A 55048-nucleotide genomic window follows, 5' to 3' on the forward strand; every position below is an offset into this window, starting at 1 on the left:
ACCACATCGAAACGCCCCGGTTCACACGAGCCGGGGCGTTTCGGCGTTTGGTGCGCGCAATTCTGCATCGCTTCACCGGCTATTAATTTGTTTTTGGTGAATTCGGTGGATTGGACCGCCGGACGGCGGTGGCGTGGGGACGGCAATGGGCGATCCGGACGATCTTTTCGACATCTACCGCAAGGACCACGCCGCGGCGGTTCTGTCCGGACCCGCGCTTGCGACCGCCCTGTCCGACACCGTGCGGCGCAGCCTTGGGCTGATCGAGGAGCTGTGCGCCGACGTGACGCGCGCCCTTGCCCAGGCCCGCTATACGACGCGACTGGCGCAGCCGGTGACGGACCGCTCCAGCTATGTGCGGATGGACCGGCAGTCGGAGAGTTTCCGCGATTATCTGAGAAGCTGGAGCCAGCAGCGGGCCGAGAAGGGCAGCGGCGGCATGCATTGGGAAGCGCAGATCCTGGTCACCGATCACCGACGGACGACGAAGGAGATCGGCATCGGCATCGCCTTCGAATGGCCCGGCACGGAAGGGGAGGGGAACCTCGCCTTCGTCGAGTTCTGGCCGACCGGCGCCGGCGTATCGCTGCCGTCCGATGCCCGCGGATTCCAGCGGGCGCTCGTCGCTTGCATCATCAAGCTGGAGCAGGCCGGCGAATTGGCCAGCGTCAAGGACCGCGGCTGATCCCTACAGAGTCGCGTTCAGTCCGGAGGCCGAGAGTTCCACCGGCCGCCTCGCCTGTCCGTCGCGGGCATAGGTGCCGTCGCTCGATGCCTTCTCCAGCGCGGTCAGCAAATTGCGGTTGATGGTCAACACCGCCTTGCGCAGAGCGACGAGGCCGGAGGCATTGGCGGTCACCGCCCGCTCCAGCCGGTCGATCCGCTCCAAGGTCATCGCGCGCAGATCATCCGGCAGGCGGATGCCCTCGTCCCGTGCCCGCAGCACGGCACCCTCCAGCTGTTCCGCCATCGCCGCCTTGCGATGGGCGAAGGCCTCCAGCCGGTCGAGCATGCCGGCGGCGATGCAGGCGGATTCCTCCTCCAGAACCGCCGACAATGCTTCCACCGCGTCGAGGAAGTCGCGCACCAGCAACGCCGTGGCGCCGTCATAGCCGGGATCGGGAGCGGCGGGACCTTCGGCCGGTGCCTGCTCGGGCCGGCGCTCGGGGGCGAATTCGTGGATCAGGTCCTTGAGGGTGACGCTCATGACCGCTGCTCCGCTTGCGCTGCGTAAAGGCGGGCGATCTCGTCATGCGTCATCTTGCCGATGCCCAGCGTGCCCGATTCGGCGATGGCCTTGCCGTATTCCTGCAACAGCATGCTGCGCCACGGCTTTTCCGCCGGGCCGCCGCCGCCGAACAGCGGGCTTTCACGCATGCCCGCGAACATGCTTTCCATCAGTTGGCCGACCAGCATCGCCTCAAACTCTTTGGCCACCTTGTCGGCGGCGGCCGGGTTGGGGACGGCCGGCGTCGAGGGCGTGGCCGTGCTGCGGAGGGTCGTTGCGGCGATGTCCATCGTCGTCTCCCAATCTTGGTCTTCGGGGTCAGATGATTTCCAGATCGGCGTGCAGGGCGCCGGCGGCCTTGATGGCCTGGAGGATCGCCACCATGTCGCGCGGGCCCACCCCCAGCGCGTTCAGCCCGTTGACCAGCTGCTGCAGGCTGACATTGCCGCCGACGGTCACGAACTGGCGGCCGTTGCCTTCCTGAACCTGCACGTCGGTGCGCGGCACCACGACGGTGGAGCCGTTGCTGAAGGGCTGCGGCTGCGACACCTGCGGCGTCTCGACGACGCGGACGGTCAGGTTGCCCTGGGTGATGGCGACGCGGCTGACCCGCACATCGTCACCGATGACGATGGTGCCGCTGCGCTCGTCCACCACCACACGGGCGATGGCGTCGGGGCGGACCGGCAGCTGTTCGATCTCGCCGATCAGGCGGGAGACGTTGCCGACATAGGATCCGGTGATCCGCACATCCACCGTGGTCAGATCGACCACCCGCGCATTCCCGGCGCCGAGCCGGCCATTCACCGCGTCGGCGATGCGGATCGCCGTGGTGAAGTCCGGATTGCGCAGGGCCATCCGCACCTGTCCGACATCGTTCAGCGCGAATTTCAGCTCGCGCTCCACCGTGGCGCCGTTGGCGATGCGGGCGGTGGTCGGCACGCCTTTGGTCACCGTCGCCGCCGCGCCGCCGGCGGTGAAGCCGCTGACCGACAGCGGCCCCTGCGCCACCGCATAAGCCTCGCCATCCGCACCCAGCAGCGGCGTCACCACCAGCGTGCCGCCCAGCAGGCTGGTGGCGTCGCCCAGCGCCGACACCGTCACGTCGACCGTGGTGCCCTGGCGCGGGAAGGGCGGCAGGCTGGCGGTCACCATCACCGCCGCGGCGTTGCGGGTGCGCAGGGTCTCGCCGCGGGTGTTGATGCCCAGCCGCTCCATCATCCCCTTCAGGCTCTGTTCGGTGAAGGGTGTGTTGATGAGGCGGTCGCCGGTGCCGTTCAGCCCGACCACCAGGCCATAGCCGACCAGCTGGTTGCGGCGGACTCCGTCGAAGGTGACCAGATCCTTCACCCGCGTCTGCGCTGCCGCCGGGACGGGTGCCACCGACAGCATGCCGAGCACCAGCAGCAGCCCGCCGACCAGCGCCACGGCACGGCTGAAAACAGCACGGCGGAAAGCGGGCCGGAGCCGGCGCGGAACGGGGAGCTGGATGCCGGGGCTCATGGTGATGCGGCCTAGAGGTAGTTGGTCAGGTGCAGCTTGGCGATGCGCGCGGTGGCGCTGGAGGTGGCGTCGATCTGCGCCTCCAGCTGGGTGATCCGCGTGCTGGCCTCATAGGGATCGACGCCTTCCAGATTGTCGATCTGCAGGCTGAGGATCGCCTTCTGCGTCTTGTGCTGCTCGGCCAGCGTGGCGACCTGGGCGCGCTGGATGCCGAGCTGCGCCGTCGCCTCCCGCAGCTTGCCGAGGCCGCCGGACAGCTTGTCCACCGCCGTCTTGATGTAGTCGGGATAGGCGTCGACATCCATTCTGGAGGTGTCGACCGCCGCCAGCATGTAGATGCCTTCCAGCATCTCCCGCATCATCGGGTCGTTGGCCTGCACGCCATAGGGGATGCTGGTCGACTCCGCCGGCCGGCCGCTGACGCGCGGCGACGCCGCGCCGCCCGGCTGCTGCGCCGTGGTGCCGGTGTAGAGGCCGCCCTCGAAGGTGTCGGTCAGCGGGGCAGGGGCCGGCGTCGCCGGGTCGCGCACGGCGAACAGGTCGTCGAGCCGGGCGATGACCGCCGCGGTCTCCGCCGCCGTCTTCGGCATCTCGGTACCGCCGGTGGCGGACTGGATGGCATCCTGAATGATCTGCATCGGCGAGCGCAGGCCCGACTTGTCGCCGTCGACATTGCGCATCGGCGGCTGGTCCAGCGCCGTGCCGGCGAACAGATAGCTGTTGCCGGACGCGGCGTTCAGCAGCCCGACCACCTGATCCAGCACGCCGCGCGCGCGGATCTGCAACGACGTTCCGGTCGGCGACTGCTGCCCCAGCCCGGTGGAGGCGGCGGCCAGCAGGTCGGTGCCCGACGCGATGATGCTGGTCATCGCGCTGTCCATCGTCTTCATCCGGCCGTCGAGCAGGTCGGTGGTCTTCACATACTCGTCGGTGCGGTCGAACAGGTTGCGCAGCGCGATGTCGCGGCCGGTGCTGGCGCCGATGGTCGCCGCGACATCGGCATGGAGGCCGGTCGACACCTCCTCGTTCGCGCGGGTCAGTTCCATCTGCTGCCGGGTCATGGTGCTTTGCAGCTTCCGGCTCATCCCCAGCGTGGACAGGGCGTTGTACAGCATCGGCTTACCCCTTGATCTGCAATAGGATGTCGATCATGCGGCCGGCGACCTGCACCACCTGGGCACTGGCGCCATAGCTCTGCTCGATCAGCAGCAGCTTCTGCATCTCGTCGTCGATGTTGACGCCGTCGCGGTTGATGCGGGCGGTCTCCAGCGTGTCGGCGCTGATCTTGCGCGCGTTCATCTCCGACTCCGCGCCGGTGCGGTAGCCCTGCTGGGCCGACACCATCGCGGTGGCGTAGCTGCCGAGCGTCGCCGAGGCCGGCATGTCGGTGGCGGCGAAGCTGCGGGTATCGGTGAAGACGGTCAGGAACTTGTCGATCTGCGTCTGGTCGCCGGGCTGGAGCGGACCCGCCGCCTGCACGCCGCTCTGCATCCGCCAGCTTTCCGTCCGCACCACGTCGTTGACCGCGATGCGCGAGGCCAGACCGGCGGTGGCGCCATAGGCCGCGCCGGCATCGGTGAACAGGCCGGGCTGGGTCGGGTCGGCCTCCGCCCCCTGGAAGGCCTGGACGATGCCGGCGGCCAGTTCGTCCAGCTGCGCCATCGCGCGCGGCATGTCCTGCTTGATGGTCTGGACATAGCCCATGATGCGGCCGCTCTGGATCTCGCTGTCCGGCTTGGCCGACAGGGCGACGCCGTTCGCCATCACCTCGTCCCCCAGCAGCGTCAGCGGCTGCTCGCCGGGCGCCAGCGGGTGGTCGAGCAGGGTCTGGCCGTTGCGGGTCATCACCACCGTCTGGCCGTCCTCGCGGCTGTAGGTGCGGATGCCGATCTCCTGCGAGACCTGATCGAGCAGGCGGTCGCGCTCGTCGCGCAGGTCGCCGGCATCGCCGCCGCGCGTCTCCAGCGTCGCGATCCTGCCGTTCAGGTCGCTGATGCGCTGAAGCGAGGTGTTGACCGCATCGACGGAGGTCTGGAGGCGGTCGCGGGCATCGTCCTGCACGGTCTGCGCCGCCTCGGCGGCCCGGTTCAGCCCGCCGGCCAGCGCCGTCGCCTGCGACACCACGGCGTTGCGGGCCGCATCGTCGTTGGGCATGTCGTGCAGGCGGGAAAAGGCCTGCTGCAGCTTCGACAGCTGGGTCGAGACCGATTTCTCGTCCTGCGGCTGCCCAAGCACCAGCGCATAGTCGGCCAGCGCCGAGGCACGCGCCTCCTGCCCGCTGTAGCGGCTGGTCTCGAACCGCGCGTCGCGGATCAGCAGTTCGTCCACCTTGCGGGCGACGGCGTCCACCCGCACCCCGGCGCCGCGGCCGGCGGTGGTGACCGCCGACAGGTCGAGATCGCGGCGCACATAGCCGGCGGTGGTGGCGTTGGCGAGGTTGTGGGACACCATCGCCGCCTGCTGCTGCGTCGTGCGCAGGCCGGACAGGGCGGACGTGAGGGCGAGTTGGACGCTCATGGCCGGGGCTCCGTCTGTGCTGGGCTCAACGCTTCAGGCGGGTGGTCTCTTCGACCAGCTCGTCGGTGGTGCGCACCAGTGTGGCGTTCGACGAATAGGCGCGCTGCGTCTCGATCAGCGAGACCAGTTCGGTCGCGATGTCGACGTTCGACTGCTCCAGCGCGCTGCCGACGACGGTGCCGGCGCTGCCCTGCTTGCCGGCGCCCAGCGTGAGGGTCCCGGTCTCCGCCCCCAGCGTGTAGGTGTTGCCGTCCTGGGCGACCAGCCCGTCGGGGTTGGTGACGGTGGCGATCGGGATCTGGTACAGCGCCTGCCGGGCGCCGTTGTCATACATCACCCACAGCTTGCCGCTGTCGTCGATGTTGACCGAGGTGACCTGCCCGACCTTGGCGCCGTCGCCGGTGACGGTCGGCACGTAATCGCCGTTCAGCTGCGTGAGGTTGCCGAGCGACATGGTGAAGCTGTCGGCCGCCGGCGTGGCCGGCGAGGTGACGGTGATGCCCGGCATCGGATCGAGCGGCAGGCCGGCGCCGTCCACCGGCTTCCCCGCATAGGGGCCGGTCGCGGCGAAGGTCAGCGTCACCGGCGCGCCGCCGACGGTGTAGCCGGCCGGGCCGGTGGCGGTCAGCGTCCACTGGTTGGGGGCGGCGGCCTTGGTCCAGGTCAGCGACAGGTCCAGCGGGTTGCCCAGCCCGTCATAGAAGGTCGGGCTGCTGGTGAAGCTGTCGCCGGCGGCGGCCTGGGCCGGCAGGTTGCCGGAGAAATCCATCGTCGTCGTTTTGCTGCCGCCATAGACGAGGTTGCCGATGTTGACCGACTGCAGATCGTCGAAGCGGGACTTGCTGACGTTCGGCATGGTGCCGTCGGGGTTCAGCTTCCAGGCTTCCAGATACTGGCCGGCGGTGTTGCGCAGGAAGCCCGCTTCGTCGGGCAGGAAGCTGCCGGCGCGGGTCAGCGAATATTCCGGCGTGCCCGATGCCTTGTTGCCGACGACGAAGAAGCCGTTGCCGCTGATCGCCATGTCGGTGGCGGAGCCGGTGCCCATGATCGTGCCGTCCTGCTGCACCTGATAATGGGTGGCGGACTGCACGCCGCTGGCGGTGTAGGTGCTGCGGCTTCCGGGCGCGGTGACCAGGGTCGAGAAATCCACGGTGGCCCGCTTGTAGCCGACCGTCTGGGAATTGCTGATGTTGTCCGAAATGGCGGCAAGGCGCGAGCTTTGCGCGGACATGCCGCTGACACCGGACCGCATGGCGCTGTACAGGCTCATCCTTGGAATCCTCTGGTCAACCGTCGAACGGATGGGGGTTGTGCGTCCCGGGATTCTCCGCGGATGACTGGCGGAGTTAACGATAGCGAAGACGTTTTAAAGGGGCTTTAAAGGAAAAGCTGAGGAGTTTTGTTAAAATGTATGGAGGTTTTATTTGGTTGGGTGTCGGCTGACGATGCCCCCACCCCAACCCTCCCCCGCTCTCAGCGGACCTATGGTCCGCCTGCCGCGTCAGCACAAAGCGGAGCTTTGTGCGAGAGCTGGGCGGGGGAGGGGGCAAGTGCTTGTTCGGGAGAGGGGCGGCAGTCCCTCCCCCGCCCAGCGGGGGAGGTTAGGTGGGGGCATTCGAAGCCGACACTTTCCTCTACGCCGCCCTACCGCCGCAGCAACGTGATGCTGATCCGCCGGTTGCTGGGATCGAGCGGATCGCTCGCCCCGAAATGATCCAGGTCCGCGCGCCCCTCCACCCGGACGATGCGCCCGCCCGGAATGCCGCTGGCGATCAGCTCGCGCCGTGCCGCGTTGGCGCGGTCGCTCGACAGTTCCCAGTTGCCGTATTTGGCATCCGGCGCATAGCCCAGCGCATCGGTGTGCCCGGTGATGCCGATCGGGTTCGGCACCGACGCCAGCGCCGACGCCACCATCCGCATCAGCCGCCGCCCCGGCTCGTTCATCTGGGCCGAGCCGACCTTGAACATCGAGAAGCGGGCCTGATCGGTCAGCTGCACGCGCAAGCCTTCCGGCACCTGCTGGATCACCAGACTGCCTTGCAGGCCGTTCAGGTCCGGCGAGGCGGCGATGCGCTGGCGCAGATCACGCTCCAGCGTCTCCAGCGCCACCCGCTCCGTCAGCTCCGAGGACTGGCGGTCGAGCAGCGCCTCCAGCTCCGCGCGGGTGGCGCTGACGCCGGGCACCGGCTGTTGGGCGGCCGGCGTCGATGGCGCGCTCTCCGTCGCATTGCGCAGCAGGTCCACCGGCGGAACCGTGCCGCCGGGCGGATGCGGCATCGGGTCCTTGCGGCCGGCCGGCTGGCGGTCGCTGTCGCCGACCGACGCCACGACGGGCGGGGAGGCCACCGGGCTCGCCTGATCGCCGGCGGCGTTCGGAGTGGTCAGCGATCCGCTCTTGTCGACCGAACGGCCGGCCAGCATGCCGTCGGCGCCGGAGTTGCTCTGCGACACCGCGACCGGGTTGAAATAGTCGGCGATGCCCTTGCGCTGTTCGGTGGTGGTGATGTTCATCAGCCACATCACCAGGAAGAAGGTCATCATTGCCGTCACGAAGTCGGCGTAGGCCAGCTTCCAGGTGCCGTTGTGCTCTTCCTCGTCATGGCTGCCGAGGTGGCGCTTGACGATGATCGGGGGGAGGGCGGTCTTGCGCGGCATGGCCGGTCACGCCGCCTGACGGCCGTCGCGGGCCTTGGCCTGCGACGACGACAGCGTGGTGGCGACCTCCACCTCCGCCAGACTGGGCTGGATGTCGGTGTACAGCACCTTGCGGGCATATTCGGCGCAGACCTGCGGCGGGCTGCCGCGCAGGTAGGCGCACAGCGCCGCCTTGATGCAGAAATACATGTTCAGCTCCGACTCGCGGCGCTGGCGGGCGGCGCTGGCGATCGGACCGACCATGCCGTAGGACAGCAGCACGCCGAGGAAGGTGCCGGTCAGCGCCCCGCCGATCATATGGCCCAGCACCTCCGGAGCCTCGCTGATGGCGCCCATGGCGTTGATGACGCCCAGCACCGCGGCGACGATGCCCAGCGCCGGCAGCGCGTCGGCCAGGTTCTGCAAGGCCTTCGGCACCTGGTTCAGCTCACGGCCGAGCGTGTCCAGCTCTTCCGCCATCAGCGATTCCAGGTCGTGCGGGTTGTCCTGCCCCAGCGCGATCAGGCGCAGGTAATCGCACAGGAAGGTGATGCAGCGGTCATAGCGCAGGACGTTGGGAAACTGGGTGAACAGCGGGCTTTCGGCCGGCTTGTCGATGTCGGCCTCGATCTGCGACATGCCCTTGGACTTGGCGACGCGCAGCAGGCCATAGACCAGCGCGATCATGTCCAGATAGTCGTTCTTCGGGGTGGTCCTCCCACGGGCGATGGCGCCGACGGCGCGCAGCGTGTCGCGCAGGACCGACGGGCTGTTGGCGATGGCGAAGCCGCCGATGCCGGCGCCGATGATGATGACGATCTCCACCGGCTGCCACAGCACGGCCATCCGCCCGCCCATCGCATAGAACCCGCCGAGCACGCTGGCAAACACCGCGATCAACCCGAACATCAAGCGCATGTCTTCTTCTCCGGATGTGCAAAAGCCATCGCGATTGGGGGCAACAGTCCGCCGACGCTACAGCCCGCCGTTTAAAGCGGCTTTACGGATCAGGGCCCAAAGGTCAGTGGGGTCCCCGCCACCCCCGCGCCAGCCGGTCGAGCGCGCTGGCCGCGGCAAGGTCGCGCTCCACCGACTCCGCGCGCAGCGGCCCGTCGGCCGGCGGCGGGGCGAACGCGTCCAGCAGCCCGGCCCAGCGGGTGCCGGCCAGCCGCGCGCGTTCCGCGTCACCGAAACCGCGCGTCGCATCGGCGTCGCCGGCCAGATAGGCCGACAGCCCCTGCAGAGCCAGATCGTCCGCCGTCGGCTCCGCTCCGGTGGCCTTCAGTTCGGCGGCCAGTTCGGCGAAGGCGGTCCGCGCCGCCCGCCATTCCCCGGCGGCGAACAGCCCCTGCGCCCGCAGCCGCGCCGCCTCCGCCCCGCCCAACCCCCGCAGCGCGTCGAGCGCCCGCACCGTATCGCCGTCGCCGAGCAGCGCGTCGGCCCGCAGCAGCGCCCGGCGTTCGGCCAGTTCCGGCTCGAGTCCGGCACCGCCGGTGCGGGCCAGCACGTCCAGCGCCTCCCCCTCGCGCCCGCCGTCGATCAGGGCGCGGGCCAGCGTGGCGCCAAGCTCCGCCCGGCGCGGACCGGTCGCCCGTTCGGTCAACGCATGCAGGATGCGGGTCGCCTCCACCCCATAGCCGTCGCGCAGCAGCAGGCCGGCGAGGCGCCGCCGCAGCCGGCCGTCGGCAGTGTCGGCCAGCGTCACCAGCCGCCCGTGCCGCGCCTGGAGCGCCAGCGCATAGAGCCCGCCCGGCGGCGATTGCTCCAGCCGGTCGAGCACGGCAGCCAGCAGGCTGCGCCCGGCCGTCAGCGCGTCGCGCCCGCGCGCGGTGGCGCCGAAGCGCCGTCCCAGCAGGCCGAAGATGTCGAGCGCCGCGTCGGTCCGCCCGCTGCGCGCATAGGCGCCGCCGAGTGCCGCCAGCGCATCCGTCTCGACGTCGTCGCCGCGCCAGGCGAAGCGCAACGCTTCCAGCGCCTTGATGGCGCCGTCCTCGTCCAGCCGGCCCAGGCCACGGCGCAGTTCGATGGCCCGCACTTCCGCCCGGCGGGCGAAGGGACCGCGCCGCAAGGCCGCCGCGGCGTCATAGCGCTCCAGCGCCGCATCGGGTGTCGCCTTCAGCTCCGCCAGCCGGCCGCGGAAATAGTCGAGCCGGCCATCGGTCATGCCCGCGGAATCGACGGTGATCATCTCCAGCACGATCAGGTTCAGCGCCGCGCTGTCCCCCGCCTCGTCCGCCGCGGCGGCGAGTGTGGTCAGCAGCCGGCTGCGCAGGTCGGCCGGATAGTCCAGCAGCCGGCGCAGCGCGATCGGCAGCCCCTCCTTCGCCGCCGCCCAGCGGGTCGGCGCCAGGGCCGCGCTGCGCCAGACATTGTGGTCGGGCATGGCGCCGGCCGGCAGCTGGACGAACAGATTGTCGTCGGGCGCGTCCTCGCGGTCGAGCGCGCGGAAGGCGTCGCCCAGGATGCGCAGGGCATAGCGCTGGTCCGGCGCCGGCGACAGGCTGCCCGCCGTTTCCAGTGCCGCGCGCCCTTCCTCGTCCATGGCGCGGGCGAGCAGGAAGCGGACCAGCGCGATCTGCGCCTCGACCCGCGCACGGCCCCGCGCCGTTTCGATGGCGGCCTGCAGCACCTCGCGCTTGCGGTTGAAATCCTCCCCGGCCCAGCCGGCGAGATCCATCGCGGCGATTGGCGGCGGGGCCGGAGGCTTGGGCGGTTCGGCGGCCTGCGTCGCGGGGTTCGGTGTGCGGTCCGGCATGCGCTCAAGCTGCCGCAAGGTCTGCTGGATGCTGTCGCGCACCTCGCCTTCCAGGCTGGCCACGACGGGGAGGGGAGGGTTAGGCGCAATCCCCCTCTCCCCCCCGGGGAGAGGGTCGGGGTGAGGGGACGCACTGCGTGACTATCCCGAGAATCCTCCCCGCGCTCCCCCCTCACCCTAACCCTCTCCCCGGGGGGGAGAGGGGATTCTGCCGGGAGAGGGAGAGTCATCGCCGCAGCATTCGCCGTGCCGATGGGGTTCAGCGCTTCGACAACTCCGGCGACACTGACAGAAGGCGGAACCTCCGGCGCTGCAGTCGCGACGACGACCTCCGCCGCCACCTCCACCGCCCCATCCCCCGCCACCCCCGGCTTCACACCCGGAACCGGCGGTCCGCCGACATCGACGATCAAATTCCGACGCTCCATGACGCTCGCCACCCGCGCCCCGCAGGGCACCGTCGCGGTCAGGCTGCGCCCGCCGTCCGCCGTCACGAAGTCCGACAGCCGGCGGGAGAAGCTGTCGCGCAAACTCGCCAGCGGCCAGCGCAGCGGATCGGGCACGCTGATGCGCAACACGCAGCCATCGACCACCGCCACCGGCTCCATCCCCTTCGGCACCGACAGCACCAGCCGCGAATAGTCGCCATGGTCGCCCAGCTGCGCGCGGACGGTCGCGGCCTGCGCCGTCCCCGACAGCAGGGCGAGGACCAGCGTCGAACCAAGCGTCAGTGCGTTCTCCGGGCGCCGTTTCATCACAGTCGTCTCGCATTTTATCGAAATGATCGCCAAACCTGCTCCAAGTCCGGCAAGGCATCGGCCGGAACGGCTCAGGTTGAAACCCGGCTTTAAACTGCCTCGTCCAGATTAAGGCGGAGTTCAAAACCGGAGTGTTCGGCGATGGAGAACCAGCTTTACATCGGACTGTCGCGCCAGATGGCGCTGCGGCGGCAGCTGGACGTCGTGGCGAACAACGTCGCCAACATGAATACGGTCGGTTTCCGTGGCGAGCGCACCCTGTTCGAAGCGGCGATGGAGGCCGGCGGGCGCAAGCCGACCGACCGCATCGCCTTCACCATCGACCGCTCCACCTACACCGACCTGCGCGCCGGCGCCTTCACCGAGACCGGCAACCCCTATGACGTGGCGCTGGACGGCGACGGCTTCCTGTCGGTGCAGACGCCGGACGGCGTGCGCTACAGCCGCGACGGCCGGCTGCGCCGCGACGCCGACGGCACGCTGGTCGGCCCCAACGGCTACCCGGTGCTGGACGACGGCCGCCGGCCCATCGCCATCCCGTCGGACAGCAGCACGATCACCATCGGCTCCGACGGGCTGCTGTCGGCCGACGGCAACGTGATCGCCCGCATCGCCGTCTCGCGCTTCGACAACCCGCAGGCGCTGAAGCAGACCGGCGACCTGCTGTTCGAACCGGTCGACGGCATGGAGGCGCGCCCCGCACCCGACACCCGTCTGGTGGAGGGCAAGGTCGAACGCTCCAACGTGCAGGGCATCGTCGAGATCGGCCGGATGATGGACCTGACCCGCGATTATCAGGCGGTGACCAAGATGGTGGACGACGGGCAGGACCTGCTGCGCTCCGCCATCAACCGCCTCGGCAAATCCTCTTAAAGTTCCAAAGGGAGAGTCAGTCCATGCGCGTGCTCAGCATCGCGTCCACCGGCATGATGGCCCAGCAGATGAACGTCGAGGTCATCTCCAACAACATCGCCAACATCAACACCACGGCCTTCAAGCGCTCGCGCGCCGAATTTCAGGACCTGATGTATCAGGCGGAGCGCCGGCAGGGCAGCCAATCCACCGATTCGGGCACCATCGTGCCGACCGGCGTCGAGGTCGGCTTGGGCGTGCGGCCGACCTCGGTCAACCGCATCAACACCACCGGCAACCTGACCTCCACCGGCAACGAGCTGGATCTGGCGATCGAGGGGCGCGGCTATTTCAACGTGACCCAGCCCGGCGGCGAGACCGTCTACACCCGCGCCGGCAGCTTTAAGCTGTCGCCGGAAGGCACCATCGTCACCGCCGACGGATTCACCGTCGCCCCCGGCATCACCGTGCCGCAGGGCACGCGCGAGGTGGTCATCAACCGCTCCGGCGAGGTGCTGGCCTATGTCGACGGCAAGGCCCAGCCGGTCAACCAGGGCCAGCTGGCGATGACGGTGTTCGTCAACGACAGCGGGCTGGAGGCGCTGGGCGACAATCTGTTCCGCGCCACCCCGGCGTCGGGTGAACCGCAGGAGGGGCTGGCAGGCCAGGCCGGTTTCGGCACCATCCGCCAAAAGTATCTGGAATCCTCCAACGTCAACGTCGTGCAGGAAATCACCGAGCTGATCTCCGCCCAGCGCGCCTACGAGATGAACGCCAAGGTGATCGAGGCCGGCGACCAGATGGCCTCCACCATGACCAACATGCGGTGACGATTGTGCCGCGAACCCTCCGCCAATCACTGACGGGCCTCTTGCTCGGGACCATGCTGGCGCTTCCCCTCCCGGCCACCGCCGGACCGGTCGAGACGCGGCTGGCGGAGGAGCTGCTGGCCTCCCTCGGTCCCTCGGTTCCGCCGGACGCGCAGGTGGCGCTGACGCTGGGCCGCCCCTTCGACGGGCCGGTGGACGCCGTGCGCGATATCGGCCTCGACCCCCGCACCGGCATCTTCCAGGCCCGCATCCTCAGCGGCGGCCATGTCGTCGAGTTGAGCGGCCGGGCGGACGTCGAGGTGACGATGCCGGTGCCGGTTCGCCGCATCCGGCCGGGCGAGATCATCGAGGCGTCCGACCTGACCACCATCCGTATGTCGCTCGACCGCGCCGGGGCCGGCTTCATCGCCTCGGCCGAATCGCTGATCGGCCAGTCGCCGCGCCGCCAGCTCTCCACCGGGCGGCTGGTGCAGGTCGGCTCGGTCGGCGCGCCCATCGTCGTCCAGCGCAATCGGCCGGTGACGCTTGTTTACGAGGATGGCGCGCTGCTGCTGGCCGCCCGCGGGCGTGCGCTGCAGGAGGGCGGCGTCGGCGACACCGTCCGTGTCATGAACATCGCCAGCAGCACCGTCGTCACCGGCACCGTCACCGGGGCCGAGACCGTTTCGGTGAGCGGCCCGCGAGTCCCGCAAGCAGCAAAGCCCTGAGATATCCGATGAAGGGAGCTTCCCAGATGCGCACCGCGCTCGTCCCCATCTTGCTGCTTTCGCTTGCGACGGGCGGCTGCGCGCGGCTGGCCGACATCGGCAGCGCTCCCGCCCTGTCGGAGATCTCCAACCCGGCGCTGCAGCCGGAAGCCCGCGTGATCTCGCTGCCGATGCCGCGACCCTCGACGGCCGAGCAGATCCCGAGTTCGCTCTGGCGCACCGGATCGCGCGACTTCTTCCGCGATCCCCGCGCCAAGGCGGTCGGCGACCTGCTGACCGTCGTCATCGACATCTCCGACCAGGCGCAGCTGCGCAACAGCACCCAGCGCGGGCGCACCAACAACGAGAAGGCCGGCATGCCCAACTTCTTCGGGCTGGAAAGCCGCCTTCCCGCCATCCTGCCCGATGCCGTCGATCCGTCCAGTCTGGTCGATCTCGACAGCTCCAGCACGTCGAGCGGCAACGGCACCATCCAGCGCAACGAACGCATCGCCATGCGCGTCGCCGCCGTGGTGACCCAGGTGCTGCCGAACGGCAACTTCGTCATCGCCGGCCGGCAGGAGGTGCGGGTGAACTACGAACTGCGCGAGATGCGCATCGCCGGCGTCATCCGTCCCGAGGACATCAGCAACGCCAACACCATCGAATACGACAAGATCGCCGAGGCGCGCATCACCTACGGCGGCCGCGGCCAGATCACCGACGTGCAGCAGCCGCGCTACGGCCAGCAGGTGCTGGACGTGATTCTTCCCTTCTGATGATCTGGCCCCTCTGATGATTTGGCCTGTTCGGGAACCCGCGCCATGAAAGCCGTCCTGCTGTTCGCCGTGGCTGCGATGCTCGCCTTCGCCGGCGGCTACGGCTTCGGCCGCATCAAGACCCCGCAAGACTCCGCCCCCGCCGCTCCCGCCGAACCGGTCGCCGGCGGCCCCTATTACGTCGAGGCCGGCCAGTTGGTCGTGCCGATGCTGGAGCGCGGGCGGACCATCGCCTTCATCCTGACCCAGGTCACGCTGGAGGCGTCCAGCGCCGACGACGCGCTTCTGGTTCGCCGCCGCCTGCCGCATGCCCGCAGTGCCATGCTGGAATCCCTGTTCGACCTCGCCGGCCACGGCCGCTTCAACGGCCCGGCGGTCGACCCGCAAGGCGTCGCCACCGCGCTCCTGGCCGGCGCCAACGGCTCCTTCAGTCGCGAAAACGTCCAACCGATCCGCGCAGTCCTGATCGACCGCCTGCTGCGCCAGGACAACACGCGGCTGTAAGCCGGCTTTCTCTCACCCTTTCAGGATCCCCTCTCCCCCCCCGGGGAGAGGGTTAGGGTGAGGGGATCGCGTGGCGAGGATCTTCAAGCATCGTGCACCCCCGCTCTCCCATTGGATCCACCCTGTGCATCCCCCTCACCCCGACCCTCTCCCCGGGGGGGAGGGGAATCCCCAGGGTGGGAGAGGGGCTGCACTTCTCACGACGCCGACAGCACCGCGCCGGAATCCACCGTGGCGCCATTCTTCAGCACGAACTTGCTGGCGCCGTCGACGCTGCGCACCTCGGCCACCGTGTCGGTGACGACGGTGGCGGTGTTCAGCGCCTTGCCGTCCTTGTCCTTCGCCGTCACCCGCAGCGTATAGACGCCGTCCGGCGCGGTGCCGCCGTTCGCCGTCTTGCCGGTCCAGTCGAAGACCTGCCGGCCCGTCTTCAACGAACCGGGGCTGCTGTAGACGACGCTGCCGGCGCTGGTCAGCACCTCCAGCTTCACGCTGGCCGGCGTGCCCTCGACCGTGTAGGCGGCCTGCGCCTTGCCGTCGGTCAGCGACAGCTGGTCCGACGCCACCTCCACTTTGCGGCCGAGCAGGGCCATGTCCATGCGCATGCCGCTGCTCTTCAGCGTGTCCAGCACCTTGCCCAGCGTGTCATTGGAGCGCATCGACTGCTCCACCGTCGACAGCTGCGCCAGCTGGGTCATGAACTGGGTGGCGTCCATCGGCGCCAGCGGGTCCTGGTTGCGCAGCTGGGCGGTCAGCAGCTTCAGGAAGGATTCGTAATCGACGGTGGGTTTCTTGGTCTCTTCCGTGGAGGCCGCCGCATTCGTCTTCGCGGCGGTCATCAGGCCGGTGCTGGGCGTGGTGGTACCGGACGTAGTTGTCATGGCGGAAAGGTCTTTCCTGTTCAGACGGTGACGTCGACCAGCCCGTCGATCGGGCGCAGCGACCGGTCGCTAACGAATTCGGTGGCGGGTTCGGGAACGGCCTCGGCCTGCATCCTCCAGCCGCCGGAGCTGCCGCCCCGGTCGGGAGCGGCGAAGCCGCGCGACTGCCCGTCGCCCTGAAGCGAGAACTGCAGGTTGGAACTGTCGAGCGACAGCCCGGCATCGCCGAGCGCGCGTTCCAGCTGCGTCAGATCGCGCCGCAGCAGGGCCAGCGTGTCGGCCTGTTCGGCTTGGACGGTCAGCGAGACCTTGCCGTCGCTGACGTCGGCGACGACGCGGATGCGGCCAAGCTCCGCCGGGGCGAGGTCGATGTGGAACTCGCCGCCGCCGCTCTCCGCCACACGGACCAGCGGAGCGGCCAGCTGCGCCATCGCCGGGCTGTGCGCGGTGGCGGTCCGGCCGGAGGCCGCGGCGGCGGCATAGTGGGTGGCCGCCTGGGCCGGCAGCGTCGGCACCGCCTCGAACCCGGTGGCTGCCGCATCGCCGCTGCCCGTGCTTGGGGAAGCGGAGAAGGGTGGGGCGGGATCCCGGCCGGCGAGGGCAGGGGCGGCATCGGGGGCCGGCTGTCCTGGCTGTGCGGATTGGGGGGCGGCGGGTGCGCTGGCGGCCTGTTCGGCCTTCCCGGCGGCGGCGCCCTGACGGCCGGCGCCATGCGCGCCGCGGATGGCGGTGCGGGGATCGCTGCTTTCATCGCGCCGGCTCTCGCGCCCGTCCGGGGAGGGGGGCGCTTCGGCAGACGTATTCGGCGCTGCGGCGGCCATGGCCGGCAAACCGGCCTGCACGGTCTGGAGCGGTGCCGGCGCATCGGCAACCCGGTCGGCATTACCCTGTGCAGTGGCATCGGCGCTTGCGGGTGCCGCCGTTTCGGCCTGTCCGGCCGACCCATCGGGTGCGGACGGGGCTGGCGCCGGTTGCGGCGCGGTTGCCGGTGCGGTCGCGGTGGTCTGCCCGGCAGGGTGCTTGGCCTCGCCGGTCGGCCCTGCCGCCTGCGGAGCGGCGGATCCCGGTGTCGTCGCCTTGCCGACCGATGCCGTGGGCACAGTGGTTGCCGGAGCTGCCGGAGCGGCGGCCATCATCCAGGGCATCAGCGGGGCGTCGGTGCCGCTCGCCTGCACCACCGCCTGGGTGATCGCACCCTGCGCGGCGACGGGGTCGTCCGCTCTCGGCTCCTTGCGCTTGCGCAGCCGGTCGGGGCGGGCCGCATCGTCGGGTTCCTCCTCCGCGGTCTCGTCCACCAGACTGGCGAAGTCCTCGTCGCGCGCGTCGTCGCCGGACGAGCCGCCACGCTGGGCCGAAGCGGAGGTTGCGGCCGGCCGGGGCGGAGCCGAGACGGCATCGGGCATGCTGGTCATGGCGCTCAATTCGTCAGGGTGGGGCGCGGAATGCCGGCGGTGACGGGAACCGCGGCCCCCACCACCGCCGGAGCGGCCTTGCGGTCGCCGGGCAGGGCGCGGCGCTGCAGGATCAGCCGCGTCACCTCGCGCGCCTTGGCGTCGGCCATCTCGGCCAGGATCGGGGCGGCGCGCCGCTCGGTGATGCGATCCAGCACATCGACAACGATGTCCGTTTCCATGTCGGTCAGGATGCGGGCGGCGTCGCGCGGCTTCATCGCCTCATAGATCGACACCATCCGCTTCAAATCCTCCTGCTGGAGGGTGGAGCGCTGGGTCATCAACGCCTCGACCTCGCGCTTCACGCCGTTCAGCCGCTGGATCTGTGTGCCGACCCGCGCCTCCGTCGCGGCGAGCACCGCTTCGGCCTCGCGCAGGCGGTTCTGCCGGCCGGCGCTGTCGGCCTTCTGCTCGTCGATGGCGGCGCGCAGCAGCGGATCGGTGCAGTTCGGCGGCGCCAGCGCCACCGGCGGCGGCAGCTCGGCGACCGGCGTCGAAACCGGCAGCGGAGCGGGCGCCGGAGCAGCCTCCGCCGCCTTCGGATCCGTTGCCTTCAGGTCGGCCGCCTTCAGATCGGTTGCCCAGGGCCGTTCATGGGCGCCGAACTCGCGGTCGAACTGCTGGGCGATCACCGGAAAGCCGTCGACCAGGGCGCCGAGCTTCAGCGGCAGCACCATCAGCACGGCGACCAGGGTGATGGGCAGGATGCGCGGAATCATGCCGACGCCTCCGACCCGACAGTGCGCAGCCGCGCGTAGAAGGCGCTGGCCGCCGCCTTCGCCGGACCGGTGGGAGCGGCGGCTTCGGCAGGCTGGCCGGCGACGGCACGCAGAGCGGTTTCAAGCGCCCGGAACTCGCCATGATCCACCTCCGCCGCTTTCAAGGCGGACACCAGGGGGGAGCTTGCCGCCGCCTCTGTCGCCGCCTCGGCCGGCTTCGCCACGCCCTCCACGGCCTCGGCACCCTCCGCCCGCGCCCGGTTGCGGGTGGAGCGCGCTGTGCTCGCCATGGCGCCCTCGTCCAGGCGGCGCAGCAGGGCGCGGGCATGCTGGACCGACTCCTCCATGCGCGCGGTGGTGCGCTCGCAGGAGCCCAGGATCAGCGCCATGTCCTCCTTCATGCCCTTGGCGCGGTCGAGATCGTCGGACAGCCGGGCGGCGATCTCGGTCGCCGACGTCACCATGCGCTTCATCGAGGCGTCGGTGTCGTCGATCGACTTGGAGAAGGTCGACACCAGGGCGTTGATCTCGGACTGGCCGGTGCGCAGCAGCTTCAGCCGCTTGTTGACGATGACCAGATAGGCGGTCGCCGTGACCAGCATCACCGCCAGGGCCGCGTCAATGAGAAAGGAGACCATCGATCAGCTCCTGCTTGGTGTCGAGATCGGTGTCGATCTTCACCGCGATGTTGTCGTTGCGCTGTCCCATGTGTCCGGCGAACAGCGGGATGGTCTTGCTGAAGACCAGGACGGTGGAATCGGGATTGATGCGCAGCTTCAGCGATTGGCCCTTCTGCCAGGCCAGCACCTCGCCCAGCGGCACCTTGGTCTCCGCCAGCACGGCGACCAGCTCCAGCTTGGAGCGCATCAGCTCGTTCTTCAGGTGGCTTTCCCACACCGTGTCATGGCCGAACTTCTCGCCCATGAACATCTGCACCAGCTTGCCGCGGATCGGCTCCAGCGTGGCATAGGGGATGACGATGTCGATGTGGCCGGTGCGGCGCTCCACCTCCACGGCGATGCGCACGCGGATGATGGCGTTGGTGGCCCGTGTGATGGTGGCAAACTGCGGGTTCACCTCCAGCCGGTCGAAGACGAAATCCACCTGCGCCAGCGGATCGAAGGACTGCCCCAGATCCTGCAGCACCACCTTCATCATCCGCTCGGTCATCTTGCGTTCGATGGAGGTGTAGGCGCGCCCGTCGATCCGCCCCGGCCGCGACCGCCGCCCGCCCAGCAGCACATCCATCATGCAATAAATCAGCGCGCTGTCGATGGTCACCAGCATCTGGTTGTCCCACGGCTCGGCGCGGGCGACGCCGATCAGGGCCGGCAGTTCGATGGCGTCCTGGAAATCGGTGTAGCGCAGCCATTCGATCTTCGACAGCGACGCCTCGACGTTGGTAGAGGCGAACTGGCGCAGCGAGGTGTTCAGCATCCGCACCATGCGGTCGAACACCACGTCCAGCATCGGCAGCCGGTCCTTGTTGACCGTGGTCGAGCTGACCAGCCGCTGGATGGCGCTCATCTCCGGTCCGCCGCCTTCCGGCGCGCCGAAATTCAGCAGCCGGTCGATCTCCTCCTGGCTCAGCGTCTTGGTCTCGCCGCTCAGCGCCTGCTGCATCGCCTCAGCCATCGCCTCGGCCTCCGCGGCCTCTGCTGCGGCGGGCGGAGCGGGCGCAGTGGTCTGCTGTGCCGCGGCCAGTTCCCACGCGGCGTCGGACCAGTCCGCATCCTCGTCGGCGACGAGTGTGGACGTGGGCATGGACGGGGCGGCCATGGACGGGGTGGCCATCAATGGGGCGGGCGGGGCGGGGGTGTCGGTCATCCGGTGCCTCTGGAGGTCGCTATTGCGTGAGCAGGCTGCGCAGCAGAACGTCGGTGACGACGTCGCGCCGGCCGGCGGGGTCGGACAGGATCAGGTTGAAGCGGCGCCTGATCTCGCTGCGCAGGCGGTGCAGCCCGGCCGACCCTTCCAGGTCGTCCTGGTCCAGATTGCGCAGGAATTCCTGCAGACTGTCGGTCAACTGCGGCATCGCCTGTTCCAGCGTCTGGCGGTCGTGGTGGGCGACGGTCAGCGACAGGCCGATCTTCAGGAAGCGGGACGGCGTGTCGCGGCGCAGGTTGACGACCAGTTCCGGCATGTCGACCACCACGTCGGCCGGCGCGGTCTCCGCCGACGGCACCCACAGCCGCTCGACGGCTTCAGTGCCCGCCGCCAGCCAATAGCCGCCGATCCCGGCCGCCGCCACCGCGCCCAGCGCCACCAATCCTGCCAGCAGCCGGGCGACCGGCAGGGCGATCACCAGGATCCGCCCCGACCCGCGCAGCCTGTTCAGGACTTCGTCCCGCACCGCTCCCGTCGCTGCCCCCGTTTTCGCCATGCCAAGTCGTGTAATCATCGCTCCATCCCGCCGGACATTGCCGAAAATTTTAGTAAATCAAGAAACGGGTAAAGTTTTAGAAGTTTTGTCTTCAGCACCGCTCCCGTTTTTTACTCCGCTTAAAAGTCGCGCCGTTAGCGTGACGGGGTGTGCAGGGCGAAGACTAGGCCCGCCGATTTTCAGAAACTTTAAAGGTGCGGGGAACCGTGGACAGTCTGATCGACACCTTGCGGTCGTTGGGGCGCGGTCGGCTGCTCGTCCTGGCGGGCACCGGTCTCGGCATCGTCCTGGCCGTCGCCGGCATGGCGCTGCTGCTGTCGCAGCCGCACATGACCGCGCTCTACAGCGGCCTGGAACCGGCGGAGGCCGGCCGCATCGCCAAGGCGGTGCAGGAAATGGGCGTGCCGGTGAATGCCGGCTTCGACGGCACGACGATCAGCGTGCCGCAGGCCGACGTCTCCCGCGTCCGCATGGCGCTGGCGGAAAAGGGCCTGCCGTCCCACGGCGGCGTCGGTTACGAACTGTTCGACACCGACAAGCCGCTCGGCATCACCAGCTTCATGCAGCGCATCAACCGCCTGCGCGCCATGGAGGGCGAACTCGGCCGCACCATCGAAACGCTGTCCGGCGTCGAGGCCGCCCGCGTCCACATTGTCCTGCCGGAACGCGAGGAGTTCTCGCGCAACGCCCCCAAGCCGACCGCGTCGGTGGTGGTGCGCATGCGCGGCCGGGGGTCGATGGACCGCCGCCAAGCCCTGTCGATCCGCCACCTCGTCTCCGCCGCCGTGCCCAACCTGAAGCCCAGCGCGGTGACGGTGATGGATTCCTCCGGCGAGCTTCTGCTGACCGAGGATGACGGCCCCGGGCTGGCCTCGGCCCGCACCGACGGGCTGCGCGTCGCGGCGGAAACCCGCGTCGCCCGCGCGGTGGAGCAGATGCTGACCGCCCGGCTCGGCGCCGGCAATGTCCGTGTCCAGGTCGCCGCCGAGGTGGAGACCAAGCGCGAGGTGGTGCGCAGCCAGACCTTCGACCCCAACAGCCAGGTCGTCCGCTCCACCCAGACCGTGCAGGAGCAGGACCGCAGCCAGGACACCAACGGCGAACCGCCGGTCACCGCCGAACAGAACCTGCCGCAGCGCGACGTCCGCGCCCAGTCGCAGGGGCCGCAATCCTCCAACGACAGCAAGCGGCAGGAGGAAACGGTCAACTACGAGATCTCCAACGTCAGCCGCGAAACGGTGATCGAGCCCGGCGACGTCCGCCGTCTCAGCGTCGCCGTGCTGGTCAACGGCACCTGGAAGACCGCCGCCGACGGCACCCGCCAGTACGAGCCGCGCAGCGCCGAAGAGCTTCAGCGCCTGGGCGAACTGGTCCGCTCCGCCATGGGCTTCAGCGAGGCGCGCGGCGACCGGGTGACGGTGGACAATCTGGAATTCGTCGACCTCGCCCCCGACCTCGCCCCCCGTCCGCTGGGCGACGAGATCGCCGAGACGCTGACCCGCAACGTCATGACGCTGATCCAGTGGGTGATCCTGCTGGTGCTCTCCGCCCTGGTGATCCTGGTCGGCCTGCGTCCGCTGATCCGCCGCGTCTTCCCGGCGCCGGAGCCGGTGGTGGCGGAAGCCCCGGCGCTGGCCGCCCCGGCTGGCGGCGCCATGCCGCAATTGACCGGCCCGGCCATGGCGGGCGCCGCCGCTGCCGGTGCGGCGCTGCCCGACGGCGCGGAAGCCGACCCCGCCCTGGCCGCCGCGCCGATGGCGCCGCAGCTGGGCATCGAAGAGACAATGGACCAGCTGATTGAGCTGCGCACCGTCGAGGGCCGCGTCCGCGCCTCCTCCATCCGCCGGCTGGGCGAGCTGGTCGACCAGTATCCGGACGAGGCCATCGATATCCTGCGCTCCTGGCTCTATGAGGAGGTGGCGTGATGGCCGCCTACCCGCGCTACCGCTTCGACCACAGCTTCGGCGCCCCCGTCGCGGTCGCGGAGCCGGAAGCGGTGGAGATCGCCGACCCGCTCGACCTGCCGACCTTGTCGGAACGCGAGCACCGGGCGGCGCTGGAGCAGACCCGCGAGACCGCACTTGCCGAGGGTCTGGCCCAGGGCCGCCGCGAGGGTGAACTCACCGCCGCCCGCCGCATCGAGGCGGAGCTGTCCGCCACCCTCGATCGGCTGGCGCAGCGGATGGCGGCGCTCGACGCCGGCCACGCCGCCCTGATGGAGCGGCTGGAGGCCCAGGGCGCCGTCGTGCTGCTGGCGCTGGTCCGCCGCATGGCGCCGCGCCTGCTCGATCAGGTCGCCCGTGCCGAGGTGGAGCGTCTCGCCGCCGACGCCCTGCGCGCCGCCGGACAGGCCCCCGTGCTGACCCTGCGCCTTCACCCCTCGCTCTGCCTCCCGCTGGAAGAGCGGCTGGCCGGGCAGGGCGTCTTCCAGGGCCGTCTCGACATCCAGGGCGACCCGGCGCTGGCGGTGGGCGCCGTGGAGGCGAACTGGGGCGCCGGCTCCCTCCGCCGCGATCCCGCCGCCATCGAGGCCGCCGTCGCCGACCTCACCGACCGCGCCGCCGCTGCCCTGACACCGGCGCTGTCCACCGACCTTTAACGATCCGAAGCGAGAACCCTCATGCCTCCCTTGAACCTCGACATGCTCGACGACGATTCCAAGCAGGCTGAGAAGGCCCCGGACAGGATTGGCGACAAGCCTTACGACGGCCCGATGAACGCGATCTACAACGTGCCGGTGGACGTTCAGGTCGTCCTTGGCCGCACCAGCATGCTGGTGGCGCAACTGCTGAAGCTCGGCCGCGGCGCCGTGCTGGAGCTGGAGCGCAAGGTGGACGAACCGGTCGAGGTCCTGGTCAACCACCGTCTGGTCGCGAGAGGCGAGGTGGTGATCGTCGAGGACCAGCGGCTGGGCGTGACCCTGACCGAGATCGTGCGCACGGAGCTGGAGATCGATTGAGCAGAATCCCCTCTCCCCCCCGGGGAGAGGGTTAGGGTGAGGGGGGCGCGCGGCGGCCCTTTCCCGAGAATCCTACTTATGCATCCCCCTCACCCCGACCCTCTCCCCGGGGGGGAGAGGGGGAACCCCCCGAAAGCCCCCGCATGCGCCTCCGCACCCTTGCCCTTCTCCTCGCCGCGACTCTCGCCGCCGGCCCCGCCGCGGCGGCCCCGCTCGACCTCGGCGCCTTGGGATCGCTGACGGATGGCGCTAGCCTGTCGGGGCGGATCGTCCAGGGCATCGTGCTGCTGACGGTGCTCAGCGTCGCGCCCGGTCTGCTCATCATGGTCACCTGCTTCACCCGCATCATCGTCGTGCTGTCGCTGCTGCGCTCCGCGCTCGGCCTGCAGCAGTCGCCGCCGAACATGGTGCTGGTCAGCCTCGCCATGTTCCTGACCTTCCACATCATGGGGCCGGTGATCGACAGCGCCTGGCAGGACGGCCTGCGCCCGCTGCTGAACGAGCAGGTCACCCAGGAACAGGGCTTGGAGCGCATGATCGAGCCCTTCCGCGGCTTCATGGCTTCCCACGTCCGCGAACGCGACCTCGCCGCCTTCGCCGCCTTCACGGCAAAGCCGAAGCCCGCGACCGAAACCACCGCCCCGGAGAAGGACGAGCGCCCGGTGACGGCGGAAAGCGTCGACCTGCGGCTGCTGATGCCGGCCTTCCTGCTGTCGGAGCTGCGCCGCGCCTTCGAGATCGGCTTCCTGTTGTTCCTGCCCTTCCTGGTGATCGACATGGTGGTGGCGGCGATCCTGATGGCGATGGGCATGATGATGCTGCCGCCGGTGATGATCGCGCTGCCCTTCAAGATCATCTTCTTCGTGCTGACCGACGGCTGGTTCCTGATCGCCGGCAGCCTGATCCGCTCCTACGGAGTGTGAGGATGGACGACCCGCGCGTCAGCCCAGAGCCTCCCGCCAGTCTCGCCGACAGCCTTCTCGCCCTGGCCCGCCGTCGCGGCGTCGCGGTGCCGGAGGACGGCTCGGTCTCCGGGCTGCTGTCCGCCCTCGACCCAAACCCGCTGATCCCGCACCCGCTGCTGCTGGTTGCAGGAGCGGTGATGGCGGTCGCCTTCCGCCACGACCGTGCTCTGGCCCTGCCGCCGGCCGACGCGTCCGGTACCGCCCCGCCCTCCGCCCCCTCCGCCGATTATTCCTTCTGAGGTGACGCCATGGGATCGCCGATCAAGATCCGTGAGAACTACAAGAGCCTGACCGGCATCGAGAAAAGCGCCGTCATCTTCCTGGCGCTGGGCGAGGAGCGCGGCTCGCGGCTGATGGAACGGCTGGACGAGGATGAAATCCGCCTCGTCAGCCGGGCGATGGCGACTCTCGGCAACGTCACCTCCAATCTGGTGGAGACGCTGATGCGCATCTTCACCGAACGCTTCGCCAATGCCGGGTCGGTCGTCGGTTCCTACGACAGCACGGAGCGGATGCTGAACCGCTTCCTGCCGGCCGACCGCGTGACGGAGATCATGGGCGAGATCCGCGGTCCCGCCGGCCGCACCATGTGGGAGAAGATGTCCAACGTGAACGAGGGGGTGCTCGCCAGCTATCTTGCCGGCGAATATCCCCAGACGGCGGCGGTCATCCTGTCCAAGATGCGCGCCGACCATGCCGCCAAGGTGCTGGTCCTGCTGCCCCCCGCCATCCGCACCGAGGTGATCGAGCGCATGATCCAGATCGAATCGGTGCAGCGCGAGGTGCTGCTGGACATCGAATCGATCCTGCACAACGAGTTCATGGCGAACTACGCCCGCACCCACGGCAACGATTCGCTGGAGCGGATGGCCGACATCTTCAACCGCATCGACCGCGAGACGCTGACCGAGATCTTCGACGATCTGGAAACGGTGATGCCGGAGCCGACCCAGCGCATCAAGCAGCTGATGTTCACCTTCGAGGATCTGATGCGGCTGGACCGCGTGTCGTTGCAGGCGGTGATCCGCCGTTGCGACACCGGTCAGCTCGCCATCGCGCTGAAGGGGGCGCCGGCACCCCAGCGCGACCATTTCCTGTCGGTGCTGTCGGAGCGCGCCCGCCTGATCCTGCTGGACGAGATCGAGAACATGGGCCCCTTGCGCATGCGCGACGTCAACGACGCCCAGGCGGAGATCGTCCGCGTCGCCAAGGCGATGGCCGACGACGGCACCATCATCATCCCGCAATCGGACGACACCGACACCGTCGTCTATTGAGCGGAGCGGCAGGCAATGGGAATCAACTGAATGGCCGGGCGCGACCTCGTCCCCCGGCATGTGCCGCCGCCGGAGCTGCTGGCCGCGCAGTTCGCCGCGACGCCGCCACCCGCCCCGCGCGCCACGGATGACGGCGACGAGGCCGGACCGCTCGTGCGCCGCCTGCTCGACCTGCTCGATTCGCTGTCGCCGGCCGATGCGGCGCTGGCGCGGGGATACCTGCCGCGCTGCGATTCGACCTTCGGTGCCGCGCTCGCCCTGTTCCTGGCGGCGACGGCGGACGGCTGCCGCGGCTGGCTGGGACCGGAGGCGGCGGCCCGGCTGGAGGATCTCGACGGCGGGCTGCTGCTCGACGACGGCGACCGGGCGCTGGCCTCGCGCTTCCAGCCGGTGGACGGACGGCTGTGGCGGCTGTCGCGCGTGCCGCTTCTGGACAGCGACGACAGCCTGCTGTGCGCCGTCGGCATCGAAGACGGCCTGTCCGACCGCATCACCCTGGTGCTGCAGGCCCGGCCGCAGCGGTTGGGTCCGGTGCAACTGATGGCGACGCTCTCCGGCCGCCGGCTGGACGTGACCCTGCGTCTGGCGGCGGGATTGCCGTCCTCCGCCCTGGCCGACCTTTACGAGACCTTCCGCGCCGCCCTGACCGACTGCCGGCTGGACGGCGCGCTGACCGTCGGCCCGCTGGCCGACGCCTGGCTGGGGCTGGACCGCCCCCTGTCGTCCGATCTGGCGCTGTGAAAAGGCTCCCTCTCCCGCCCCGGGAGAGGGCGATTTACCCCTCAAATCTCCCCGACCGGCCTGATCTGGGTCGGCCCGCCCGGAGCGGGTAGCGGCGGCGGCAGCGTCCGCAGCGAGGCGCTGGCGGCCTCGCGCATCGCAGCATATCCGTCCTCGGGGAAGCGGTGGATCAGCGTCCGGTAGGACGCGCGCGCCACCTCCGTGCAGTTCAGAATCCGGAATTGGTCGCCCTGGCGCAGCAGGGCCACGGCCTCGTCGGTCTTCGGATGGCCGGCGATCGACGACGCCACCGCATACCACCGTCCATAGGCCGACCACATGTCGCGCACCGCATCGCCGTCGCATTGACCGGCGGTGAGCGCTTTTTCAAGGGCTTGGCGGTAATCGCTGTCGGGTGCCTGCGACAATTGCGCACAGCCCGCCAGCGCGGACAGGCAAGCAGCGGCGACCGCCGCCGGCAAGACGGGTGCCTTCGTTCCGGACATGGAACCTCCTCAAACGCGGATGCCCGGCGACGCTAGGGCATCAGGGTTAAACCAGCGTTCATATTCATGAGGAGTGGTTTTCCACCCGATTACTGTCGTTAACCATGGCCGGCGAGATGAGTGCTGGTTGCTTGTGATGATCATTATAAAGTCGCGCCGAATTTCAAAGTAAAACCCGTGTTACATAAAAATTTATCCAGTGTTTATCCAAACGAAAATATTAAAACGGGGTAAAACGCTCGAATGTCCTATATCAACTCGGCTACCCCAAAGTGTTGACACATAGCCTTTCGATGGGTTCTTTTGAGGCTGTGATAAGCATGTGACATCAACGCAATTGCGTAAAAATCAATGCTTTATCTGCGCTTGCTCGACAATGGAGAATCCAATGCAGGCTTTGCTGATTGAGCCAGCCGATCTGATCGCCGACGCCATCGGTAAGCAACTCGCCCTGTGCAAGGTTAACCATGACCGTTTGGACCTGAATGGCCTGCGCGATCTGGTGGGCGGGCATGGCTCCATCGACATCGGACATGACGCGATCATCATCGGCGACGTCGGCGATACCGAGGCCTGCGTTGCCATGCTCCGCGCCCGCAACGTGACCGCCGCGATCATCTGCCTGATCGAACGCCGCTGCGCCAACACCACCGCCGGCATCCTGCGGGCCGGGGCGGACGACGTGCTGGTGAAGCCGGTGGTCAGCACCGAGATCCGCGCCCGGCTGGAGGCGATCCGCCGCCGTTCCTACGGGCTGACCAGCAACGCGGTGACGGTCGGCCGCCTGACCGTCTTCCTCGACGGCCGCGACCCGGAGGTGGACGGCGAGCGCCTGCGCCTCAGCCAGCGGGAGCACGCGATCCTGTCGGTGCTGGCCCTCAACCACCGCCGCGTGGTGTCGAAGGAACACATCTACGAGGAGGTCTACGGCCTGTCCGGCTCCGACCCGCTCGACAAGGTGATCGACGTCTATATCTGCAAGCTGCGCAAGAAGATCGACACGGCGACCGGCGGCGGCCGGTACATCGAGACCGTCTATGGCCGCGGCTACAAGTTCGAGGCGCCGCCCGACCATGTCGCTCCCGACCGCGCCCAGCTGATGCTGGACCGCTGGTCGAGCGCCGGCGGGCTGGCCGGCCCCCGCGTGCCCTTCATCCCGCCGGTGGTGCCGCGCAGCGCCGCCCCCGCCGCCACCCGCGCCATCGGCCGTTGAGCGGCGCCGACCACCCCGTCCGTCCCGAACACGTGCGATTTTTTACTCCGGCTTAAACCGGCTCGGTCATCCTCGAATTTGCCGCTCGCGCCCCCGCACACTGGATCGGGAAGGCCGGCGCGAATGGCCCCGGCGTCAGAAAGGCGCCATGCATCTCGCGAATGGAGATACCCATGGCCTCGATTATGACGAACACCTCCGCCATGACCGCGCTGCAGACCCTGCGTCGCGTGACCGGGGATCTGGAGACCACGCAGGACCGCATCTCGACCGGCCTGAAGGTGAACAACGCCAAGGACAACGCCGCCTACTGGTCGATCGCCACCACCATGAAGGCCGACGTCGCCGGCTTCAAGGCGGTAAAGGAATCGCTGGAGCTGGGGTCCGGCACCACCAACACCGCGTCGGTGGCCTCCAAGAACATCGTCGAGAACCTGCAGACGCTGAAGGCCCGCGTCATCGCCGGCCAGACCAACGGCGTCGACAAGTCGCTGATCCAGAACGACGTCGACCAGCTGGTGAAGCTGATCAAGGGCGCCGCCGCCGACGCCTCCTTCAACGGCGACAACCTGCTGCGCGTGGCCTACTCCAACGACGGCACGGCCAAGGACAAGAACGTCGCCATCCTGGCGTCGCTGAGCCGCAGCGACGGCAGCGTCGATCCGAGCTACATCGAATTCCAGCGCCAGGACATGCGCGTGGAATCGATCGTCGGCAAGGCCACCATCGAGCAGCAGGTCGATTCGACCAACGCCACCAAGGCCAAGGTCGACATCAAGCTCGGCGCCCCCGGCGACACCTTCATCGACGGCCAGAATCTCGGCCTCGGCAGCCTGACGCTGACCGTGACCAAGGAGGACGGCACCAAGGCCGATGTGACGGTCGACCTGTCGGCCCAGACCTACGACACCGATCTGGCGACCACCCAGGGCAACATCGCCACGGCGGTGAACACGGCCCTGACCGCCGCCGGCGGTGACTTCCAGGTCGCCTTCACCGGCGACACGCTGACCTTCACCGACCAGGACAAGAACACCGACGGCAACTTCACCGCCCAGGTGTCCGGACTGTGGGTCGGCTCGAAGGAGAGCGACGCCTTCGGCGGCCTCGCCGATCTGACCCAGATCGACGTGGTCAACAACTCCAAGAAGTCGCTCGAGGTCATCAACAAGCTGCTCGACAGCGCCATCGGCAAGGCGTCGGTCATCGGCTCGATCGAGAACCGCGTGTCGGTGCAGAACGACTTCGTGTCGAAGCTGACCGACTCGATGAACAAGGGCATCGGCGCCCTGGTCGACGCCGACATGAACGAGGAATCGAGCCGCCTGCAGGCCCTCCAAGTCCAGCAGCAGCTCGCCATCCAGGCTCTGTCGATCGCCAACCAGGGTCCGCAGAACATCCTGTCGCTGTTCCGCTAAGTCCCTGACGGGCGGCGCCATTGTCCAATCCCCTGGACAATGGCGCCGCCCCGTCGGCCATGCCCGTTCACACTGCCCGCAGCAGGAGCGGAGCGGGCATCGCCGACGGCCGGCCATTCGCCCGTCCTCAAAAAGACCCACCGCAACCGGTCCGGCATCCCGCCGCCAAGGACCCCACCGCAGGGGTGCGCCCATGAGCATCGCCGCCTACCACCAGACCATCGCCGAGTGCGACGATCCGCGAAAGATCGAGTACCGGGTGTTCCTGCGGATCACCCTGGCGTTGGAGAACAACCGCGACGCCGACTGGCGCTCCGCCGCGCTGAAGGACGCGCTGTGGCGGAACCTGGAGCTATGGAACGCGCTGCGCGCCGACCTGCTGGAGGACGGCAACGCCCTGCCGGAGGCGTTGCGCGCCGGTCTGGTCTCGCTGTCCTTCGCGGTGAACCGCAACACCCAGCGGGTGCTGCGCGGCGAGGGCGGCATCGACCTGCTGCTCCACATCAACCGCTCGGTGATGCAGGGCCTGCAAGGGGCGGCGCAGGCCACCGCGCAGCCCGCGCTGGAACTGGCGACGGAGGATCTGTCCTATGGCACTTAAGCTGCGCCTGAAGCCGTGCGAGCGGGTGGTCATCAACGGCTGCGTCGTGCAGAACGAGAACCGCCGCTACACCCTGACCATCTCCAATTTCGCCCAGATCATCCGCGGCAGCGACATCCTGCAGGAAGAGGATGCGGTGACCCCGGTGCGCCGCGCGTATTTCCTGATCCAGAGCATGCTGCTCGACCCCACCGTCGCCGCCAACGGCAGCGGTGCGGCGGCGGAGATGATGGCGCAGCTCTACACCACCTTCACCCGTCCGGACATCCAGGACCGCATCGCCCGCGCCATGGGCCATATCGGCGAGCGCGACTATTACAAGGCGCTGTCCGCCCTGCGTCCGGTGATGGAGTATGAAGGCACGCTGCTGTCGCCGCCCCCCTCCGCTCCGGCGCCGTCCATCCAGGCCCCTTCCATCCAGACGGACGGCATCGGCCACCACGCGGGGAGCTAAGGCCATGACGACGCTGGTCGATCTGCGCATGGTCAGCAAGAACCACGACCGCTACGAACAGGCGGTGCGCAGCCGCCCGGCGGTGCAGCGCGCCATCTCCTATTTCCAGGACAACATCGGCAAGATCACCAGCACCGAAGACTTCATGAAGGACGACAAGCTCTATCGCTTCGTCCTGGACGCCTTCGACCTGGGCAGTCAGGCGAAGTCGCGCGGCCTGATCCGCAAGGTTCTGGAAGAGGGGGTGAGCGACCAGTATTCCACCGCCAACCGGATGAGCGACACCAAGTTCCGCGAGATGGCGACCGTCCTCGGCTTCGCCGAAAACGGCGGCGACAACCTGAAGCAGCCGGCCGTCGTCCAGGCGATCATCGACCGCTACGTCAACGTGACGCTGGAGGTCGAGTCTGAGGACAGGAACCCGGCGGTGCGCCTCGGCCTCTATTTCCAGCGGCGGTCGTCGAACATCTCCAACTGGTACCAGGTGATGGCCGACAATGCCCTGCGCAAGGTGGTCTACACCACGCTGGGGCTGCCGGACCAGACGGCGCTGCTGGACGTCGACAAGCAGAAGGCGCTGCTGGAAAAGCGCATGGACATCGCCGACCTGAAGAGCCCGGAGAAGGTCGCCAAGTTCCTCGACCGCTTCGCCGCGATGTACGACATGCAGAATGGCGGCGCCACCGCGACCGCCGCCATGCCGTCGATCGGCCCGATCTCCCGCAATGGCCGGGCCTCGGTCATCTCCATCGATCCGTCCATCACCATGACGCTGATGAGGTTCCCGCGCTTCTGACAGGCCGCGGGGCTCGGCCAAGCGGGAGGAGTCCAGCCGTGCAGCCGCCAGCCGGCACCCCCCAGGACCGCAGGTCCGGCGACCTACAAGACCGCAGGTCCGGCGACCTACAAGACCGCAATCGCCGCGACCGCATCCGCCCGCCCGCCACCACCGGAGCCGCCGCCGTGCATTTGCGCGGGGCCTCGACGGCGGAGGAGGATGACGGGCGCGACGCCCTGCACATCCTGCCCCTGTCGATCCTGCCGCTGGAAACGCCGGGACTGCGCCGGGCGCGGCTGATCAAGAATGTCCGGCTGGAGACGGTGGCGGAGCTGTTCAACGACGCCCAGACCGGCAGCGGCCAGATCGGCCTCGACCAATTATCGAAATGCTTCGGCATCGACGGCCCGGAGCTTCGCCGCGACCTGCGCAAGATCGTCCGGATCGGCGAGGCCGCCAGCTTCGACGTCTACAGCCTGCGGCTTGAGCTTCGCCGCCTGAACATCGACGTGGAGGGGGCGGACGCGCTGCGCCTGTCGGCCGCCAAGCGGGCGGAGCTGACCAGCTACATGCGCGTCTTCACCCGGCCGCTGGTGGAGCATGTCTATGGCGTGCAGGGGGCGGACATCGCCAGCATGGACGAGCTGGTCCGCCTGTTCGCCCAACCCGACCTGGAGGAGGCGCGGCGCCGGCTGCAGATGACCGCCGACCGTCTCGACATCCCCTTGCAGGAGATCCCGGCCTTCCTGGAGGAATATGCCGACATCTTCCTGTCGCTGGCCTATTTCAAGCGCTGCCTGGACGACATCGTTCCTGACGTGCAGGGCTTCCTCGGCTGGATGGCCGAGCTGTTCCAGGTCAGCGAGGTGCGGCGCGATGTCCGCCAGCGCCGCATGCTGGACGAGATCGGCCACGATTTGACCGACATCGCCACCTCGATCACCGGGCGGTTCGAGAGCTTCGACAACCGCTCCCGCGATTTCTGGCGCGACATCAACCCGGAGAGCTTCCGCAGCATCCGCGACCTGATCGTCACCCACCACCTGACCATCGGCGGCGTGCTGTGCGGCTTGGCGGTGAAGATGAATCTGTGGAAGCACCGCTTCGCCCGCGGCGGCGGCCCGGTGCGCCGGCTGGAGTTCATCCGTTCGGAAATCCTCCCCGGACTGGCCCACATCAAGACCATCGAACAGGCGTCGCGCAACAACATGGGCCGGTGAGGGGGAGACTCCTGTTACGCCTTCTCCCGTCCCGGGAGAGGGCGCATACCGCCAAACTTCCCCAAAAAATCCTTCGCACGCCCTTGTTCCAAGCGCCCAAGTCCACATCTATCCCCGTACGACCCCCGCGTCACGAGGCCGCCTTCCCGGCCGGCGCGGCAACTTCGGTGACTTCCCTTGATCTAAGTTCCCCGGTTCGGCCTCCCGCCTCGGGTGTGCCGACGCTCTCCTCTCCGACCCCGTGACGCGCAGGCCGCCGCGACCCTCCCCCGTGCCGTGGCGCCACCGGTGGGGTCGGAGAGGACCCTTTCTTCCCAAATTCCGAGCTTCGCATCCGCGAGGGATGCGCGCATGCCCCCACGCATCCGGCGTCGGGGCGGACAAAGGAGCCTCATGGGCACGCATCAGACCACCGATTTGAAAACCACCGACACCCCGCGGTCCGCTTTGGGCCGCGCCCTCGTCCTCCACCCGGTCCTGCGCGGGGCCGAGACCGACCGCAGCCCCGACGCCTCGCTGGAGGAAGTGGTCGGCCTTGCCGCGGCCATCGACCTCGACGTGGCGCAGTCCGCTGTCGTCAAGGTCAACCAGCCGCGCCCGGCCACCCTGCTGGGCGGCGGCGCCATCGAGCAGTATGCCAAGCTGATCGAAGACGCGCGCGAGGCGGACGAGGCCATCGACCTCGTCATCGTCGACCATGCGCTGACCCCGGTGCAGCAGCGCAACCTGGAGAGGGCGTTCGGCGCCAAGGTCATCGACCGCACCGGCCTGATCCTGGAGATCTTCGGCGCCCGCGCCCGCACCCATGAAGGCCAGCTTCAGGTCGAACTGGCGTCGCTGAGCTACCAAAAGTCGCGGCTGGTGCGGTCCTGGACCCACTTGGAACGCCAGCGCGGCGGCTTCGGCTTCCTCGGCGGCCCCGGTGAATCGCAGCTGGAGCTTGACCGCCGCCTGATCGGCAACCGCATCGTCAAGATCAAGCGGGAACTGGACGACGTCCGCCGCACCCGCGGCCTGCACCGCAAGGCGCGCGCCAAGGTGCCGTATCCGGTGGTGGCGCTGGTCGGCTACACCAACGCCGGCAAGTCCACCCTGTTCAACCGGATGGCCGGCGCCGAGGTGTTCGCGAAGGACTTGCTGTTCGCCACGCTCGACCCGACCATGCGTCAGGTGGTGCTGCCGTCCGGGCGCAAGGTGATCCTGTCCGACACGGTCGGTTTCATCTCCGACCTGCCGACCCATCTGGTCGCGGCCTTCCGCGCCACGTTGGAGGAGGTGCAGTCGGCCGACATCATCCTGCATGTCCGCGACATCGCCCACCCCGACACCGAGGCCCAGAAGGCCGACGTGGAGGCGATCCTGGCCGATCTCGGCATCGATCCGGAGCGCGACCCGCGCGTGGTCGAGGTCGCCAACAAGATCGACCTGCTGGAGGGGGCGGAGCTTGACGCCGTGCTCGCCCGCGCCGGGCGGACCGGCAACGCCTGCGCGGTGTCCGCCGCGACCGGCGGGCGGCTGGACACGCTGTTCCGCATTCTCGACGACCGGATGACCGCCGGCCGCGAGCTGGTGGAACTGGATGTCGCGCATGGCGACGGCGCGACTCTCGCCTGGCTCTACGCCCATGGCGAAGTGGTCGGCCGCCGCGACGACGACAGCCACGCCCATCTGCGGGTGGCCATCGAGCCGGCGACGCTGGCCCGGATGGCCCATCTCGGGCAGGACCGCGTCGCCGCCTGACTGGCGGATCGAGGGCGGAAGGGAAGGGGCTGCCGGAAACGGCGGCCCTTTTTCTTTGTCCCCACCCTGGATTACGGAGTGGGAATTTCTGTATTGATCATCAGGACTTTGCGAATAGAGAGCAGGTCCTTCACAAACGACCGTTTATTTCTTGATATTCAGGCGCCTATAATAAGAAAGATGGCAGTTACTGAGAGGTTGCCGGTGCAAAATGATCTCATGGATCAGGTCAAGATGTTTGACGACGCCCGGAAAATATGTATGATCCCGCGCTTCGATTTGTGCGAATTCGATATTCGCGCGATGCGAGCAGTTCGCGTACGGATGCCGATCACTGGCTTTTCCTGGCAGGCTCGCAACATTCACTCACCCGCGTCGTTGTGTTGTCAGCGTCTCGACACGCTTACGCTTGGGCGGGTTTGTTTCGGAGTGCCAATATGCATGGGATCAACAAAACCGTATCTTTTACAGCCGGTGGGATAATTCTTCTTTTCGTCGCGGTGGCGGCGTTGTTCACCGAACCGTTCGGCGCCCGCGTTTCGGCGGTGCAGGCCGCCATCGTCGGGAATTTCGGCTGGTTCTATGTCCTGACCGTCGCCGGATTCCTGCTGTTCGCCCTGTGGCTCTTCATCAGCCCCTACAGCGCGATCAAGCTCGGCAAGGACGATGACGAGCCGGAATTCAGCTATCCCACATGGTTCGCCATGCTGTTCAGTGCCGGCATGGGCATCGGCCTGCTGTTCTATGGCGTCGCCGAGCCGATGCTGCATTTCTCCAACCCGCGCGTCGGCGAAGGCGGAACGCCGGACGCCGCGCGCGAGGCGATGAATCTGGCCTTCCTGCATTGGGGCCTGCATGCCTGGGGCATCTACATCGTCGTCGGGCTGGCTTTGGGTTATTTCGCCTATCGCCACGATCTGCCGCTGACGATCCGCTCGGCGCTCTACCCCCTGCTCGGCGACCGTATCCGCGGCTGGCCCGGCCATATCGTCGACATCGTCGCCATCTTCGGCACGCTGTTCGGCATCGCCACCTCGCTTGGCCTCGGCGTCATGCAGATCAACGCGGGGCTTGAGTATCTGGGATTGCTCAGCGTCGGCACGGTGCAGCAGATGGTGCTGATCGCCGTCATCACCGCGATCGCCACCGCATCCGCCGTCAGCGGCGTCGGCAAGGGCATCCGCCGCCTGAGCGAACTGAACATGCTGGCCGGGCTTCTGCTGCTGGCCTTCGTCTTCCTGCTCGGCCCGACGGTCTTCCTGCTGTCCACTTTGGTCGAGAATATCGGCCGCTATCTGTGGACGCTTCCCTTCACCAGTTTCCGCACGCTGCCCTATTCCGGCGCCGAATGGCAGGCCAGCTGGACCATGTTCTATTGGGGCTGGTGGATTTCCTGGGCGCCCTTCGTCGGCATGTTCATCGCGCGGGTGTCGCGCGGCCGCACCATCCGCGAATTCATCGGCGGCGTGCTGTTCGCGCCGGTCGCCCTGACCTTCGTCTGGTTCACCGTGTTCGGCGAAACCGCCATCCACATCGAGATGTTCGAAGGCGGCGGCATGGCCAAGGCGGTGGCCGACAGCGTGCCCACCGCACTGTTCGTCATGCTGGACCGCCTGCCCCTGAGTACGATCACCTCCGCCATCGGCACGCTGATGGTCATCACCTTCTTCGTCACCTCGGCCGATTCCGGCGCGCTGGTCATCGACATCATCGGCTCCGGCGGCAACCAGGATCCGCCCATCGCCACCCGCGTCTTCTGGGCGGTGCTGTCCGGCGTCGTCGCAGCCATCCTGCTGCTGGTCGGCGGGCTGCAGGCGCTGCAGACGGCGGCGGTCACCACCGCGCTTCCCTTCGTGGTGGTCATGGTGCTGATGTGCATCAGTCTGGTGCTCAGCCTGCGCGAGGAGCGCAGCGTGGCGCTGGACCGGCGCACGATCCGCGAATCCATCGGCCCCGGCGCTCCCGCCGAAGGGGCCGTCCCGCAGCAGCCGGCGATCGACGGCGACTGGCGGCAGCGGCTGGCCGCGATGGTCGGCCGCCGGACCTCGGCGCAGGCGTCCCTTCCCCCCGGCGGCACGGCGGCACGGCAGGAGGTCGCCCGCTTCATCGTCGAGACGGTCCAGCCGGCGCTGCGCGACGTGGCGCTGGAGCTGGAACGGCACGGCCGGCGCGTCGAGATCGAGACGGGCGCCTTCAGCGCCGGCATCGCCGTGCTGCGCAACGGGGAGGAGGAGTTCTCCTACTCCATCCGCGCCCGCGCCTACCATCCGATGACCTTCGCCTTCCCGGAGATGCAGGACAACCGCGCGGCATGGCAGCGGCGCGTGGAGGTGATCCTGCGCGGTGGCCTTCACAAATACCTGCCGCCGGACCGCACCACCCGCGAGGCGATCACCCAGGACGTCGTCCACGAATACGGCAAGTGGCTGGGCTGGTGAGGGGAGCCTATCTGTCCGAAGGCGGCGGACGCGACACCACATACACAGCGGCCGCCGCCATCACCGCGCCGGTGCCGGCGAGCACCGGGTATCCGGGCGACGACAGGGCGAGCACGGCGAAGCTGGACGACATCCCGCCGACCGCCATGATCTTCGCCTTCACCGGAATGGCGCCGCGGTCCTGCCACTCGCGCACGGCAGGGCCGAACCGCGGGTCGTTGCGCATCCGCTCCCGCAATTCGGGATTGCTGCGGGCATAGGCCCAGCCGGCGACCAGCAGGAAGGGGACGGTCGGCAGGATGGGCAGGAACGCCCCGGCGGTGGCCAAGCCAACTGCTCCATGGCCGACCAGAAGCCACAGCCGCCGCCGTCCCTTACCCATGCGATTGCTTCCGTCCACTGCCCGACCGCCCACTCGTCATGCATCCCGGCTCCGGATCATTGAACCGTGCCAAGCGGCGCCGTGCAAGTCCGGGTTGGTCACCCTGCCTTGCGCACCACCCCCGGCGCGCCGGCCTTCGCCGTCGCCTCCAGGCTGTAGAGCTTCGCCAGCAGTTGCGGCGCCGACTGTTCGCCCGTCGGCACCGCTGCCGCCACGTCTCCCGCCGCTGCGCCGGACTTGCGCCGCAAAGCCTCCGCCAGCGATTGGGGGGAGGGCAGGGCGGGATCGCCGCCATTCCCACCGCCGGCCATCCAGGGCAGCGTCCCGGCCGGTGCACCCTCCGCCGCCGCCGTTTCCGTCCCATCCTCCAGCAAACTGCCGATATGGCCCAGCACGCTGTCGCCGGTAACCTCCTCGAACGCCACCATCGCGGCGCTGCCGATCAGGCCGGGCAGGCCGCCGAACAGGAAGCCGCCGGCCAGCCGCGCGGGGATCGAGATGCTCTCCCCCGTCGCCTCGCGATAGACCGACGACACCACGGGCAATTGCTGGAGCGGGTTGACCACGTCGAGCAGGTCGTCGAACCCGACGCTCATCCTGTCGGCCAGCGTTTCCTCCGGCTCATTGGATTTGCGTTGGGCGGTCGGCGGGGTGACAGCCTGGGCGGCCAGTCTCGTATTCACGCTCATGCATGGTCTCCGATGGCGGCGAGCAGAGCCTCCAGCCGCGCGAAACTCTCGGCGGAAGGGGAGGGGTCGTCCTTGCCCTGGCGCAGGAAGTCTTCCAGCTGCGGGTGCAGGTCGATGGCGGCGTCGGTTTCCGGATCGGTGCCGCGCTTGTAGGCGCCGAGCCGGATCATCTCCTTCATGCCGTCATAGGTGGCGGCCAGCGCGCGGGCGCGGCCGACGATGCGGTTCTCCCGCCCGTCATGGCAGCCGGGCAGGGTGCGCGACACGCTGCGCAGCAGATTGACGGCGGGATAGCGCCCCTGCTCGGCGATCTTGCGGTCCAGCACCAGATGCCCGTCGAGGATGCCGCGCACCGCGTCGGCGATGGGTTCGTCATGGTCGTCGCCGTCCACCAGCACGGTGAAGATGGCGGTGATGTCGCCCTCACCACTCCCTTCCGGCCCCGGCCCCGCCCGTTCCAGCAGGCGCGGCAGCTCGGCGAAGACGCTCGGCGGATAGCTCTTGGCGGTCGGCGGCTCTCCCGCGGCCAGCCCGATCTCGCGCTGGGCCATGGCGAAGCGGGTGACGCTGTCCATCAGGCACAGCACATGCTTGCCCCCCTGGCCTCCGGAATCCCGCAGCTCCTCGGCCACCGTCATCGTCAGCAGCGCCGCCTGACGGCGCATCAGCGGCGGCTCGTCCGACGTGGCGACGATGACGACGGAGCGCGCCAGCCCCTCCGGCCCCAGATCGTCCTGGATGAACTCGCGCACCTCGCGCCCGCGCTCGCCGATCAGGCCGATGACGATGGCGTCGGCCTCGGCATGGCGGGCGGCCATCGCCAGCAGGGTCGATTTGCCGACCCCCGACCCGGCGAAGACGCCCAGCCGCTGCCCACGGCACAGCGGGACGAAGCTGTCGATCACCCGGATGCCGCTGTCCAGCCGCGCCCCCACCCGCCGCCGGGCGCAGGCGGCCGGCGGCGGCTGGCGCAAGGCCCGCGGATGCTCGCCATTGACCAACGGACCCTTGCCGTCGATCGGCTCGCCCAGCGCGTTCACCACCCGGCCGAGCCATCCCGGACCGGGCCGCAGCATGAAGGCGGTGTCGTCGGTGACCGCGGCGCAGCCCTCCGCCACCCCGTCGAGGTTGTCGAAGGCCATCAGCAGAGAGCGGCCGTTGCGGAAGCCGATGGTCTCGCACAGCACGCGTCCGCCGCGCAGGGTTTCCGCATGGCATTTGTCGCCGACCGACAGCACGCGCTGCAGCCCGTCGACCTCCAGCGTCATTCCGGCGGCGGAGCGGATCTCCCCGCGCCACTGGCGCGTCGGCAGCCGGTCGAGTTCCGCCGCCAGGGTGGCGAGTGCCGGCATCGGCGCTGTCTCCATCATGCCTGTCGATGGGCACAGCCTAGAGCAGCGAATTTAAATCCGGTTTTAAACGGGCGGCCTCATCGTCCGCCTCGTGTTCCGGTGAGATGTGGTGGAACGAGGTCGCAATGGATTTGAGTAAAATCGGTTTATTCCAGCTTGCCGGTACGCGCCTCGACTATCTGGCGCAGCGGCAGAAGCTGATCGCCGAGAATGTCGTGAATGCCAACACGCCCGACTACCAGGCGCGCGACCTGAAATCCTTCGACAGCGTCATGGAAGGCATCCGCCCGGTGGAGACCGCCCGCACCTCCGGCCTGCATCTGGTCGGCAGCCGCGCCGCCACGCCCTACCGCGAGGAAGGCAAGGCGGGTTTGTGGGAATCGACCCCCAGCGGCAACGCGGTGTCGCTGGACCAGGAGATGATCAAGGGCAGCGAGACCCGCGACGCCTTCGCGCTGACCACCAGCCTGTTCCAGCGCAATGTGCAGATGCTGCGCATGGCCTGGAGAAATGGTTAAGGGCGAAACGGCTGACGGCTTTTTAGGACGGAGACGAGCGATGATGAACGATGTCCTCGGCGCCACGCTGAAGATCGCCGGCGCCGGGCTTCAGGCGCAATCGACCCGCCTGCGCGTGGTGGCGGAAAACCTCGCCAACGCCGACAGCACCGCCACCACCAAGGGCGGCGACCCCTATCGCCGCAAGACGGTGTCCTTCGACAGCGTGATGGACCGCGGCGTCGGGGCGGAGCTGGTGCAGGTCAAGCAGATCGGCCGCGACCGCAGCGACTTCCAGCTCGCCTACGACCCCTCGCACCCGGCGGCCGACGACAAGGGCTATGTCAAGAAGCCCAACGTCCAGCCGCTGATCGAGATGATGGACATGCGCGAAGCCGGCCGCGCCTTCGAGGCCAGCATGAACGTCATCGAACAGTCGCGCGCGATGATGAACCGCGTCGTCGACCTGCTGCGCAGCTGAGGAGCCGTCCCATGATCGAGATGTCCGTCGGCCGCGTCGCCGCCGCCTACGCCGCCAACCGCAGCCCCATCGCCAGCAGCCTCGCCGAGACCCAGGCGGCGACCTCGCCCCTGTCCGCCGCCAACGGGACCGACGCGGTGGCCGCCAGCGCCGAAAGCGATTTCGGCGGCTTCCTCGACAAGTCGATCTCGCAAGCGGTCGACACGCTGAAGGAGAGCGAGCGCGTCTCGCTCGCCGCCGTGTCGGGCAAGGCCAGCGCGCAGGACGTCGTGCGCTCGGTCTTGGCGGCGGAGATGACGGTGCAGAGCGTCGTCGCCATCCGCGACAAGATGGTGCAGGCGTACCAGGAGATCATGCGGATCGCGGTTTGAGCGTCGTCACTTGCCCCCACCCCGACCCTCCCCCGCTGGGCGGGGGAGGGGGACAGGAGCTTTGCCGGCGTACAGCGGCAGTCCCTCCCCCGCCCAGCTCTCGCACAAAGCTATGCTTTGTGCTGACGCGGCAGGCGGACCGTAGGTCCGCTGAGAGCGGGGGAGGTTAGGTGGGGGTCTAACGTCCCATTCCACACGAACTCCCAAGGATCCACCCATGAACCAGGCCGACGTGCTGGAGGTGCTGCGCAGCGGCATCTGGACGACCCTGCTGGTCGCGGCGCCGCCGCTGATCGTGGCGGTGGTGGTGGGCGTGTCGATCTCGCTGGTGCAGGCGCTGACCCAGGTGCAGGAGATGACGCTGACCTTCGTGCCGAAGATCGTCGCGATTCTGGTGGTGACGGTGCTGGCGCTGCCCTTCATGTACGGCACGCTCGCCACCTACGCCGACCGGCTGAGCGACCTGATCGTCGCCATCGACTGATGTTCCGGTTGCGAGCGGTCATCCCCCTTCTCGGGCTGCTCGTAAGTCCGGCCGGCGGTGCGGCGGCGCCACCGGCCAACCCCTCGCAGATCGGCGTGTGGAGCACCGCGCTCTACGCCCCGCCGCATCCGCCGTCCCAGTCTCCGGCCAAAGCCCTGCCGCCGGAAGCGCAATGCATCGCCGCCATCCTCGATGCGGAGAAGGCGGCCGGCATTTCCGATCACCTTCTGCTGGCGATGGGCTTTACCGAATCCGGCCGGCGGACGGAGGACCGGCTGTTCACCGCCTGGCCCTGGACCGTCAACACCGAGGGCCGCTCCCACTATTTCCCGACCCGCGACGCCGCCATCGCCTTCGTGCGCGAGACCCAGGCGCGCGGCGTCCAGTCCATCGACGTCGGCTGTCTGCAGGTGAACCTGCGCTGGCACCCCGACGCCTTCCCCGACCTCGCCACCGCCTTCGACCCGGTGGCCAACGCCCGCTATGCCGCGTCCTTCCTGTCGGCCCTGCGGCGAGACCACGGCTCGCTGGAGACGGCAATCGCCCGCTATCACTCCGCCCAGTCCGAGCGTGGCGAGGCCTATCGCCAGCGGGTGACCGGGAATCTGCGCTGGGTCGCCGGCGCGCTCGGCTATCTGGAGACGCTGGCCGCCGGCCCCGGCGGTTCCGCCCCGACCTGGACCGCGGCGGAGCGCGGGCGTCTCAGCTTCCTGTCCGGCCTGTTTGCCGACGGCCCGGCCCGCCCGCTGCTGCCGGCGCAATGACGGGCCAAGGGAGCCGTTTAAATCCCGGTTTTACCGCACCCCACTATCGTTGCCGGAACGTCCTTCCTCCACAAACCCATCCGGACCCCCATGACCCTCACGGATCACGTCCGCAGCCGGTTCGGCCTGCTCGGCGACATCGGGCTGGCGAACCGCGACGTGCTGTTCGCGGTCGGCATCCTGCTGGTGCTGGCGGTGCTGTTCCTGCCGGTGCCGTCCTGGTTCCTCGATCTCGGGCTGGCGCTGTCCTTCTCGGTCGCGGTGCTGGTGCTGATGGTGTCCCTGTGGATCCCGCGGCCGCTGGACTTCTCGTCCTTCCCCACCGTGCTGCTGGTGGTGACGATGCTGCGGCTGGCGCTGAACATCGCCTCGACCCGGCTGATCCTCAGCGAGGGGCATCACGGCCACGGCGCCGCCGGCCACGTCATCCAGGGCTTCAGCCAGTTCGTGATGGGCGGCAACTTCGTCATCGGCGTGGTGATCTTCTGCATCCTGGTCGTCATCAACTTCGTCGTCATCACCAAGGGCGCCACCCGCATCGCCGAGGTCGGGGCGCGCTTCACGCTGGACGCCATTCCCGGCAAGCAGATGGCGATCGACGCCGACCTGTCCGCCGGCATGATCGACGAGGTCGAGGCGCGCCGCCGCCGCAAGGAGTTGGAGGACGAAAGCACCTTCTACGGCGCCATGGACGGCGCCTCGAAATTCGTGCGCGGCGACGCGGTGGCCGGTCTGGTCATCACCGTCATCAACGTTCTCGGCGGCATGGCGATCGGCATCGTCCAGAAGGGGATGAGCTTCGACGCCGCCGCCTCCGCCTACACCACCCTGACGGTGGGTGACGGGCTGGCGACGCAGATCCCGGCGCTGGTGGTGTCGCTGGCCGCCGGCCTGCTGGTGACCAAGGGCGGCAACATCGGCTCCGCCGAAAAGGCGGTGATCGACCAGCTCGGCGCCTATCCGAAGGCGCTGCTGGTGGCGGCCGGTCTGCTGGCGGCGTTGGCGCTGACGCCAGGATTGCCGATGGCGCCCTTCCTCGCCATCGGCGCCGCCTTCGCCGCGCTCGGCTGGTACGCCCCGCGCCGCAAGGCCCGCGCCGCGGCCCTCGCCAAGCTGGAGGAAAGCCGCAAGGCGCCCCCAGCCGCCCCCGAAGAGTCGGTGGAGGACATGCTGAAGGTCGACGAGGTGAAGGTGGAGGTCGGCAACCACCTCGTCCCGCTGATCCTCAACAAGAACGGCCCGCTGACCACCAAGGTGAAGACCCTGCGCAAGCGCTTCGCCACCGAGTTCGGCTTCGTCCTGCCCTCGGTGCGCATCAAGGATTCCAGCTTCCTGCCGCCCAAGAGCTACGTCATCAGCATCATGGGGGTGGAGGCGGCGAAGGGCGAGGTGCGGCCCAAGCACCTGCTCGCCATCGACCCCACCGGCGGCGCCGTCCCCGACATCGCCGGCGACGCGACGCGCGAACCGACCTTCGGCCTGCAGGCCAAATGGATCGACCCGGCCCGCCACGAGGAGGCGGTGGCGAAGGGCTACACCGTCGTCGATCCGGAAAGCGTCATCACCACCCACCTGACCGAGGTCATCAAGGACAACCTCTCCACCCTGCTGACCTTCGCCGCCCTGCAAAAGCTGATCGACGGGCTGGGCCGCGAGTACCAGAAGCTCATCAACGACATGGTGCCGAGCCAGATCTCGCTGGTCGTCCTCCAGCGTGTCCTGCAACAGCTGCTGTCGGAACGGGTATCGATCCGCAACCTGCCCGCCATCGTCGAGGCGGTGGCGGAGGCGGTCGGCTGGACCCGCCACATCACCCTCATCACCGAACATGTGCGCATGCGGCTGGGCCAGCAGATCCACCAGGGTCTGGCCGGTCCCGACGGCTTCGTGTCGGTCATCGCGCTCAGCCCGCGCTGGGAACAGGCCCTGCTCGACCACATCGTGGTGGAGGGTGACGACCGCCGCTTCGTCATGCCGCCCAGCCAGGTGCAGGAGTTCCTGACCGCCGTGCGCCTGAAGATCCAGAAGCACGCGACCTCCCAGATCTGGCCGGCCCTGCTGGTGGGGGCGGAGGTGCGCCCCTTCGTCCGTTCCCTGCTGGAGAGGGTCAGCCCGATGACGCCGGTGCTGAGCCATGCCGAGCTTCACCGCAAGGCGTCGCTCAAGACCGTCGATCAGGTTTAGGCTGATGGTTGACCTCAGCCAGTTCCTGACCCTGGAGATCTACCGCGGCTTCATCGTACTGGCGCGGGTGGCGGCGGCCATCAGCCTGTTGCCGGGCTTCGGCGAGGCGGCGGTGCCGATGCGGGTGCGGGCGGCGCTGGCGATCATCGTCACGCTGGTGCTGCTGCCGGGGGTGGACGGCCTGCCCGAGCGCATGCCGGACCAGCCGGTGGAGATGCTGCGCGCGCTGGCGGGCGAAACGCTGGTCGGCGCCTATCTCGGCCTCGGCGCCCGGCTGTTCATGGCGGCCCTGCAGACCACCGGCGCCCTGGTGGCCCAGGTGGTCGGGCTCAGCAACCCTTTCTCCATGGAGGCGGCGGGGTTTGAGGGCGGATCGGTGCTGTCCGGCGTGCTGCTGATCGGCGGGCTGGCTCTGCTGTTCGCATCGGACGTTCATTACCTGATGATCGGCGCGCTGGCGCGCTCCTACGGCTCCTGGCCGGCGGGGGTGTTCCCCGATTTGGGCATGGTCGCCCAGCGCTTCGCCGAACTGCTGGCGACCACCTTCCGCCTCGGCGTCGGGCTGGCGGCGCCCTTCATCCTCTATGGGCTGGTGGTGAATGTGGCGCTCGGGCTGGTCAACCGGGTGATGCCGGCGATGCCCGTCTATTTCGTCGCCACCCCCGGCGTGCTGATGGTCGGCATGGGCCTGTTCATGGCGACCGCCGGCGCCATGCTGACCGCCTTCGTCGCCGCACTCGGCGGCTGGCTGTCGGGGTCCTGACGCATGGCGGAGCAGGACGACGAACAGAAGACAGAGGAACCGACAGAGAAACGCCTGCGCGAGGCGGCGGAGAAGGGCGACGTCCCCCGTGCCCGCGACGTCGGGCTGCTGTCGGCGATGGTCGCCGCCTGGATGATCGTGCTGATGGCGGTGCCCGGCGTCGCGTCGAACCTGTCGTCCCTGCTGCTGCCGCTGATCGAGAACCCCGACGACATCCGCATCGACGGCAGCGCCGTCGACGTCATCCACAGCCTCACTTGGCTGATCGGCGGCGTTGCGGTGGCCCTGCTGCCGGTGTTGGGCATCCTGCTTGGCGGGGTGGTGGTGTCGGCGCTGGGGCAGGGGCCATTCGTCGTGGCGTCCGACCGCATTCAGCCGAAATGGTCGCACCTGTCGCCCGCATCGGGCTGGAAGCGGATCGCCGGACGCCCGGCGCTGGTCGAATTCGCCAAGAGTCTGGTCAAGCTCGCCATCATCAGCGCTGCTGCCTGGCACGCGCTGGCGCCCTACATCGCATGGACGGAGGATACTGTGGGCATGGACGTCGCCGGATTGCCCGTGCTGCTGCGGGACGTGACCTTGCGGCTGCTGCTGGCGGTCCTGCTGGCGACCGTCCTGATGGCGGCGGTGGACGTGCTGTGGAACCGCCTGGAATGGCGCCGCCGCCTGCGCATGAGCCACCAGGAGATCAAGGACGAATACAAGCAGATCGAGGGCGACCCCAACGCCAAGGCCCGCCTGCGCGACATCCGCCGCTCGCGCTCCAAGAAGCGGATGATGGCGAACGTCCCGCGCGCCACCGTGGTCATCACCAACCCCACCCATTTCGCCGTGGCGCTGGAATACGAACGCGGCCGCACCGCCGCCCCGATCTGCCTCGCCAAGGGCGCCGACCTGATCGCGCTCCGCATCCGCGCGCTGGCCCAGGAGCACGACATCCCCATCGTCGAGAACCCCCCGCTCGCCCGCGCCCTCCACGCCTCGGCCGAGGTCGACGCCACCATCCCGCTCCAGCACTATCAGGCGGTGGCGGAGGTCATCACCTATGTGCTGAAGCTGAAGGGCGGGCTGGCGCGGCGGGGGTGAGAAATGGGCGGAATCGCTTTCTCTCCCGCAGGAGAGGACAGGAAGCTTCTGGCTTTACGTCAGCGGAGGCTGCTGGGTTCCTCCAGGAAGCCGGCGTCCTCAAGCGACGGGCTTGTCATTTTGAAGCAGTTGTCGTTGCAGTGCACATAAAGCAGACTTTTGATTCTGTTCATAAAATCAATCGGCCTGAACGGCATCGAAACCAACGCGCATATTCCTGCGTCCGCAGCTTTCTCCGCCATTTTCGGCGTCACTGCAGAGCTGGTGATCACGAATGGGATTATGGAGATATGCTTTATCTTCGCTTCTAGAAGTGGGTCTTTTGTCTGGCGAAATCTGACCATATCCAGAAACTGAAGCGCTTTCTCACGGATGGTATCTGCGTTTATGATGACAATATCGATCTCTTTCTCAGAAAGAAGCGAGAGAGCGTCTTCGGTGGAGAATGAGCGATAGATGTCTTTCAGTTTAAGGCCAGTAAGGGTTCTTTCCATTAGATCGCTTGACAATATATTGCAGTCAACAACCAAGGCGGATGCAGATTTAAAATTACATAGCTTGGTGCAAATGTTGCTCTCGATACCCATTATTGCAAGAACCTGGATGTAAAGTTGCCCTGCTTGACTGTGGTAATCGGTTCTTAAGATGTAATTAAAGGATGTCCGGGAGAACTCCTATCTTCCTCAGCCGAACCGGTGAGAAACCACCCATATGCGCCATCTGCGATCTCCTCCCGGTCCTGGAGCGGGGGAGGGGGCCGTCCGCGATGGCACCCTTGCCATCCCGCCGGGCGCGTGCCAGGAACGGTATCGCCAGCCCGTGACGTGAAGGGGACCCCCGATGCCGCCGCTCTCCGCAAAGCCCGCTTCCAAATCGGCCGCTTCCAAATCGGCTGCCGGGTCGCTCGCCGGCTTCTGTCCCTGGGCGGGGGAGGACGGGGTGCGGGTCTATCTTCGCCCGGTCGGCCTGATGCCCATCGCCGCCTGGGCCAAGGGCGCCGCGGTGCCGCTGGCCGGCGGGCGCTTCGCCTTCTCCACCGCCGAACTGATCGTGCGCGACCAGGCCTCCCGCATCGACCGCGCCTTCGCGCCGCTGTCGGAGATCATGGCCTGGGGCTGGGAGCGCTCCCGCGCGGTGGCGGAGGCGCTGGACCGCCAGCTCGGCGCCCTGACCCGCGCCCGCGCGCCTTTCGCCGGATTGGCGACCGACCGGCCGCAGATCATGGGCATCGTCAACGTCACGCCGGACAGCTTTTCCGACGGCGGCGACTTCTTCGATCCCGCCGCCGCCATCGCCCATGGCGAGGCGATGCTGGCCGCCGGCGCCGACATCCTGGACATCGGCGGCGAATCCACCCGCCCCGGTGCCGCCGCGGTCCCGCCGGAGGAGGAGGAGCGGCGCGTCCTGCCGGTCATCCGCCATTTCGCCGCGAAGGGGGCCACCGTCTCGGTCGACACCCGCCACGCCAGCGTGATGGACTCCGCTGCCGCGGCCGGCGCCCGCATCGTCAACGACATCGCCGGGCTGGGCGACCCGCAGGCCCTGCCGGTGGTCGCGCGTACCGGCACTCCGGTGGTGGTGATGCACATGCAGGGCGAACCCGGCACCATGCAGGCCAACCCGACCTACCGTGACGCCGCGCTCGACGTGTTCGACTGGCTGGAGGAGCGGGTCGCCCGCTGCGTCGCGGCCGGTGTGCCGGCGGAGCGCATCGCCGTCGATCCCGGCATCGGCTTCGGCAAGTCGACGGAGCACAATATGGACATCCTGCGCCACACCTCGCTGTACCATGCGCTGGGCTGCACGGTGCTGATCGGGCTGTCGCGCAAGGGCTTCATCGGCCGCCTGTCGCGCGGGGAGCCGCCGAAGGAGCGGCTGGCCGGCTCGCTCGCCGCCGGACTGGAGACGCTGAACCAGGGTGCCCAGATCCTGCGCGTCCACGATGTGGCGGAGACGGCGCAGGCCCGCGCCGTCTGGGAGGCGCTGCATCCGCGCTGATCCACCTCTATAACCCTTTCGCGCAGCCGCCGAAGGAGGCTTGACCCGGCCCGGCTGCCGCGCGAAGAAACATCCTTCGCTTGCGCTTTCCGCCGCGCGATCCGACATCCGGGGCTGGAGACGGACTCTGCACGAGGTTTTCATGACGCGACACCTGTTCGGCACCGACGGCATCCGTGGCACCGCCAACATCGACCCGATGACCGCCGAAACGGCCCTGCGCGTGGCGATGGCGACCGCGCTGCAGTTCCGCCGCGGCGACCACCGCCACCGGGTGGTGATCGGCAAGGACACCCGCCTGTCCGGCTATCTGCTGGAACCGGCGCTGACCGCCGGCTTCATCTCGATGGGGATGGACGTGGTGCTGGTCGGGCCGCTGCCGACCCCGGCGGTCGCCATGCTGACCCGCTCGCTCCGTGCCGACATGGGCGTGGTGATCTCCGCCTCGCACAACCCCTATCAGGACAACGGCATCAAGCTGTTCGGCCCCGACGGCTACAAGCTGTCGGACGAGGTCGAGGCCGCCATCGAGCGGCGCATGGCGCTGCCCTTCGGCCCCGATCTCGCCGGCCCCGCCGATCTCGGCCGCGCCAGCCGTCTGGACGACGCCACCGGCCGCTACATCGAATATGTGAAGAACACCTTCCCGCGCGGCCTGCGGCTCGATGGGCTGAAGATCGTCGTGGATTGCGCCAACGGCGCCGCCTACAAGGTCGCGCCCAAGGTGCTCTACGAGCTGGGGGCCGACGTGATCCCGGTCGGCGTCAGCCCCGACGGCACCAACATCAACAAGGGCTGCGGCGCCACCGCCACCCAGGCGCTGCAGGAGCAGGTGGTCGCCCACGGCGCCCATCTCGGCATCGCGCTGGACGGCGACGCCGACCGCCTCATCATGGTCGACGAAGCCGGCCGCCCGATCGACGGCGACCAGCTGATGAGCCTGATCGCCACCTCCTGGGCGCGGTCGCAGACCCTGCGCGGCGGCGGCGTCGTCGCCACCGTCATGTCCAACCTGGGCATGGAGCGCCATCTCGGCGGCCTTGGCCTGCATCTGGCCCGCACCCCCGTCGGCGACCGCTATGTCGTCGAGCTGATGCGCGAGCGCGGCTACAATGTCGGCGGCGAGCAGTCGGGCCATGTCGTGCTGTCCGACTATTCCACCACCGGCGACGGGCTGATCGCCGCGCTTCAGGTGCTGGCGGTGCTGATCCAGGCCGATGGCCGCGCGGCCAGCGAGGTTTGCCGCGTGTTCGATCCGGTGCCGCAGAAGCTGACCAACGTCCGCTTCTCCGCCGGGACCAAGCCGCTGGAGGATGCCGTTGTCCAGCAGGCGATCAAGGACGGCGAGGCCCGTCTGGCGTCCGGCGGCCGCATCCTGATCCGCAAGTCGGGCACCGAACCGGTCATCCGCGTGATGGCGGAGGGCGACGACGAGGCTCTGGTCCACAGCGTGGTCGCCGACATCGCCGACGCCATCCAGGCCAGCGCCGCCCGCAGCCTGGAGGCCGCGCAATGAGCGCCAGCAACACCGTCAATGGCCGCGTCCTGATCGTCGCCGGCTCCGATTCCGGCGGTGGGGCCGGCATCCAGGCCGACATCAAGGCGGTCAGCGCGCTCGGCGCCTATGCCATGACCGCCATCGCCGCGCTGACGGCGCAGAACACCACCGGCGTCTATGGCGTGGTGCCGGTCGATCCCGCCTTCGTCGCCCTGCAGATGAAGCTGGTGCTGGAGGATATCGGCGCCGACGCGGTGAAGATCGGCATGCTCGCCAACGCCCCCGTCATCGAGGCGGTGGCCGCGGAGTATGAGGAGCGCGCCGTCAACGTGCCGCTGGTCCTCGATCCGGTGATGATCGCCAAGAGCGGCCACCATCTGCTCGACCCCGACGCCGTGCTGACTTTGCGCCGGCGCCTGCTGCCGCTGGCCGAGGTGGTGACGCCCAACCTGCCGGAGGCCGAGGCGCTGACCGACCTGCCGATCCGTGATCTGGACGACATGCGCCGCGCCGCCGAACTGATGCTCAGCTTCGGCCCGAAATCGGTTCTGCTGAAGGGCGGCCATCTGGAGGACGACACCCTCTACGACCTGCTTCTGACCGAAGAGGGCGAAACGGTGTTCGAGGGTCGCCGCGTCCACACCCCCCACACCCACGGCACCGGCTGCACCCTGTCCTCGGCCATCGCCGCCGGTCTGGCCCAGGGCCTGAGCACCCGCGACGCGGTGGCCCGTGCCCGCCGCTATGTCGAAACAGCGATCCTGACCGCCCCCGGCCTGGGCCACGGCCACGGCCCGCTCAACCACCTGCACACGGTGCGGGAGTTCTCGTAAAAGGGCAGGAGCATAACTCCCTCTCCCGGGGCGGGAGAGGGCGCACGCTCACGGCACCCGCTTCTTCTCCAGCTTGCGCGCCAGCGTGCGCCGGTGCATGCCGAGCCGTCTAGCGGTCTCGGAGATGTTGAAGTTCGTCTCCACCAGCGTCTCGTGGATGCGCTCCCACTCCAGATTCTTGATCGAGGTGGTGCGGACGGCCGGCGCGATGGAGGTGTCGCCCTCGGTGCGCTCGAAGGCGGCCTCGATGTCGTCGGTGTTGGACGGCTTGGCCAGATAATGGCAGGCGCCCAGCTTGATCGCCTCCACCGCGGTGGCGATGCTGGCGAAGCCGGTCAGCACGACGATGCGGGTTTCCTCGTCCGCCTCGTGCAGCTCCTTCACGCATTCCAGGCCCGACCCGGTGGCGAGCTTCAGGTCGACCACGGCATAGTCGGGATCCAGCGTCTCCAGGATCTCCCGCATCTCCTCCAGCCCGGCGCAGGCATGGACCTCGTAGCCGCGGCGTTCGAAGGACCGGCGCAGCGCGCGGGCGAAGGACGCATCGTCCTCGACGATCAGCAGGGTGCGGTCGCCCCCCTCGAACTCGGGCATCTCCAGTTCAGTCGTCTCCATCGGAGCCTCCCGGCGACAGGGCGGACAGCGGCAGGGTCAGCGTCACGGTGGCGCCGCCGGCGGCCCGGTTCTTGGCCGAAACCGTCCCGCCCAGCTTGCGCAGCACATTCATCACCAGGAACAGGCCAAGCCCGCTGCCCGGCCGCTTCTTGGTGGAGCGGTAGGGCTTGCCCAGCTCCTCCAGGATGGCGGGGTCGAATCCGGGGCCGCAGTCGTTGACCGCCACCACCAGATTGTCGCCCTGCCGCAGCGCCGCGACGCCGATCCAGTCGGGGGAGGCCTCCAGCGCATTGTCCAGCACGTTGAACAGCACCTGTTTCAGGGCGAGGTCGGCGATCATCCGCTCCTGCGGCCCGACGGTGTTGTCATAGTCGAAGCGGCCGGGCGAGCGGCTGGACAGCCAGTCCTCCACCAGACCGTCGAGGAACCCCTTCACCGTGGTGCGCACCGTGCCCTCGCCGCGTGCCTCGCCGGACGACAGCAGGATGCCCGACACGATCGCCTTGCAGCGGTCGATCTGGTTCTGCATCTCCGCCATCTCATCCGCCAGATCGGGATCGGATTTCAGCGCCGGCATGCGGCGCCAGTCGTTGAGGATCACCGACAGGGTGGCGAGCGGCGTCCCCAGCTCATGCGCGGCGCCCGACGCCAGCAGCCCCATGCGGACGATATGGGCCTCTTCCATCGAGCGCTGGCGCAGTTCCGCCAGATAGGCGTCGCGGGCGCGCAAATTGCGGTTGATCTGGGTGAGGAAGGGGACCAGCAGGCTCGCCGCCAACACGAAGCAGATGAACATCCCCTGGATGTGCAGGCTGAACAGCTCGCCCTCATAGGCGGGGGGCAGGGGAAGCGGCTGGTGCGTGCCGATCAGCCAGGTGAAGCCGGCGGTCGCCACCAGAACCAGCGCCCAGGCCGACCACGCCTCCAGCAGCACCGCCCCCAGCGCCACCTGCAGCAGATACAGCGAGATGAAGGGGTTGGACGCCCCGCCGCTGAGATAGAGCTGAAGCGTCAGCGCCCAAACGTCGATCAGCAGCTCCAGGAAAAGCTGGGTGTTGGAGACGGCGGAACTGCGGCGGATCTGGATCAGGCTGGCGATGTTCAGCGCCACCAGCACGAAGATCACCGCCGCCATCGGTAGCAGCGGCAGGCGGATGCCCATCTGCAGATGGACGATCAGGATCGTCACGATCTGCCCGACGACGGCGAGCCAACGCAGCTGGACGAGCAGGAACAGGTTTTTGCGGTCGGTGGTATCGCGCACGAAAGACGTCCTGTTCCTCACCCGGTTCATCAGCCCACCGATATATATAGAGAGTGAGCGAGAAGAGGGGAGTTTTCGGGGCGCCTGATTCATGCCCTCCGGCGCCGCATCTCGCTGCGGATCACGTACAGGACGGCGCCGATCAGCATCAGGTCCAGCGCGAACCAGGTCAGCGCATAGCTGAGATGACTGTTGGGGAAGCTGACCACCGTCAGCCCGCCGACCGGCCAGCCGCCGGGATTGCGGGTGCCGTCGGCATCGATGAAATAGGGGGCGACCCGCTCCAGCCCCTTCGACGCTGCGATGGCGGCAACATCGCGGGAGTACCAGCGGCCGGCGGCCGGATCGTTGCTGCGCAGGAACCCGCCCTTCGGCTCGGTCAGGCGCAGAAGGCCGGTGACGCTCACCTCTCCCTGCGGCTGCCCCTCGGCGCGGGATGCGGGATCACGCTTTTCCGGCGGCACGAAGCCGCGGTTCACCAGAACGGTGAAGCCGCGGTCGGTGACCAGCGGGGTCATCACCCAGAACCCGCCGCCCAGGTCGGTGACGGCCTGCACCAGCGTTTCGCGGTCGTTCAGGAAGTGGCCGGTGACGGCGACGCGCCGGTATTCGTCCGACGCCGCCGAAACCGACGGCCACGCCTCCGGCCCCGGAGCGGGAACCGGTGAGGCATGGATGCGGGCGTCCACCCGCTCGATCAGATCCAGCTTCCACACCCGGCGTTCGAGCTGCCAGATGCCGAGCGCGGTCAGGCCGGCGACGCCGGCCAGCGCCAGAAGGCCGAAGAGGGCCAGCGCCCAGACCGGGCGGGCCCTCTTCGGTGTGCCGCCCGCAGGGGGCGCGGACGGCAGTCCGGTCACGGCATCTTGCTCATGTCGTGGGTCATGCCGGGCATCATGTTGTGGTTCAGGTGGTACATCACCCAGAGCGAACCGGCGAACATGATGACCACGACGATGATCGTGAAGATCATCGCCAGCATCGACCAGCCGCCTTCGACGCGGCCGTTCATGTGCAGGAAATACACCATGTGGACGAGGATCTGGACCACGGCCAGCGCCAGGATCACGACCGTGGTGGTCGCATTGTCCAGCGTGCCGTTCATCACCAGCCAGAACGGAATGACCGTCAGGATCACCGACAGGACGAAACCGATCATATAGCTGCCGAAGGTGCCGTGGGCGCCCGCGGGGTGGCCGTGGTCGTCATGACCGTGACCACCGTGGTCGTGCCCGTGGCCCTGATGGGCGTGGTGGTCGCTGTGCGCGTGGGTGCTCATCGCAGCGCTCCCATCAGATAGACGAAGGTGAACACACCGATCCAGATGACGTCCAGGAAGTGCCAGAACATGCTGAGGCACATCAGGCGCCGGCGGTTGGCCGGGATCAGGCCGCGGCGGGCGACCTGGACCATCAGCGTCACCAGCCACACGCTGCCGAAGGTGACGTGCAGCCCGTGGGTGCCGACCAGCGTGAAGAAGGACGACAGGAAGGCGCTGCGCCAGGGGCCGGCACCCTCATGGATCAGGTGCGCGAACTCGAACAGCTCGATGCCCAGGAAGGCGAGGCCGAACAGCAGCGTGATGAACAGCCAGGCCTGGGTCTGGCCGGTGCGGCCCTTTTCCATCGCCAGCATGGCGAAGCCATAGGTGATGGAGGACAGCAGCAGCATGGAGGTGTTCAGCGCCACCAGCGGCAGGTCGAACAGTTCCTTCGGCGTCGGGCCGGCGGCGTAGCTGGTGCCCAGCACGCCGTAGGTCGCGAACAGAACCGCGAAGATGAGGCAGTCGCTCATCAGGTAGATCCAGAAGCCGAGCGCGGTGCTGGCGGCTTCGTGGGCGTGCTCGTCCCTCACATAGAAGACGGGCGGGGTGGCGTCACGCGGGGTGTCGTGCCCCACGTGGCGGTCGTGCATGGCTTCAACGGTCGTCGTCATGCTTTACACCTGTCCGGAGAGCAGACGGGTCCGCTCGTTCTCGGTCCGCACCACCTCATCCACCGGGATGTGGAAGTCGCGGTTGTAGTTGAAGGTATGGTTGATGGCGACCGCCAGCAGGCCGATGAAGCTCACCGCGGCCAGCCACCAGATGTGCCAGACCAGGGCGAAGCCGAGCACGGTGCTGATGCCGGCCAGGATGACGCCGGTGCCGGTGTTGCTCGGCATGTGGATCGGGCGGAAGCCGTCCAGCGGACGGGCATAGCCGCGCTTCTTCATGTCCCACCAGGCATCGTTGTCATGGATGACCGGCGTGAAGGCGAAGTTGTAGCCCGGCGGCGGCGAGGAGGTCGCCCATTCCAGGGTACGGCCGTCCCACGGGTCGCCCGACACGTCGACCAACTGCTTGCGCTTCAGGACGCTGACGGCGATCTGGATCAGGAAGGAGCCGATGCCGAGCGCGATCAGGACGGCACCGAAGGCGGCGATCTGGAACCAGATCTGCAGCGACGGATCCTCGAACACGCGCAGGCGGCGGGTGACGCCCATCAGGCCCAGGACATAGAGCGGCATGAAGGCGAAGTAGAAGCCGATCACCCAGAACCAGAAGGACATCTTCCCCCAGAACGGATCCAGGCGGAACCCGAAGGCCTTGGGCCACCAGTAGTAGATGCCGGCGAACAGGCCGAACAGCACGCCGCCGATGATGACGTTGTGGAAGTGGGCGATCAGGAACAGGCTGTTGTGCAGCACGAAGTCGGCGGGCGGAACCGCCAGCAGCACGCCGGTCATGCCGCCGATCACGAAGGTCAGCATGAAGGCGATCGTCCACATCATCGGCAGCTCGAACCGGATGCGGCCGCGGTACATGGTGAACAGCCAGTTGAAGATCTTCGCACCCGTCGGGATCGAGATGATCATCGTCGTGATGCCGAAGAACGAGTTCACGCTGGCGCCCGAACCCATGGTGAAGAAGTGGTGCAGCCACACCAGGTAGGACAGGATGGTGATGACGACGGTCGCGTAGACCATCGAGGTGTAGCCGAACAGCTTCTTGCCGGTGAAGGTGGAGGTCACTTCCGA

General features: G+C 68.4%; 59 protein-coding genes (1 of these 59 cut by a window edge). 33 read left to right on the forward strand and 26 right to left on the reverse strand.

Annotated elements, in window-relative coordinates:
* Window positions 1–133 precede the first annotated feature (133 nt).
* Window positions 134–685: a hypothetical protein gene (locus ACCD06_RS00005; protein ID WP_247871590.1), complete on the forward strand. Its 552-nt coding sequence runs from the start codon at window positions 134–136 to the stop codon at window positions 683–685.
* 3 nt (window positions 686–688) lie between these two features.
* On the opposite strand, the gene ACCD06_RS00010 is transcribed toward ACCD06_RS00005, so the two are convergent.
* The 9 genes from ACCD06_RS00010 to ACCD06_RS00050 all read right to left on the reverse strand — a co-directional run bounded on the left by ACCD06_RS00010 (window position 689) and on the right by ACCD06_RS00050 (window position 10679).
* The gene (locus ACCD06_RS00010) at window positions 689–1207 is read right to left on the reverse strand and encodes a flagellar protein FlgN (RefSeq protein ID WP_413337836.1); all 519 of its coding nucleotides are present in this window, start codon (window positions 1205–1207) and stop codon (window positions 689–691) included.
* On the reverse strand, window positions 1204–1518 hold the full coding sequence (locus ACCD06_RS00015; RefSeq protein WP_413337838.1) for a rod-binding protein: 315 nt from the start codon (window positions 1516–1518) through the stop codon (window positions 1204–1206). The genes ACCD06_RS00010 and ACCD06_RS00015 overlap by 4 nt, the downstream gene beginning before the upstream one ends.
* Window positions 1519–1546: 28 nt before the next feature.
* The gene (locus tag ACCD06_RS00020; protein WP_109157217.1) at window positions 1547–2731 is read right to left on the reverse strand and encodes a flagellar basal body P-ring protein FlgI; all 1185 of its coding nucleotides are present in this window, start codon (window positions 2729–2731) and stop codon (window positions 1547–1549) included.
* A gap of 11 nt (window positions 2732–2742) precedes the next feature.
* A complete protein-coding gene (locus tag ACCD06_RS00025; protein ID WP_413337841.1) occupies window positions 2743–3846 on the reverse strand; it encodes a flagellin in 1104 nt (367 codons plus the stop codon).
* Window positions 3847–3850: 4 nt separating this feature from the next.
* Window positions 3851–5248, reverse strand: coding sequence for a flagellar hook-associated protein FlgK (gene flgK, locus ACCD06_RS00030; protein WP_109157215.1), 1398 nt, complete (start codon window positions 5246–5248; stop codon window positions 3851–3853).
* 25 nt (window positions 5249–5273) lie between these two features.
* On the reverse strand, window positions 5274–6518 hold the full coding sequence (locus ACCD06_RS00035) for a flagellar hook protein FlgE (RefSeq protein ID WP_413337843.1): 1245 nt from the start codon (window positions 6516–6518) through the stop codon (window positions 5274–5276).
* Between the two features lie 374 nt (window positions 6519–6892).
* Window positions 6893–7903: a flagellar motor protein MotB gene (locus tag ACCD06_RS00040; protein WP_413337845.1), complete on the reverse strand. Its 1011-nt coding sequence runs from the start codon at window positions 7901–7903 to the stop codon at window positions 6893–6895.
* A 6-nt stretch (window positions 7904–7909) separates the two neighbouring features.
* Entirely contained in the window at window positions 7910–8800 is an 891-nt protein-coding gene (gene motA / locus ACCD06_RS00045; protein WP_413337847.1) for a flagellar motor stator protein MotA, read from the reverse strand.
* 103 nt (window positions 8801–8903) lie between these two features.
* Entirely contained in the window at window positions 8904–10679 is a 1776-nt protein-coding gene (locus tag ACCD06_RS00050; RefSeq protein ID WP_413337849.1) for a hypothetical protein, read from the reverse strand.
* Between the two features lie 384 nt (window positions 10680–11063).
* Here ACCD06_RS00050 and ACCD06_RS00055 point away from each other — a divergent pair, with 384 nt between their 5' ends.
* The 6 genes from ACCD06_RS00055 to ACCD06_RS00080 all read left to right on the forward strand — a co-directional run bounded on the left by ACCD06_RS00055 (window position 11064) and on the right by ACCD06_RS00080 (window position 15046).
* Entirely contained in the window at window positions 11064–11279 is a 216-nt protein-coding gene (locus ACCD06_RS00055) for a hypothetical protein (RefSeq protein ID WP_413337851.1), read from the forward strand.
* Between the two features lie 257 nt (window positions 11280–11536).
* Entirely contained in the window at window positions 11537–12268 is a 732-nt protein-coding gene (flgF, locus tag ACCD06_RS00060; protein ID WP_413337853.1) for a flagellar basal-body rod protein FlgF, read from the forward strand.
* A 23-nt stretch (window positions 12269–12291) separates the two neighbouring features.
* Complete coding sequence (gene flgG, locus ACCD06_RS00065; protein WP_098735494.1) at window positions 12292–13077, forward strand: flagellar basal-body rod protein FlgG; 786 nt, start codon at window positions 12292–12294, stop codon at window positions 13075–13077.
* Between the two features lie 41 nt (window positions 13078–13118).
* Complete coding sequence (gene flgA, locus ACCD06_RS00070) at window positions 13119–13784, forward strand: flagellar basal body P-ring formation chaperone FlgA (protein WP_413337856.1); 666 nt, start codon at window positions 13119–13121, stop codon at window positions 13782–13784.
* A gap of 26 nt (window positions 13785–13810) precedes the next feature.
* On the forward strand, window positions 13811–14542 hold the full coding sequence (gene flgH / locus ACCD06_RS00075) for a flagellar basal body L-ring protein FlgH (RefSeq protein WP_109157207.1): 732 nt from the start codon (window positions 13811–13813) through the stop codon (window positions 14540–14542).
* Window positions 14543–14587: 45 nt separating this feature from the next.
* Entirely contained in the window at window positions 14588–15046 is a 459-nt protein-coding gene (locus tag ACCD06_RS00080; protein WP_413337858.1) for a hypothetical protein, read from the forward strand.
* 197 nt (window positions 15047–15243) lie between these two features.
* Here ACCD06_RS00080 and ACCD06_RS00085 read toward each other — a convergent pair whose 3' ends face one another.
* From ACCD06_RS00085 to fliL, 6 genes are read right to left on the reverse strand one after another with little or no spacing between them, the layout of a single operon-like run.
* On the reverse strand, window positions 15244–15927 hold the full coding sequence (locus tag ACCD06_RS00085) for a flagellar hook assembly protein FlgD (RefSeq protein ID WP_413337860.1): 684 nt from the start codon (window positions 15925–15927) through the stop codon (window positions 15244–15246).
* Between the two features lie 20 nt (window positions 15928–15947).
* Window positions 15948–17339: a flagellar hook-length control protein FliK gene (locus tag ACCD06_RS00090; RefSeq protein WP_413337862.1), complete on the reverse strand. Its 1392-nt coding sequence runs from the start codon at window positions 17337–17339 to the stop codon at window positions 15948–15950.
* A 5-nt stretch (window positions 17340–17344) separates the two neighbouring features.
* Complete coding sequence (locus ACCD06_RS00095; RefSeq protein ID WP_413337864.1) at window positions 17345–18097, reverse strand: MotE family protein; 753 nt, start codon at window positions 18095–18097, stop codon at window positions 17345–17347.
* Window positions 18094–18735, reverse strand: coding sequence for a DUF6468 domain-containing protein (locus ACCD06_RS00100; RefSeq protein ID WP_413337866.1), 642 nt, complete (start codon window positions 18733–18735; stop codon window positions 18094–18096). Before ACCD06_RS00100 ends, ACCD06_RS00095 begins: the two co-directional genes overlap by 4 nt.
* Window positions 18716–19924 (reverse strand): flagellar motor switch protein FliM, encoded by a 1209-nt coding sequence (gene fliM / locus ACCD06_RS00105; RefSeq protein WP_136702113.1) that lies wholly within the window; start codon window positions 19922–19924, stop codon window positions 18716–18718. Before fliM ends, ACCD06_RS00100 begins: the two co-directional genes overlap by 20 nt.
* A gap of 19 nt (window positions 19925–19943) precedes the next feature.
* On the reverse strand, window positions 19944–20498 hold the full coding sequence (gene fliL / locus ACCD06_RS00110; protein WP_413337868.1) for a flagellar basal body-associated protein FliL: 555 nt from the start codon (window positions 20496–20498) through the stop codon (window positions 19944–19946).
* 188 nt (window positions 20499–20686) lie between these two features.
* Between fliL and fliF the strand changes: the two genes are divergently transcribed.
* The 7 genes from fliF to ACCD06_RS00145 all read left to right on the forward strand — a co-directional run bounded on the left by fliF (window position 20687) and on the right by ACCD06_RS00145 (window position 26422).
* A complete protein-coding gene (gene fliF, locus ACCD06_RS00115; RefSeq protein WP_413337870.1) occupies window positions 20687–22405 on the forward strand; it encodes a flagellar basal-body MS-ring/collar protein FliF in 1719 nt (572 codons plus the stop codon).
* Window positions 22405–23079 carry a flagellar assembly protein FliH gene (locus ACCD06_RS00120; protein WP_413337873.1) on the forward strand — a complete coding sequence of 225 codons (675 nt, stop codon included), beginning with the start codon at window positions 22405–22407 and terminating at the stop codon, window positions 23077–23079. Before fliF ends, ACCD06_RS00120 begins: the two co-directional genes overlap by 1 nt.
* A gap of 21 nt (window positions 23080–23100) precedes the next feature.
* The gene (gene fliN, locus ACCD06_RS00125; RefSeq protein WP_413337875.1) at window positions 23101–23439 is read left to right on the forward strand and encodes a flagellar motor switch protein FliN; all 339 of its coding nucleotides are present in this window, start codon (window positions 23101–23103) and stop codon (window positions 23437–23439) included.
* A gap of 143 nt (window positions 23440–23582) precedes the next feature.
* On the forward strand, window positions 23583–24362 hold the full coding sequence (fliP, locus tag ACCD06_RS00130) for a flagellar type III secretion system pore protein FliP (protein WP_109157573.1): 780 nt from the start codon (window positions 23583–23585) through the stop codon (window positions 24360–24362).
* A 2-nt stretch (window positions 24363–24364) separates the two neighbouring features.
* Window positions 24365–24643: a hypothetical protein gene (locus ACCD06_RS00135; RefSeq protein ID WP_413337878.1), complete on the forward strand. Its 279-nt coding sequence runs from the start codon at window positions 24365–24367 to the stop codon at window positions 24641–24643.
* A gap of 9 nt (window positions 24644–24652) precedes the next feature.
* Complete coding sequence (locus ACCD06_RS00140; RefSeq protein ID WP_413337880.1) at window positions 24653–25681, forward strand: flagellar motor switch protein FliG; 1029 nt, start codon at window positions 24653–24655, stop codon at window positions 25679–25681.
* A 30-nt stretch (window positions 25682–25711) separates the two neighbouring features.
* The gene (locus tag ACCD06_RS00145) at window positions 25712–26422 is read left to right on the forward strand and encodes a hypothetical protein (RefSeq protein WP_413337881.1); all 711 of its coding nucleotides are present in this window, start codon (window positions 25712–25714) and stop codon (window positions 26420–26422) included.
* Between the two features lie 41 nt (window positions 26423–26463).
* On the opposite strand, the gene ACCD06_RS00150 is transcribed toward ACCD06_RS00145, so the two are convergent.
* A complete protein-coding gene (locus ACCD06_RS00150) occupies window positions 26464–26907 on the reverse strand; it encodes a hypothetical protein (protein ID WP_413337883.1) in 444 nt (147 codons plus the stop codon).
* Window positions 26908–27295: 388 nt separating this feature from the next.
* Here ACCD06_RS00150 and ACCD06_RS00155 point away from each other — a divergent pair, with 388 nt between their 5' ends.
* The 8 genes from ACCD06_RS00155 to ACCD06_RS00190 all read left to right on the forward strand — a co-directional run bounded on the left by ACCD06_RS00155 (window position 27296) and on the right by ACCD06_RS00190 (window position 36769).
* Window positions 27296–28120, forward strand: coding sequence for a response regulator transcription factor (locus tag ACCD06_RS00155; RefSeq protein WP_109154035.1), 825 nt, complete (start codon window positions 27296–27298; stop codon window positions 28118–28120).
* Window positions 28121–28293: 173 nt separating this feature from the next.
* Window positions 28294–29538 carry a flagellin gene (locus ACCD06_RS00160; protein WP_109157568.1) on the forward strand — a complete coding sequence of 415 codons (1245 nt, stop codon included), beginning with the start codon at window positions 28294–28296 and terminating at the stop codon, window positions 29536–29538.
* Between the two features lie 193 nt (window positions 29539–29731).
* The gene (locus ACCD06_RS00165) at window positions 29732–30139 is read left to right on the forward strand and encodes a flagellar biosynthesis regulator FlaF (protein ID WP_109157567.1); all 408 of its coding nucleotides are present in this window, start codon (window positions 29732–29734) and stop codon (window positions 30137–30139) included.
* Window positions 30129–30593 carry a flagellar biosynthesis repressor FlbT gene (locus ACCD06_RS00170; protein ID WP_413337885.1) on the forward strand — a complete coding sequence of 155 codons (465 nt, stop codon included), beginning with the start codon at window positions 30129–30131 and terminating at the stop codon, window positions 30591–30593. Before ACCD06_RS00165 ends, ACCD06_RS00170 begins: the two co-directional genes overlap by 11 nt.
* A 4-nt stretch (window positions 30594–30597) precedes the next feature.
* Window positions 30598–31389, forward strand: coding sequence for a DUF1217 domain-containing protein (locus tag ACCD06_RS00175; RefSeq protein WP_109154031.1), 792 nt, complete (start codon window positions 30598–30600; stop codon window positions 31387–31389).
* A gap of 38 nt (window positions 31390–31427) precedes the next feature.
* Window positions 31428–32591 carry a hypothetical protein gene (locus ACCD06_RS00180; RefSeq protein ID WP_413337887.1) on the forward strand — a complete coding sequence of 388 codons (1164 nt, stop codon included), beginning with the start codon at window positions 31428–31430 and terminating at the stop codon, window positions 32589–32591.
* A gap of 393 nt (window positions 32592–32984) precedes the next feature.
* On the forward strand, window positions 32985–34331 hold the full coding sequence (gene hflX, locus ACCD06_RS00185; protein WP_413337889.1) for a GTPase HflX: 1347 nt from the start codon (window positions 32985–32987) through the stop codon (window positions 34329–34331).
* Window positions 34332–34768: 437 nt separating this feature from the next.
* Window positions 34769–36769: a BCCT family transporter gene (locus ACCD06_RS00190; protein WP_413337891.1), complete on the forward strand. Its 2001-nt coding sequence runs from the start codon at window positions 34769–34771 to the stop codon at window positions 36767–36769.
* A 7-nt stretch (window positions 36770–36776) separates the two neighbouring features.
* Here ACCD06_RS00190 and ACCD06_RS00195 read toward each other — a convergent pair whose 3' ends face one another.
* The 3 genes from ACCD06_RS00195 to fliI all read right to left on the reverse strand — a co-directional run bounded on the left by ACCD06_RS00195 (window position 36777) and on the right by fliI (window position 39192).
* Window positions 36777–37151: a YbaN family protein gene (locus ACCD06_RS00195; RefSeq protein ID WP_413337893.1), complete on the reverse strand. Its 375-nt coding sequence runs from the start codon at window positions 37149–37151 to the stop codon at window positions 36777–36779.
* A gap of 98 nt (window positions 37152–37249) precedes the next feature.
* Window positions 37250–37840, reverse strand: a complete 591-nt coding sequence (locus ACCD06_RS00200; protein ID WP_413337895.1) for a hypothetical protein — start codon at window positions 37838–37840, stop codon at window positions 37250–37252.
* Window positions 37837–39192 carry a flagellar protein export ATPase FliI gene (gene fliI / locus ACCD06_RS00205; protein WP_413337897.1) on the reverse strand — a complete coding sequence of 452 codons (1356 nt, stop codon included), beginning with the start codon at window positions 39190–39192 and terminating at the stop codon, window positions 37837–37839. The genes ACCD06_RS00200 and fliI overlap by 4 nt, the downstream gene beginning before the upstream one ends.
* 125 nt (window positions 39193–39317) lie before the next feature.
* On the opposite strand from fliI, the gene ACCD06_RS00210 reads away from it, so the two are divergent.
* The 8 genes from ACCD06_RS00210 (at window position 39318) to flhB (ending at window position 45822) form a co-directional block, all read left to right on the forward strand.
* On the forward strand, window positions 39318–39710 hold the full coding sequence (locus ACCD06_RS00210; protein ID WP_109154025.1) for a flagellar biosynthesis protein FlgG: 393 nt from the start codon (window positions 39318–39320) through the stop codon (window positions 39708–39710).
* Between the two features lie 40 nt (window positions 39711–39750).
* Window positions 39751–40170 carry a flagellar basal body rod protein FlgC gene (gene flgC / locus ACCD06_RS00215; RefSeq protein WP_109157560.1) on the forward strand — a complete coding sequence of 140 codons (420 nt, stop codon included), beginning with the start codon at window positions 39751–39753 and terminating at the stop codon, window positions 40168–40170.
* 11 nt (window positions 40171–40181) lie between these two features.
* Window positions 40182–40541, forward strand: a complete 360-nt coding sequence (locus ACCD06_RS00220) for a flagellar hook-basal body complex protein FliE (protein ID WP_413337900.1) — start codon at window positions 40182–40184, stop codon at window positions 40539–40541.
* A gap of 217 nt (window positions 40542–40758) precedes the next feature.
* On the forward strand, window positions 40759–41025 hold the full coding sequence (gene fliQ / locus ACCD06_RS00225; RefSeq protein ID WP_085090915.1) for a flagellar biosynthesis protein FliQ: 267 nt from the start codon (window positions 40759–40761) through the stop codon (window positions 41023–41025).
* Window positions 41025–41789, forward strand: coding sequence for a lytic transglycosylase domain-containing protein (locus tag ACCD06_RS00230; RefSeq protein WP_413337902.1), 765 nt, complete (start codon window positions 41025–41027; stop codon window positions 41787–41789). Before fliQ ends, ACCD06_RS00230 begins: the two co-directional genes overlap by 1 nt.
* Before the next feature lie 90 nt (window positions 41790–41879).
* Window positions 41880–43973: a flagellar biosynthesis protein FlhA gene (gene flhA / locus ACCD06_RS00235; RefSeq protein WP_413337904.1), complete on the forward strand. Its 2094-nt coding sequence runs from the start codon at window positions 41880–41882 to the stop codon at window positions 43971–43973.
* A gap of 4 nt (window positions 43974–43977) precedes the next feature.
* Window positions 43978–44736 (forward strand): flagellar biosynthetic protein FliR, encoded by a 759-nt coding sequence (locus ACCD06_RS00240; protein ID WP_413337906.1) that lies wholly within the window; start codon window positions 43978–43980, stop codon window positions 44734–44736.
* 3 nt (window positions 44737–44739) lie between these two features.
* The gene (gene flhB, locus ACCD06_RS00245) at window positions 44740–45822 is read left to right on the forward strand and encodes a flagellar biosynthesis protein FlhB (RefSeq protein WP_413337907.1); all 1083 of its coding nucleotides are present in this window, start codon (window positions 44740–44742) and stop codon (window positions 45820–45822) included.
* A gap of 59 nt (window positions 45823–45881) precedes the next feature.
* On the opposite strand, the gene ACCD06_RS00250 is transcribed toward flhB, so the two are convergent.
* Complete coding sequence (locus ACCD06_RS00250; protein WP_136702129.1) at window positions 45882–46409, reverse strand: hypothetical protein; 528 nt, start codon at window positions 46407–46409, stop codon at window positions 45882–45884.
* 253 nt (window positions 46410–46662) lie between these two features.
* Between ACCD06_RS00250 and folP the strand changes: the two genes are divergently transcribed.
* From folP to thiD, 3 genes are all read left to right on the forward strand, one after another.
* Window positions 46663–47820: a dihydropteroate synthase gene (folP, locus tag ACCD06_RS00255; RefSeq protein WP_413337909.1), complete on the forward strand. Its 1158-nt coding sequence runs from the start codon at window positions 46663–46665 to the stop codon at window positions 47818–47820.
* A gap of 142 nt (window positions 47821–47962) precedes the next feature.
* On the forward strand, window positions 47963–49336 hold the full coding sequence (gene glmM / locus ACCD06_RS00260) for a phosphoglucosamine mutase (RefSeq protein WP_109073627.1): 1374 nt from the start codon (window positions 47963–47965) through the stop codon (window positions 49334–49336).
* Window positions 49333–50151, forward strand: coding sequence for a bifunctional hydroxymethylpyrimidine kinase/phosphomethylpyrimidine kinase (gene thiD / locus ACCD06_RS00265; protein WP_109073626.1), 819 nt, complete (start codon window positions 49333–49335; stop codon window positions 50149–50151). Before glmM ends, thiD begins: the two co-directional genes overlap by 4 nt.
* 48 nt (window positions 50152–50199) lie before the next feature.
* On the opposite strand, the gene ACCD06_RS00270 is transcribed toward thiD, so the two are convergent.
* The 6 genes from ACCD06_RS00270 to cyoB all read right to left on the reverse strand — a co-directional run.
* A complete protein-coding gene (locus ACCD06_RS00270) occupies window positions 50200–50766 on the reverse strand; it encodes a response regulator transcription factor (RefSeq protein WP_199231868.1) in 567 nt (188 codons plus the stop codon).
* Complete coding sequence (locus tag ACCD06_RS00275; RefSeq protein WP_413337912.1) at window positions 50753–52030, reverse strand: ATP-binding protein; 1278 nt, start codon at window positions 52028–52030, stop codon at window positions 50753–50755. The genes ACCD06_RS00270 and ACCD06_RS00275 overlap by 14 nt, the downstream gene beginning before the upstream one ends.
* 89 nt (window positions 52031–52119) lie before the next feature.
* On the reverse strand, window positions 52120–52890 hold the full coding sequence (locus tag ACCD06_RS00280) for an SURF1 family protein (RefSeq protein WP_413337914.1): 771 nt from the start codon (window positions 52888–52890) through the stop codon (window positions 52120–52122).
* Window positions 52887–53309 (reverse strand): cytochrome o ubiquinol oxidase subunit IV, encoded by a 423-nt coding sequence (gene cyoD, locus ACCD06_RS00285; protein WP_109073623.1) that lies wholly within the window; start codon window positions 53307–53309, stop codon window positions 52887–52889. The genes ACCD06_RS00280 and cyoD overlap by 4 nt, the downstream gene beginning before the upstream one ends.
* Window positions 53306–53965: a cytochrome o ubiquinol oxidase subunit III gene (gene cyoC, locus ACCD06_RS00290; protein ID WP_413337916.1), complete on the reverse strand. Its 660-nt coding sequence runs from the start codon at window positions 53963–53965 to the stop codon at window positions 53306–53308. Before cyoC ends, cyoD begins: the two co-directional genes overlap by 4 nt.
* Before the next feature lie 3 nt (window positions 53966–53968).
* Window positions 53969–55048, reverse strand: partial view of a cytochrome o ubiquinol oxidase subunit I gene (gene cyoB, locus ACCD06_RS00295; RefSeq protein ID WP_413337918.1) — the 3' portion only. The gene runs 918 nt beyond the window's last position; 1080 of the gene's 1998 nt are visible here — the last part of the coding sequence; its start codon lies beyond the right edge, outside the window — the gene reads right to left on this strand; its stop codon occupies window positions 53969–53971.

It is taken from the genome of Azospirillum sp. CT11-132 (genome assembly GCF_047302835.1).
Taxonomy (GTDB): domain Bacteria; phylum Pseudomonadota; class Alphaproteobacteria; order Azospirillales; family Azospirillaceae; genus Azospirillum.

Excerpts from the sequence above, each read along its gene's own strand:
- ACCD06_RS00010 (WP_413337836.1), bottom strand. The coding sequence starts at position 1,207 with ATGAGCGTCACCCTCAAGGACCTGATCCACGAATTCGCCCCCGAGCGC.
- ACCD06_RS00015 (WP_413337838.1), bottom strand. The coding sequence starts at position 1,518 with ATGGACATCGCCGCAACGACCCTCCGCAGCACGGCCACGCCCTCGACG.
- ACCD06_RS00020 (WP_109157217.1), bottom strand. The coding sequence starts at position 2,731 with ATGAGCCCCGGCATCCAGCTCCCCGTTCCGCGCCGGCTCCGGCCCGCT.
- ACCD06_RS00025 (WP_413337841.1), bottom strand. The coding sequence starts at position 3,846 with ATGCTGTACAACGCCCTGTCCACGCTGGGGATGAGCCGGAAGCTGCAA.
- flgK (WP_109157215.1), bottom strand. The coding sequence starts at position 5,248 with ATGAGCGTCCAACTCGCCCTCACGTCCGCCCTGTCCGGCCTGCGCACG.
- ACCD06_RS00035 (WP_413337843.1), bottom strand. The coding sequence starts at position 6,518 with ATGAGCCTGTACAGCGCCATGCGGTCCGGTGTCAGCGGCATGTCCGCG.
- ACCD06_RS00040 (WP_413337845.1), bottom strand. The coding sequence starts at position 7,903 with ATGCCGCGCAAGACCGCCCTCCCCCCGATCATCGTCAAGCGCCACCTC.
- motA (WP_413337847.1), bottom strand. The coding sequence starts at position 8,800 with ATGCGCTTGATGTTCGGGTTGATCGCGGTGTTTGCCAGCGTGCTCGGC.
- ACCD06_RS00055 (WP_413337851.1), top strand. The coding sequence starts at position 11,064 with ATGACGCTCGCCACCCGCGCCCCGCAGGGCACCGTCGCGGTCAGGCTG.
- flgF (WP_413337853.1), top strand. The coding sequence starts at position 11,537 with ATGGAGAACCAGCTTTACATCGGACTGTCGCGCCAGATGGCGCTGCGG.
- flgG (WP_098735494.1), top strand. The coding sequence starts at position 12,292 with ATGCGCGTGCTCAGCATCGCGTCCACCGGCATGATGGCCCAGCAGATG.
- flgH (WP_109157207.1), top strand. The coding sequence starts at position 13,811 with ATGCGCACCGCGCTCGTCCCCATCTTGCTGCTTTCGCTTGCGACGGGC.
- ACCD06_RS00080 (WP_413337858.1), top strand. The coding sequence starts at position 14,588 with ATGAAAGCCGTCCTGCTGTTCGCCGTGGCTGCGATGCTCGCCTTCGCC.
- ACCD06_RS00085 (WP_413337860.1), bottom strand. The coding sequence starts at position 15,927 with ATGACAACTACGTCCGGTACCACCACGCCCAGCACCGGCCTGATGACC.
- ACCD06_RS00090 (WP_413337862.1), bottom strand. The coding sequence starts at position 17,339 with ATGACCAGCATGCCCGATGCCGTCTCGGCTCCGCCCCGGCCGGCCGCA.
- ACCD06_RS00095 (WP_413337864.1), bottom strand. The coding sequence starts at position 18,097 with ATGATTCCGCGCATCCTGCCCATCACCCTGGTCGCCGTGCTGATGGTG.
- ACCD06_RS00100 (WP_413337866.1), bottom strand. The coding sequence starts at position 18,735 with ATGGTCTCCTTTCTCATTGACGCGGCCCTGGCGGTGATGCTGGTCACG.
- fliM (WP_136702113.1), bottom strand. The coding sequence starts at position 19,924 with ATGACCGACACCCCCGCCCCGCCCGCCCCATTGATGGCCACCCCGTCC.
- fliL (WP_413337868.1), bottom strand. The coding sequence starts at position 20,498 with ATGATTACACGACTTGGCATGGCGAAAACGGGGGCAGCGACGGGAGCG.
- ACCD06_RS00120 (WP_413337873.1), top strand. The coding sequence starts at position 22,405 with ATGGCCGCCTACCCGCGCTACCGCTTCGACCACAGCTTCGGCGCCCCC.
- fliN (WP_413337875.1), top strand. The coding sequence starts at position 23,101 with ATGCCTCCCTTGAACCTCGACATGCTCGACGACGATTCCAAGCAGGCT.
- fliP (WP_109157573.1), top strand. The coding sequence starts at position 23,583 with ATGCGCCTCCGCACCCTTGCCCTTCTCCTCGCCGCGACTCTCGCCGCC.
- ACCD06_RS00135 (WP_413337878.1), top strand. The coding sequence starts at position 24,365 with ATGGACGACCCGCGCGTCAGCCCAGAGCCTCCCGCCAGTCTCGCCGAC.
- ACCD06_RS00140 (WP_413337880.1), top strand. The coding sequence starts at position 24,653 with ATGGGATCGCCGATCAAGATCCGTGAGAACTACAAGAGCCTGACCGGC.
- ACCD06_RS00145 (WP_413337881.1), top strand. The coding sequence starts at position 25,712 with ATGGCCGGGCGCGACCTCGTCCCCCGGCATGTGCCGCCGCCGGAGCTG.
- ACCD06_RS00150 (WP_413337883.1), bottom strand. The coding sequence starts at position 26,907 with ATGTCCGGAACGAAGGCACCCGTCTTGCCGGCGGCGGTCGCCGCTGCT.
- ACCD06_RS00155 (WP_109154035.1), top strand. The coding sequence starts at position 27,296 with ATGCAGGCTTTGCTGATTGAGCCAGCCGATCTGATCGCCGACGCCATC.
- ACCD06_RS00160 (WP_109157568.1), top strand. The coding sequence starts at position 28,294 with ATGGCCTCGATTATGACGAACACCTCCGCCATGACCGCGCTGCAGACC.
- ACCD06_RS00165 (WP_109157567.1), top strand. The coding sequence starts at position 29,732 with ATGAGCATCGCCGCCTACCACCAGACCATCGCCGAGTGCGACGATCCG.
- ACCD06_RS00170 (WP_413337885.1), top strand. The coding sequence starts at position 30,129 with ATGGCACTTAAGCTGCGCCTGAAGCCGTGCGAGCGGGTGGTCATCAAC.
- ACCD06_RS00175 (WP_109154031.1), top strand. The coding sequence starts at position 30,598 with ATGACGACGCTGGTCGATCTGCGCATGGTCAGCAAGAACCACGACCGC.
- hflX (WP_413337889.1), top strand. The coding sequence starts at position 32,985 with ATGGGCACGCATCAGACCACCGATTTGAAAACCACCGACACCCCGCGG.
- ACCD06_RS00190 (WP_413337891.1), top strand. The coding sequence starts at position 34,769 with ATGCATGGGATCAACAAAACCGTATCTTTTACAGCCGGTGGGATAATT.
- ACCD06_RS00195 (WP_413337893.1), bottom strand. The coding sequence starts at position 37,151 with ATGGGTAAGGGACGGCGGCGGCTGTGGCTTCTGGTCGGCCATGGAGCA.
- ACCD06_RS00200 (WP_413337895.1), bottom strand. The coding sequence starts at position 37,840 with ATGAGCGTGAATACGAGACTGGCCGCCCAGGCTGTCACCCCGCCGACC.
- fliI (WP_413337897.1), bottom strand. The coding sequence starts at position 39,192 with ATGCCGGCACTCGCCACCCTGGCGGCGGAACTCGACCGGCTGCCGACG.
- ACCD06_RS00210 (WP_109154025.1), top strand. The coding sequence starts at position 39,318 with ATGGATTTGAGTAAAATCGGTTTATTCCAGCTTGCCGGTACGCGCCTC.
- flgC (WP_109157560.1), top strand. The coding sequence starts at position 39,751 with ATGATGAACGATGTCCTCGGCGCCACGCTGAAGATCGCCGGCGCCGGG.
- ACCD06_RS00220 (WP_413337900.1), top strand. The coding sequence starts at position 40,182 with ATGATCGAGATGTCCGTCGGCCGCGTCGCCGCCGCCTACGCCGCCAAC.
- fliQ (WP_085090915.1), top strand. The coding sequence starts at position 40,759 with ATGAACCAGGCCGACGTGCTGGAGGTGCTGCGCAGCGGCATCTGGACG.
- ACCD06_RS00230 (WP_413337902.1), top strand. The coding sequence starts at position 41,025 with ATGTTCCGGTTGCGAGCGGTCATCCCCCTTCTCGGGCTGCTCGTAAGT.
- flhA (WP_413337904.1), top strand. The coding sequence starts at position 41,880 with ATGACCCTCACGGATCACGTCCGCAGCCGGTTCGGCCTGCTCGGCGAC.
- ACCD06_RS00240 (WP_413337906.1), top strand. The coding sequence starts at position 43,978 with ATGGTTGACCTCAGCCAGTTCCTGACCCTGGAGATCTACCGCGGCTTC.
- flhB (WP_413337907.1), top strand. The coding sequence starts at position 44,740 with ATGGCGGAGCAGGACGACGAACAGAAGACAGAGGAACCGACAGAGAAA.
- ACCD06_RS00250 (WP_136702129.1), bottom strand. The coding sequence starts at position 46,409 with ATGGGTATCGAGAGCAACATTTGCACCAAGCTATGTAATTTTAAATCT.
- folP (WP_413337909.1), top strand. The coding sequence starts at position 46,663 with ATGCCGCCGCTCTCCGCAAAGCCCGCTTCCAAATCGGCCGCTTCCAAA.
- glmM (WP_109073627.1), top strand. The coding sequence starts at position 47,963 with ATGACGCGACACCTGTTCGGCACCGACGGCATCCGTGGCACCGCCAAC.
- thiD (WP_109073626.1), top strand. The coding sequence starts at position 49,333 with ATGAGCGCCAGCAACACCGTCAATGGCCGCGTCCTGATCGTCGCCGGC.
- ACCD06_RS00270 (WP_199231868.1), bottom strand. The coding sequence starts at position 50,766 with ATGGAGACGACTGAACTGGAGATGCCCGAGTTCGAGGGGGGCGACCGC.
- cyoD (WP_109073623.1), bottom strand. The coding sequence starts at position 53,309 with ATGAGCACCCACGCGCACAGCGACCACCACGCCCATCAGGGCCACGGG.
- cyoC (WP_413337916.1), bottom strand. The coding sequence starts at position 53,965 with ATGACGACGACCGTTGAAGCCATGCACGACCGCCACGTGGGGCACGAC.